General features: G+C 62.7%; 47 protein-coding genes, 1 other RNA gene and 2 pseudogenes (2 of these 50 cut by a window edge). 26 read left to right on the top strand and 24 right to left on the bottom strand.

The features are described 5' to 3' along the window. The 4 genes from I9018_RS09550 to I9018_RS09565 form a co-directional block, all read left to right on the top strand. Positions 1 to 45, top strand: partial view of a CrfX protein gene (locus tag I9018_RS09550; RefSeq protein ID WP_068577275.1) — the final stretch only. Its footprint begins 201 nt before the window's first position; 45 of the gene's 246 nt are visible here — the last part of the coding sequence; the start codon falls outside the window, past its left edge; it ends in the stop codon at positions 43 to 45. Between the two features lie 2 nt (positions 46 to 47). Further along, the gene (locus tag I9018_RS09555) at positions 48 to 872 is read left to right on the top strand and encodes a mechanosensitive ion channel domain-containing protein (RefSeq protein WP_068577274.1); all 825 of its coding nucleotides are present in this window, start codon (positions 48 to 50) and stop codon (positions 870 to 872) included. Positions 873 to 959: 87 nt separating this feature from the next. After that, entirely contained in the window at positions 960 to 1550 is a 591-nt protein-coding gene (gene sigX / locus I9018_RS09560; RefSeq protein WP_068577272.1) for an RNA polymerase sigma factor SigX, read from the top strand. Between the two features lie 107 nt (positions 1551 to 1657). Further along, positions 1658 to 2635: an OmpA family protein gene (locus I9018_RS09565; protein WP_068577270.1), complete on the top strand. Its 978-nt coding sequence runs from the start codon at positions 1658 to 1660 to the stop codon at positions 2633 to 2635. 71 nt (positions 2636 to 2706) lie between these two features. On the opposite strand, the pseudogene I9018_RS09570 reads toward I9018_RS09565, so the two are convergent. After that, positions 2707 to 3075: pseudogene (locus tag I9018_RS09570) on the bottom strand (SAM-dependent methyltransferase); the annotation flags it as partial. A gap of 115 nt (positions 3076 to 3190) precedes the next feature. After that, positions 3191 to 3921: pseudogene (locus I9018_RS09575) on the bottom strand (CmpA/NrtA family ABC transporter substrate-binding protein); the annotation flags it as partial. 227 nt (positions 3922 to 4148) lie between these two features. Here I9018_RS09575 and I9018_RS09580 point away from each other — a divergent pair. Further along, positions 4149 to 5168, top strand: coding sequence for a quinone-dependent dihydroorotate dehydrogenase (locus I9018_RS09580; protein WP_068577253.1), 1020 nt, complete (start codon positions 4149 to 4151; stop codon positions 5166 to 5168). A gap of 135 nt (positions 5169 to 5303) precedes the next feature. On the opposite strand, the gene I9018_RS09585 is transcribed toward I9018_RS09580, so the two are convergent. Then, a complete protein-coding gene (locus tag I9018_RS09585) occupies positions 5304 to 5519 on the bottom strand; it encodes a ribosome modulation factor (protein WP_016965693.1) in 216 nt (71 codons plus the stop codon). Between the two features lie 543 nt (positions 5520 to 6062). Between I9018_RS09585 and rlmKL the strand changes: the two genes are divergently transcribed. Next, the gene (rlmKL, locus tag I9018_RS09590; RefSeq protein WP_068577251.1) at positions 6063 to 8321 is read left to right on the top strand and encodes a bifunctional 23S rRNA (guanine(2069)-N(7))-methyltransferase RlmK/23S rRNA (guanine(2445)-N(2))-methyltransferase RlmL; all 2259 of its coding nucleotides are present in this window, start codon (positions 6063 to 6065) and stop codon (positions 8319 to 8321) included. 136 nt (positions 8322 to 8457) lie between these two features. After that, complete coding sequence (locus tag I9018_RS09595; RefSeq protein WP_241109281.1) at positions 8458 to 10857, top strand: diguanylate cyclase; 2400 nt, start codon at positions 8458 to 8460, stop codon at positions 10855 to 10857. A 42-nt stretch (positions 10858 to 10899) separates the two neighbouring features. Here I9018_RS09595 and dacB read toward each other — a convergent pair whose 3' ends face one another. Further along, positions 10900 to 12360, bottom strand: coding sequence for a D-alanyl-D-alanine carboxypeptidase/D-alanyl-D-alanine-endopeptidase (dacB, locus tag I9018_RS09600; protein ID WP_068577247.1), 1461 nt, complete (start codon positions 12358 to 12360; stop codon positions 10900 to 10902). 234 nt (positions 12361 to 12594) lie between these two features. On the opposite strand from dacB, the gene I9018_RS09605 reads away from it, so the two are divergent. Continuing rightward, positions 12595 to 12939, top strand: a complete 345-nt coding sequence (locus I9018_RS09605; protein WP_022643287.1) for a YggL family protein — start codon at positions 12595 to 12597, stop codon at positions 12937 to 12939. A gap of 148 nt (positions 12940 to 13087) precedes the next feature. Here I9018_RS09605 and I9018_RS09610 read toward each other — a convergent pair whose 3' ends face one another. Then, positions 13088 to 14278, bottom strand: a complete 1191-nt coding sequence (locus I9018_RS09610) for a benzoate/H(+) symporter BenE family transporter (protein ID WP_241109282.1) — start codon at positions 14276 to 14278, stop codon at positions 13088 to 13090. Between the two features lie 306 nt (positions 14279 to 14584). Here I9018_RS09610 and I9018_RS09615 point away from each other — a divergent pair, with 306 nt between their 5' ends. From I9018_RS09615 to I9018_RS09625, 3 genes are all read left to right on the top strand, one after another. Continuing rightward, positions 14585 to 15349 carry a GntR family transcriptional regulator gene (locus tag I9018_RS09615; protein ID WP_241109283.1) on the top strand — a complete coding sequence of 255 codons (765 nt, stop codon included), beginning with the start codon at positions 14585 to 14587 and terminating at the stop codon, positions 15347 to 15349. Positions 15350 to 15545: 196 nt separating this feature from the next. Beyond that, the gene (locus I9018_RS09620; protein ID WP_241109284.1) at positions 15546 to 16520 is read left to right on the top strand and encodes a LysR substrate-binding domain-containing protein; all 975 of its coding nucleotides are present in this window, start codon (positions 15546 to 15548) and stop codon (positions 16518 to 16520) included. Positions 16521 to 16782: 262 nt separating this feature from the next. Next, positions 16783 to 17616, top strand: coding sequence for a nucleoside-binding protein (locus I9018_RS09625; protein WP_241109285.1), 834 nt, complete (start codon positions 16783 to 16785; stop codon positions 17614 to 17616). Positions 17617 to 17684: 68 nt separating this feature from the next. Here the strand turns inward: I9018_RS09625 and I9018_RS09630 are convergent, their stop codons facing one another. From I9018_RS09630 to xdhA, 5 genes are all read right to left on the bottom strand, one after another. After that, on the bottom strand, positions 17685 to 18152 hold the full coding sequence (locus I9018_RS09630) for an SMI1/KNR4 family protein (RefSeq protein WP_068577239.1): 468 nt from the start codon (positions 18150 to 18152) through the stop codon (positions 17685 to 17687). Positions 18153 to 18381: 229 nt separating this feature from the next. After that, a complete protein-coding gene (guaD, locus tag I9018_RS09635) occupies positions 18382 to 19686 on the bottom strand; it encodes a guanine deaminase (protein WP_241109286.1) in 1305 nt (434 codons plus the stop codon). Positions 19687 to 19711: 25 nt separating this feature from the next. After that, positions 19712 to 20554 (bottom strand): xanthine dehydrogenase accessory protein XdhC, encoded by an 843-nt coding sequence (xdhC, locus tag I9018_RS09640; RefSeq protein WP_241109287.1) that lies wholly within the window; start codon positions 20552 to 20554, stop codon positions 19712 to 19714. Positions 20555 to 20651: 97 nt separating this feature from the next. Continuing rightward, complete coding sequence (xdhB, locus tag I9018_RS09645) at positions 20652 to 23051, bottom strand: xanthine dehydrogenase molybdopterin binding subunit (protein ID WP_241109288.1); 2400 nt, start codon at positions 23049 to 23051, stop codon at positions 20652 to 20654. Continuing rightward, positions 23044 to 24498, bottom strand: a complete 1455-nt coding sequence (gene xdhA, locus I9018_RS09650) for a xanthine dehydrogenase small subunit (protein ID WP_241109289.1) — start codon at positions 24496 to 24498, stop codon at positions 23044 to 23046. The genes xdhB and xdhA overlap by 8 nt, the downstream gene beginning before the upstream one ends. Before the next feature lie 301 nt (positions 24499 to 24799). Between xdhA and I9018_RS09655 the strand changes: the two genes are divergently transcribed. From I9018_RS09655 to I9018_RS09680, 6 genes are all read left to right on the top strand, one after another. After that, entirely contained in the window at positions 24800 to 25459 is a 660-nt protein-coding gene (locus I9018_RS09655; protein WP_068577232.1) for a GntR family transcriptional regulator, read from the top strand. Between the two features lie 2 nt (positions 25460 to 25461). After that, complete coding sequence (gene smc / locus I9018_RS09660) at positions 25462 to 28950, top strand: chromosome segregation protein SMC (RefSeq protein WP_241109290.1); 3489 nt, start codon at positions 25462 to 25464, stop codon at positions 28948 to 28950. Positions 28951 to 29194: 244 nt separating this feature from the next. Further along, positions 29195 to 30049, top strand: a complete 855-nt coding sequence (gene zipA / locus I9018_RS09665) for a cell division protein ZipA (RefSeq protein ID WP_068577227.1) — start codon at positions 29195 to 29197, stop codon at positions 30047 to 30049. A 123-nt stretch (positions 30050 to 30172) separates the two neighbouring features. After that, a complete protein-coding gene (ligA, locus tag I9018_RS09670) occupies positions 30173 to 32545 on the top strand; it encodes an NAD-dependent DNA ligase LigA (RefSeq protein ID WP_241109291.1) in 2373 nt (790 codons plus the stop codon). A gap of 194 nt (positions 32546 to 32739) precedes the next feature. Continuing rightward, positions 32740 to 32836: signal recognition particle sRNA small type (gene ffs / locus I9018_RS09675), an RNA gene on the top strand. Positions 32837 to 33023: 187 nt separating this feature from the next. Further along, positions 33024 to 33527 (top strand): GrpB family protein, encoded by a 504-nt coding sequence (locus tag I9018_RS09680; RefSeq protein WP_241109292.1) that lies wholly within the window; start codon positions 33024 to 33026, stop codon positions 33525 to 33527. Between the two features lie 15 nt (positions 33528 to 33542). On the opposite strand, the gene I9018_RS09685 is transcribed toward I9018_RS09680, so the two are convergent. Continuing rightward, complete coding sequence (locus I9018_RS09685; protein ID WP_241109293.1) at positions 33543 to 34409, bottom strand: LysR substrate-binding domain-containing protein; 867 nt, start codon at positions 34407 to 34409, stop codon at positions 33543 to 33545. A gap of 100 nt (positions 34410 to 34509) precedes the next feature. On the opposite strand from I9018_RS09685, the gene I9018_RS09690 reads away from it, so the two are divergent. After that, positions 34510 to 35427, top strand: coding sequence for a DMT family transporter (locus I9018_RS09690; RefSeq protein ID WP_068577220.1), 918 nt, complete (start codon positions 34510 to 34512; stop codon positions 35425 to 35427). A 21-nt stretch (positions 35428 to 35448) separates the two neighbouring features. Here I9018_RS09690 and I9018_RS09695 read toward each other — a convergent pair whose 3' ends face one another. The 3 genes from I9018_RS09695 to I9018_RS09705 form a co-directional block, all read right to left on the bottom strand. Next, positions 35449 to 36342, bottom strand: a complete 894-nt coding sequence (locus tag I9018_RS09695) for a DUF2167 domain-containing protein (RefSeq protein ID WP_241109294.1) — start codon at positions 36340 to 36342, stop codon at positions 35449 to 35451. A 148-nt stretch (positions 36343 to 36490) separates the two neighbouring features. Then, positions 36491 to 36862: a VOC family protein gene (locus tag I9018_RS09700; protein WP_068577216.1), complete on the bottom strand. Its 372-nt coding sequence runs from the start codon at positions 36860 to 36862 to the stop codon at positions 36491 to 36493. A gap of 143 nt (positions 36863 to 37005) precedes the next feature. Continuing rightward, positions 37006 to 37320 carry a helix-turn-helix transcriptional regulator gene (locus I9018_RS09705; protein WP_011060220.1) on the bottom strand — a complete coding sequence of 105 codons (315 nt, stop codon included), beginning with the start codon at positions 37318 to 37320 and terminating at the stop codon, positions 37006 to 37008. Positions 37321 to 37764: 444 nt separating this feature from the next. Between I9018_RS09705 and I9018_RS09710 the strand changes: the two genes are divergently transcribed. Then, entirely contained in the window at positions 37765 to 39330 is a 1566-nt protein-coding gene (locus tag I9018_RS09710) for a PAS domain-containing methyl-accepting chemotaxis protein (RefSeq protein ID WP_124346246.1), read from the top strand. A gap of 18 nt (positions 39331 to 39348) precedes the next feature. After that, positions 39349 to 41088: an EAL domain-containing protein gene (locus I9018_RS09715; RefSeq protein ID WP_068577212.1), complete on the top strand. Its 1740-nt coding sequence runs from the start codon at positions 39349 to 39351 to the stop codon at positions 41086 to 41088. Here I9018_RS09715 and I9018_RS09720 read toward each other — a convergent pair. Continuing rightward, the gene (locus tag I9018_RS09720; protein ID WP_241109295.1) at positions 41040 to 41810 is read right to left on the bottom strand and encodes a transporter substrate-binding domain-containing protein; all 771 of its coding nucleotides are present in this window, start codon (positions 41808 to 41810) and stop codon (positions 41040 to 41042) included. The genes I9018_RS09715 and I9018_RS09720 overlap by 49 nt on opposite strands. Positions 41811 to 41948: 138 nt before the next feature. Between I9018_RS09720 and dnaX the strand changes: the two genes are divergently transcribed. From dnaX to I9018_RS09745, 5 genes are all read left to right on the top strand, one after another. Next, positions 41949 to 44033 (top strand): DNA polymerase III subunit gamma/tau, encoded by a 2085-nt coding sequence (gene dnaX, locus I9018_RS09725; protein ID WP_241109296.1) that lies wholly within the window; start codon positions 41949 to 41951, stop codon positions 44031 to 44033. 70 nt (positions 44034 to 44103) lie between these two features. Continuing rightward, complete coding sequence (locus I9018_RS09730; RefSeq protein WP_031321305.1) at positions 44104 to 44442, top strand: YbaB/EbfC family nucleoid-associated protein; 339 nt, start codon at positions 44104 to 44106, stop codon at positions 44440 to 44442. 198 nt (positions 44443 to 44640) lie between these two features. Next, positions 44641 to 45684 (top strand): NADP-dependent oxidoreductase, encoded by a 1044-nt coding sequence (locus tag I9018_RS09735; protein ID WP_124346248.1) that lies wholly within the window; start codon positions 44641 to 44643, stop codon positions 45682 to 45684. 57 nt (positions 45685 to 45741) lie between these two features. Further along, positions 45742 to 46344, top strand: coding sequence for a recombination mediator RecR (gene recR / locus I9018_RS09740; RefSeq protein ID WP_068577202.1), 603 nt, complete (start codon positions 45742 to 45744; stop codon positions 46342 to 46344). Between the two features lie 102 nt (positions 46345 to 46446). After that, a complete protein-coding gene (locus I9018_RS09745) occupies positions 46447 to 47595 on the top strand; it encodes an acyl-CoA dehydrogenase family protein (RefSeq protein ID WP_241109297.1) in 1149 nt (382 codons plus the stop codon). 129 nt (positions 47596 to 47724) lie between these two features. Here I9018_RS09745 and I9018_RS09750 read toward each other — a convergent pair whose 3' ends face one another. Next, positions 47725 to 48273 carry an adenine phosphoribosyltransferase gene (locus I9018_RS09750; protein WP_022643316.1) on the bottom strand — a complete coding sequence of 183 codons (549 nt, stop codon included), beginning with the start codon at positions 48271 to 48273 and terminating at the stop codon, positions 47725 to 47727. A gap of 82 nt (positions 48274 to 48355) precedes the next feature. Continuing rightward, positions 48356 to 49090 (bottom strand): fumarate/nitrate reduction transcriptional regulator Fnr, encoded by a 735-nt coding sequence (gene fnr / locus I9018_RS09755; RefSeq protein WP_022643317.1) that lies wholly within the window; start codon positions 49088 to 49090, stop codon positions 48356 to 48358. 153 nt (positions 49091 to 49243) lie between these two features. Here fnr and I9018_RS09760 point away from each other — a divergent pair, with 153 nt between their 5' ends. Further along, the gene (locus tag I9018_RS09760) at positions 49244 to 49723 is read left to right on the top strand and encodes a hypothetical protein (RefSeq protein WP_241109298.1); all 480 of its coding nucleotides are present in this window, start codon (positions 49244 to 49246) and stop codon (positions 49721 to 49723) included. Here the strand turns inward: I9018_RS09760 and hemN are convergent. The 7 genes from hemN to ccoP all read right to left on the bottom strand — a co-directional run. Further along, on the bottom strand, positions 49720 to 51102 hold the full coding sequence (gene hemN / locus I9018_RS09765) for an oxygen-independent coproporphyrinogen III oxidase (protein ID WP_241109299.1): 1383 nt from the start codon (positions 51100 to 51102) through the stop codon (positions 49720 to 49722). The genes I9018_RS09760 and hemN overlap by 4 nt on opposite strands. Positions 51103 to 51220: 118 nt before the next feature. Further along, positions 51221 to 51904 (bottom strand): sulfite exporter TauE/SafE family protein, encoded by a 684-nt coding sequence (locus I9018_RS09770; RefSeq protein WP_241109300.1) that lies wholly within the window; start codon positions 51902 to 51904, stop codon positions 51221 to 51223. After that, positions 51897 to 52127, bottom strand: a complete 231-nt coding sequence (gene ccoS / locus I9018_RS09775; RefSeq protein ID WP_068588092.1) for a cbb3-type cytochrome oxidase assembly protein CcoS — start codon at positions 52125 to 52127, stop codon at positions 51897 to 51899. Before ccoS ends, I9018_RS09770 begins: the two co-directional genes overlap by 8 nt. Positions 52128 to 52148: 21 nt before the next feature. Continuing rightward, positions 52149 to 54599 carry a heavy metal translocating P-type ATPase gene (locus I9018_RS09780; RefSeq protein WP_241109301.1) on the bottom strand — a complete coding sequence of 817 codons (2451 nt, stop codon included), beginning with the start codon at positions 54597 to 54599 and terminating at the stop codon, positions 52149 to 52151. 98 nt (positions 54600 to 54697) lie between these two features. Beyond that, on the bottom strand, positions 54698 to 55234 hold the full coding sequence (locus tag I9018_RS09785; RefSeq protein WP_068588105.1) for a FixH family protein: 537 nt from the start codon (positions 55232 to 55234) through the stop codon (positions 54698 to 54700). An 11-nt stretch (positions 55235 to 55245) separates the two neighbouring features. Beyond that, complete coding sequence (gene ccoG, locus I9018_RS09790) at positions 55246 to 56661, bottom strand: cytochrome c oxidase accessory protein CcoG (RefSeq protein ID WP_241109302.1); 1416 nt, start codon at positions 56659 to 56661, stop codon at positions 55246 to 55248. A gap of 355 nt (positions 56662 to 57016) precedes the next feature. Next, positions 57017 to 57529 carry the 3' portion of a cytochrome-c oxidase, cbb3-type subunit III gene (gene ccoP, locus I9018_RS09795; protein ID WP_068588102.1) on the bottom strand. Its footprint extends 465 nt past the window's final position, so only the last 513 of its 978 coding nucleotides appear in the window; its start codon lies beyond the right edge, outside the window; the stop codon is at positions 57017 to 57019.

Raw genomic sequence — 57529 nt, forward strand, 5'->3', positions numbered from 1 at the left:
TCCCGTCTTAAACCTACTGCTCGCACTGCTGATAAGGCTGATTGAATATGGAACTTGATCTCTGGACGCAGAGCCTCGTCACAGCGATGACCGCCTTGTGGACCAAGGTGGCGAACTTCATTCCGAACCTGTTCGGTGCGTTGGTAGTGTTGTTGCTGGGTTTCGTGGTGGCCAAGCTGCTCGATACCCTGTTGTCCAAATTGCTGGCCAAGCTGGGCCTGGATCGCTTGATGGGCGGTACCGGCTTGACCAAGTTGCTGTCTCGCGCGGGCCTGCAAGTACCTATTTCGACCCTGATCGGCAAGATCGTCTATTGGTTCGTCTTGCTGATTTTTCTGGTTTCTGCTGCTGAATCCCTTGGCCTTGAGCGAGTTTCGGCTACGCTCGACATGCTTGCGTTGTATTTGCCAAAGGTTTTCGGTGCTGCGCTGGTGCTGTTGGTGGGAGTCTTGTTGGCGCAGTTGGCCAACGGGCTGGTGCGCGGAGCGGCTGAAGGCGTGGGTTTGGAGTACGCCGCTGGCGTGGGGCGGATCGCTCAGGGGCTGGTGATCATCATCAGTATTTCCGTGGCGATCAGCCAGCTGGAGGTCAAGACAGACCTGCTCAACCACGTGATCGTGATCGTTTTGATTACCGTTGGTCTGGCCGTTGCGCTGGCGATGGGGTTGGGAAGTCGGGAAATTGCAGGACAGATTCTTGCGGGAATCTATGTGCGTGAGTTGTACCAGGTTGGGCAACAAGTGCGAGTTGGAGAGGTCGAAGGGCAGATCGAAGAGATTGGCACGGTGAAAACTACATTGCTGACCGAGGAGGGTGAGCTAGTCTCTCTCTCCAATCGGATCCTGCTGGAGCAGCATGTAAGTAGCCGCTAACCCGGCACCCTGCTAATGTATGCCGCCGCAAAAATGCCCATCACCGGGCTGTGGCGGACATTGACCTGACTGTCGGCACGACTCGTTTTGAATAAAACCCAACCGCTATCCACGCGCTATGACCCCCGTGAGCTCTCTGATGAGGAGTTGGTTGCGCGTTCACATACGGAGCTGTTCCACGTAACACGCGCCTATGAAGAGTTGATGCGACGCTATCAGCGAACCCTATTTAATGTTTGTGCGCGTTATCTGGGGAACGATCGGGACGCAGATGATGTCTGTCAGGAAGTGATGTTGAAGGTGCTGTATGGCCTTAAGAACTTTGAGGGTAAATCGAAGTTCAAAACGTGGCTGTACAGCATCACGTATAACGAGTGCATCACGCAGTATCGCAAGGAGCGGCGCAAGCGTCGGTTGATGGACGCTTTAAGTCTTGACCCCCTCGAGGAGGCCTCTGAAGAGAAGGCCCCGAAACCTGAGGAAAAGGGCGGGCTTGACCGCTGGTTGGTGCATGTGAATCCGATTGATCGGGAAATTCTGGTGCTACGTTTTGTCGCAGAGCTGGAATTTCAGGAGATCGCGGACATCATGCACATGGGGTTGAGTGCTACAAAAATGCGTTACAAACGTGCTCTTGATAAATTGCGTGAGAAATTTGCAGGCATTGCTGAAACTTAGTTCGGCGCAAATATCTCTTACGTCTAGGTGAGTTCTGATAGACTTACCGCCGAGTTGTCCCCCGGTATGTGGGACTGCTTTACAATCACCAGATGGGGATTTAACGGATGAAACTGAAAAACACCTTGGGCATTGCCATTGGTTCTATTGTTGCCGTGACTTCGTTCGGCGTTCTGGCGCAAGGCCAAGGCGCGGTCGAAGGTGAACTCTTCTACCAGAAGAAGTACAACGACAGCGTCAAGCACGTCGAAGATGGTTACAACCCAGGCGCATCGATCGGTTACTTTCTGACCGACGACCTGTCGTTGAACCTGACCTACGACAAGACTAACCACACCCGTTCCAACGACGGCACTGGTAAGCAAAAAATCGAAGGCGACAACTTCGGCCTGAACGCTCAGTACCACTTTGGTACTGTGGGTGACGCTCTGCGTCCATACGTTTCCGGCGGTGTTGCTCACAAGAGCATGACCAACGTGATCGCCGACGGTCACAGCGGCCGCGACAAGTCGACCTTCCTGACCGCAGGTGCTGGCGTTAAGTACTACTTCACCGACAACCTGTTCGCCCGTGCTGGCGTTGAAGCTGACTACAAGCTGGATAACGGCAAGTGGGACTACGCTCCGACCATCGGCCTGGGTGTGAACTTCGGCGGTAGCGGTGGCAAGGTTGCTCCAGCTCCAGTAGCTCCGGCTCCTGCTCCAGAACCAGCTCCAGAAGCTCCGGTTGCTGAAGTTGTTCGTGTTGAGCTGGACGTGAAGTTCGACTTCGACAAGTCTGTTGTTAAGCCTAACAGCTACGCTGACATCAAGAACCTCGCTGACTTCATGAAGCAGTACCCACAAACCACCACCGTTGTTGAAGGTCACACTGACTCCGTCGGTCCTGACGCTTACAACCAGAAACTGTCCGAGCGTCGTGCAAACGCCGTTAAGCAAGTTCTGGTTAACCAGTACGGCGTTGGCGCTAACCGCGTTCAATCCGTTGGTTACGGTGAGTCCCGCCCAGTTGCCGACAACGCAACTGAAGCTGGCCGCGCTGTAAACCGTCGCGTAGAAGCCTCGGTAGAAGCTCAAGCTAAGTAATTAGCCCTGTAGCTTGGAAAAACCCGGCCTAGGCCGGGTTTTTCTTTGCCTGGATTTTTTACCCCAGGGGTTCAGGCCTGGAGCAGGCAGGCGGCGCTGGCGCCAGCAGTTGCCGCTACTGCGCCGATTACCAGGATCGCCGGGCTCTTGAGCCTGAATTGCAGGGCATCCTGTTGCATGTTCCCCAGTACGCTGCGGCATTCCCGCTGCTCCGGCAACGAGGCATTCTCGATCATCGCCACCGGTGTCCGGTCCGGCATGCCAGCGGCGCGCAACTGTTCGCCGATCTCTGTCAGTTTCGCCACTCCCATATAGATCACCAGGGTCGTTCCGCCCTGGGCCGGTGCCTGCCAGTCCAACGGACTTTCGTCTTGGGTATGGGAGGTGAGTAGCGTTACGCCTCGCAAGGTCAGGGAGATATCGCAGTGGGTGGCACCGGCCTAGACCGGCATGCACGGCTCGATAGCCAACGTTCTTGCAAGTTGCAAAAGGTGCGGTCAGCGAGCTAGCCCAGGCCACAGGCTTGGGTGGTGTGTTCAGGGATCGGCTCCCGCTCAGGGCATGGGAGGCCTGCCAGCGATTGCCGGGGCCATCGGCATAGTCGCTCAGTAGCCGCGGCTCGATGCAGGCCAGCGAGGTATCGAGGTAGTCGCTGGCACTGAGCAGGCGCGCGGTGCTGCGACGGTTCTCCTGGCTTTGCTCGATGAAGCGGCTGGCCTCCAGAACGGCCATCACCAGGGCCCGGGCCGTGCTGGGGTGCTGCTCGACAAAGGCTCGGGTGCAGCCCAGGGCCTTCTACGGGTGATCAGGCCAGATGCCCTGGCTGGCGAGACAGTAATACAACCACAGGGCGTGGGTGCCTGGGCGAAGGTCAGGCGCGCCCGGCTTTGGTGCACATGCTGCTCCAGCGCCTCAGGGCTGGTCACCTTGAGCGCTTGCAGGTTCCGGGACAGGTTGATGCTCTGGCCGTTGTGATTCAGGCCCATGAGCACTGCCATGTCGCAAGGGCCGGTGCCGCCTATACCCAGGTGCACTGAATAGATCAGTCCGTACAGGCTGTGGGCGGCGTCCAGTTCGCCGCTGACCAGTTTGTCCCGCAGGCCGGCCCAGGAGCCCTGGCGCTTGAGGTTCAGGGTCAGGCCGTAGGGCTGGGCGACGCCCTGGGTGGCGGCAACCACCAGCGAGGCGCAGTCGGTCAGGGGCATGAAGCCCAGGTCCAGCTCGGGCTTTTCCGGGGCATCGCTGCCGTTGACCCAGGCCAATGGCGAGTGTGGGCGTTCGATCATGGGGGCACCCTGTGTGAAAAGCCTCTTGGCCATTCGCCCGGACGGGGTGGGAGAGGGCGCTGGCACTGTCCTTGGGCCCGGGCAAGCGTTGCCCCGGGTGGGTTGGAGCAAGAGAGCGCAAGGCATATGCCATCGACAGGCGGATTTGCGTTGGTGCCTCGCGTGCAAGCCCCGGGCGCGGCTATAATCGGCGACCTATTTCGCCGCCAACCGAGTTCATTCCGCCCATGTATACCCTGGCCCGCCAGCTGCTGTTCAAACTCTCCCCGGAAACCTCCCACGATCTGTCCCTGGACCTGATCGGCGCTGGCGGGCGTTTGGGCCTCAACGGCCTATTGTGCAAGGCCCCGGCGCAGTTGCCGGTCAAGGTCATGGGGTTGGAGTTCGCCAATCCCGTGGGGCTGGCGGCCGGCCTGGACAAGAATGGCGCGGCCATCGACGGTTTCTCCCAATTGGGCTTCGGCTTCGTCGAGATCGGCACGGTCACGCCCCGTCCACAGCCCGGCAATCCGAAGCCACGGATCTTCCGCCTGCCCGAGGCGCAAGCCATCATCAACCGCATGGGGTTCAACAACCTCGGGGTGGACAATCTGCTGGCGCGGGTGGCGGCCGCCAAGTACAAGGGCGTGCTGGGCATCAACATCGGCAAGAACTTCGACACCCCGGTCGAGCGGGCGGTGGACGACTACCTGATCTGCCTGGACAAGGTCTATGCCCATGCCAGCTACGTCACCGTCAACGTCAGTTCGCCCAATACCCCTGGCCTGCGCAGCCTGCAGTTCGGTGAGTCGCTCAAGCAACTGCTGGCAGCCCTGAGCCGTCGCCAGCAGGAGCTGGCGGCAATCCATGGCAAGCGCGTGCCGTTGGCGATCAAGATCGCCCCGGACATGAGCGACGAAGAAACCGTGGAAGTGGCCCGGGCCCTGCTGGAGACGGGCATGGACGCAGTGATCGCCACCAACACCACCCTGGGGCGCGAAGGGGTCGAGGGCCTGGAACATGGCGCCGAAACCGGCGGCTTGTCCGGTGCGCCAGTGCGGGAGAAGAGCACCCATACCGTCAAGGTCCTGGCTGCGGAGCTCGCCGGTCGCCTGCCGATCATTGCCGTGGGCGGTATTACCGAAGGCAAGCACGCCGCGGAGAAGATCGCCGCAGGGGCAAGCCTTGTGCAGTTGTACTCGGGCTTCATCTACAAGGGCCCGGCGCTGATCCGCGAGTCGGTGGATGCCATTGCGGCCATGGGCTGAGGGTTGTTGCGGGTGAGGCGGCAATAAAAAGGGCTCCTCGAAGGAGCCCCTGGGCCGAAGCCCGCCGCCCGGATGGGGCGTGCGTGGTTAAATCGTTGTGCATTCAAGTTTTTCAGGTGTCGGAATGTGCCCTGATCAGCCGACAGCGCGAAGTTCGTTGAGTCTGTGTATACCCGCAGTGCCTGTCATACCGTCCCAGTTGTCGCCGCGTCCTTCTCGCCAGCCATTGATCCAGGCTTGGCGTACCGACGGTAGAGTAAATGGGCAAAGCTCACGGGACTTGCCATTAACGCCATACTGATATCCGCGTAAAAACGCTCTTTCCAACGGATCACGCTTTAGTCTTCTCATAGGGTGTTTCCCTCACTTGTTGACTGTATATGTCCCGTCGACCTTCATAGAGGTCGGGCAGATCGGTTCTGCCGTTGGTGCTCGCTGCCGGCGTCACGAGCCTTGATGTTGACGCCGTTGCGGCGCCAACCTGTGTTGAGTTCTAACCAATAGGTCACAGCAAGTGAATGATCGTTTTGTCATAAGGACGTAACGATAATGCTGTCCAGGCCATAAGCCTGGACGGTTTTTGTATTGTGTTTGTCAAGCAAAGCCCGCTGTGGCTAGCCTCGGACTAGATGATGAGGTTAATGCTTTAGTAAGAATGTCGGACGGTTGCACTCAACTACTATTCGACGAAGGGTAGACTTATGTCATTTTATTGCCCTGACTTTTTATCTGCCCCGGCCTCTAAGTTTTTTGTCCTGCAAAAAATCATGCCAGCCGGGGTGGGGCGGCACAGTCTCGTGCCATGCGAGCGCTCTTGAAGAAAAGCGCTTGATTAAAAACCGAGCGGGCGATGCGTTGTCCGTTCACTTATTTGCCTAAGGCCCTGGTATTTCCATGTCGGATCGTTACGAACTCTTCCTCACCTGTCCCAAAGGCCTTGAAGGCCTGCTGATCGAGGAAGCCACCGGGCTTGGCCTTGAACAAGCGCGCGAACACACCTCCGCCGTGCGCGGCATGGGCGACATGGAGACAGCTTATCGCCTGTGCTTGTGGTCGCGCCTGGCCAACCGGGTCTTGCTGGTCCTCAAGCGCTTCCCGATGAAAAACGCCGATGACCTCTACCAGGGCGTGCTGGATGTCGACTGGCAGGACCACATGCTGGCCGACGGTACCCTTGCCGTGGAGTTCAGCGGCCACGGCTCGGGTATCGACAACACCCATTTCGGCGCCCTGAAGGTCAAGGACGCCATCGTCGACAAATTGCGCACGCCCACCGGTGAGCGTCCTTCGGTGGATAAGCTCAATCCGGACTTGCGTATCCACCTGCGCCTGGATCGTGGCGAAGCCATTCTCTCCCTGGACCTGTCCGGCCACAGCCTGCACCAGCGTGGCTACCGCCTGCAGCAAGGCGCCGCACCGCTCAAGGAAAACCTGGCCGCCGCGATCCTGATCCGTTCCGGTTGGCCGCGCATTGCCGCCGAGGGCGGGGCCCTGGCCGACCCGATGTGTGGCGTCGGTACCTTCCTGGTGGAGGCCGCGATGATCGCCGCCGACATCGCTCCCAACCTCAAGCGCGAGCAATGGGGATTCAGCGCCTGGCAGGGGCATGTGCCCGCGCTGTGGCGCAAGCTGCATGACGAAGCCCTGGCCCGGGCACAGGCCGGACTGTCACGGCCGCCGCTGTGGATCCGTGGCTATGAGGCCGACCCACGCCTGATCCAGCCGGGCCGCAACAACGTCGAGCGTGCCGGCCTGAGCGACTGGATCAAGATCTACCAGGGCGAAGTGGCGACTTTCGAGCCGCGTCCGGACCAGAACCAGAAAGGCCTGGTGATCTGCAACCCCCCCTATGGCGAGCGCCTGGGTGACGAGGCCAGCCTGTTGTACCTCTACCAGAACCTGGGCGAGCGCCTGCGCCAGGCTTGCCTGAACTGGGAGGCCGCGGTGTTCACCGGCGCCCCGGACCTGGGCAAGCGCATGGGCATCCGCAGCCACAAGCAGTACTCGTTCTGGAACGGCGCCTTGCCTTGCAAGCTGTTGCTGATCAAGGTGCTGCCCGACCAGTTCGTCACGGGCGAGCGTCGCAGCCCCGAGCAGCGCCAGTTGGAGCGCGAACAGGCCCAGGCCGTGGCGGATGAGCCGCCAGTGCGCCAGTACAACAAGAACGGCAACCCGATCAAACCGGCTCCGGCTCCGGTAGTCGAGCAGGCCCGCCTGAGCGAAGGCGGGCAGATGTTCGCCAACCGCCTGCAGAAGAACCTCAAGCAGTTGGGCAAGTGGGCCAAGCGTGAGGGTATCGAATGCTATCGGGTCTACGACGCCGACATGCCCGAGTATTCCCTGGCCATCGACCTGTATCAGGACTGGGTGCACGTGCAGGAGTACGCCGCGCCCAAGTCGGTGGACCCGGAGAAGGCCCAGGCTCGCCTGTTCGATGCCCTGGCAGCGATTCCCCAGGCACTCAACGTCGACAAGAGCCGGGTGCTGATCAAGCGCCGCGAGCGCCAGAGCGGCACTCGCCAGTACGAGCGCCAGGGTGCCCAGGGGCAGTTCACCGAGGTCCGCGAAGGCGGGGTCAAGCTGCTGGTGAACCTTACCGACTACCTGGATACCGGGCTGTTCCTCGACCACCGGCCGATGCGCATGCGCATCCAGAAGGAGGCGGCCGGCAAGCGCTTCCTCAACCTGTTCTGCTACACCGCCACGGCCAGTGTGCACGCCGCCAAGGGCGGAGCGCGCAGCACCACCAGCGTCGACTTGTCGAAAACCTACCTGGACTGGGCGCGGCGCAACCTGTCGCTCAATGGTTTTTCCGACAAGAACCGCCTGGAGCAGGGCGATGTGATGGCCTGGCTGGACACCTGCCGCGATGAGTTCGACCTGATCTTCATCGACCCGCCGACCTTCTCCAACTCCAAGCGCATGGAAGGGGTGTTCGACGTACAGCGCGACCAGGTGCAGTTGCTCGACTTGGCCATGGCTCGCCTGGCACCTGGCGGCGTGCTGTATTTTTCCAACAACTTCCGCAAGTTCCAGCTGGATGAAAACCTGGCTGCGCGCTACCAGGTGGAGGAGATCACGGCGAGCACCATCGACCCGGATTTTGCCCGTAACGGCAAGATCCACCGTGCCTGGAAGATCACCACTCGCTGATGACAGGATAAGTCCCCCAGGGCCTGAATTTTCAGGCCTTGGAGTGGCTTGATACTGGTCAAATTAATGGCTAATGGCTATAACTCACAACACGTTCGAATGACACCCAAACTCGCTGGCGTGATGAGTTCTACTTATGCCGTTGCATGTGGTACGCCCGAAAATCCTGGGTTTCATCAGTGAAGAAGTATCCGCCTGGCTGGTGGCCCTTTTGGTGCTGCTGGCCGGTTGCATCCTGACCGGGCTGCTGGCCTGGTCCACCTACAACCTGAACAAGCAACAGCTGCGCCAGCGCTTCCAGTTGCTGGCCAGCGAGCGCTATAGCCGTATCGAAGAACGCTTTCAGGACCAGGAGCAGCGCCTGGACGGTTTGCGGCGGTTCTTCGTCAATTCCGATCAGGTCACGCGCCAGGATTTCGATGGTTACGCCAAGCCACTGTTGCGTCGTACCCAGGCCTACGCCTGGGCGCCGCTGGTCAGTCGGGCCCAGCGCCCGGCGTTCGAGCAGGCGGTACGGGAGCAGGGCGTGGCGGGGTTCAGCATTCTGCAATTGAATGCTGCCGGCGAGATGGAACCCGCTGGCGACCAGGATGACTATGCACCGGTGCTCTACAGCCAGACCCAGAGTCCAATGGGCTCGCCGCTGGGCTACGACCTGCTGGCCCAGCCCCTGCGTCGGGCGACGCTGGAGCGTGCGCGGGAACGGGACGGCATGGCCGTCTCGCCGCCGGTGCACCTGGTGGCGGTCGATCCGGCCTATGCCAGGGGCGTGGTGCTGGCAGCGCCAGTCAGGCGCGCGGCGAACAATGCAGGCACGCTGTCGCGCCCCGATGGTTTTGTGCTGGCGGTGATCAGCCTGCGGCAACTGGTGGCCGACGGCCTGCCGGTGCCGGCCAGTGACAACCTCTCGGTGCGTATCCTCGACCTGTCCATCGAGGGCCGGCACGAGGTGCTCTATGAATCGAATAACCCGCCGATCGACAGCTACCTGACCGCTAGCCGGCTGCTGCGCCTGGCCGACCGTGACTACCAGGTGGATATCCGTCCCGGCGCGGCGTTCCTGCATGCCAATCATTTTTCCCTGGGCAGCCTGGTGATTCTAGGTGGCCTGCTCAGCGTGCTGCTCAGCGCCTTGCTCTATGTGCTGGTGAGCCAGCGGCAACGGGCCCTGACCCTGGTCGAACAGCGCACGGCACAACTGCGCAGCCGCGAGCAGGAGTTGCGCGGCACCCATAGCCAGCTGCGCAGCGTGCTCAATGCCGCCACCCAAGTGGCGATCATCGCGACCGACCTGCGTGGAGTGATCACCACGTTCAACGCGGGCGCCGAGCACATGCTCGGCTACAGCAGCGCCGAAGTAGTGGGCCACCTGACCCTGGAAAGCCTGCACCTGCCCCAGGAGCTGGAGAGCTGGGCGCAAAGCCTGAGCCAGCGCTATGGCAAGCCCATCCCGGTGTCCCAGGCGATGCTGGTGGAGGAAGGCATGATGGCCGGGCACGAGGCCAGGGAGTGGACCCTGGTCCGCCGCGATGGCAGTCACTTGTCGGTGAACATGCTGGCCACCCCGGTGCTCGATGATCAGGGGTTGTGGATCGGCCACCTGGCGATTTGCATCGATATCACCGAGCGCAAGCGCGTGCACGAGGCCCTGGCGGCCCGGGATCGCCTGCTCAAGAGACTCAGCGCCCATGTTCCTGGCGGGATCTACCAGTTCAAGATGGACGCCGATGGGCACACCAGCTTCACCTACGCCAGCGACGGTATCCGCGAGATCTACGAGATCGATCCACAACAACTGCAGGAGGATGCGGCGTTGGTGTTCGAACGTATTCATCCGGAGGACGTGGAGCGAATCACGCAGTCGACCCTGATCTCGGCGCAGAACCTGAGCCCTTGGCGCGAGGAGTACCGGGTCTGCCTGCCGGAGCGTGGCCTGCGCTGGATGCGCGGCGCGGCGAGCCCGGAGAGCTTGCCAGGTGGCGGCGTGCTATGGCACGGCTACATCTCGGATATCTCCGATCTCAAGCGGGTCGAGGAAGAGTTGCGGGCGCTGTCGGTCACCGACTCCCTGACCGGTATTTACAACCGGCGGTATTTCCAGGAGCAGTTGCAGCACGAGATGCAGCGGCTGGAGCGCAGCGGCGGCGAGATGGCGGTGATCATGCTGGATATCGATCACTTCAAGCGCATCAACGACCAGTATGGCCATGCCGTGGGCGACCAGGTGCTGCGCAGTGTCTGCGAGCGCATCGGCCGGCGCCTGCGACGCACGGATGTGTTCTGCCGCCTTGGCGGCGAGGAGTTCATGCTCCTGTGCCCGGACACCAGTGGCCGCCAGGCACTGGTCCTGGCCGAGGAGCTGTGGCAGGGGCTGAGGGGCTTGCCGATCGATCCGGTAGGGACGGTCACAGCCAGTTTCGGCATTGCCAGCTGGCATGAAGGCGAGGGGGCGGATGGTTTGCTGCTGCGGGCCGACTCCGGCGTCTATGCCGCCAAGCAGGCTGGGCGCGACCGGGTCCAGCCAGAACTGCCTTGAACCGCGACGACGGCGCGCCTGGAGCCGCCGTCGACAGCGGGATTACAGCGCCGAGGCGCTGGCGGCCAGCTTGGGCTGGCGGTACAGGTCCAGCAGGACCTGGTCCAGCACCGAGGAGGCGCCGAACGGTTGTGGGTCGTTGAGGATCGCCACCACCGCCCAGGTGTTGCCATTGTCGTCGCGGCTGTAGCCGGCGATGGCGCGGACGGTGTTCAGGGTGCCGGTCTTGATATGGGCTTCACCGGACATCGCCGTGCGCTTGAGGCGCTTGCGCATGGTGCCGTCCATGCCGGCGATCGGCATCGAGCTGATGAACTCGGCGGCGTAGGGGCTTTTCCAGGCCGCTTGCAGCAGGCCGGCCATCTCCCGGGCACTGACTCGTTCGGCGCGGGACAGGCCTGAGCCGTTCTCCATCACCAGGTGCGGCGAGGTAATGCCTTTCTTGGCCAGCCATTGGCGGATAACCCGCTGTGCGGCCTTGGCATCGTCGCCATCGGCTTCGTTGCGGTACTTGGCACCCAGGCTCAGGAACAATTGCTGGGCCATGGTGTTGTTGCTGTATTTGTTGATGTCGCGGATGACTTCCGCCAGGTCCGGGGAGAATGCCCGGGCCAGGACCTTGGCGTCCTTGGGCACCACGGCCAGGCGATCCTGGCCCTGGATGCTGCCGCCCAGTTCGCTCCAGATCGCCCGTACCGCACCGGCGGTGTAGGTGGCATGGTCCAGCAGCGACAGGTAGGTCTGCGAACTGCAGCCGTCGCCCAGTTGGCCGCCGACCGTGACGATCACACTGCCGTCGGCCTGGGTCACCGGGTTGTAGCGCACGTCTCCCGTGCATTGCTTGCCGCCCAGGGCCTTGACCTGGTTGTCGATGCGGATCTTGGCGATTGGCGGCTCCACCGATACCAATACCCGCCCGGAATCGTTGCGGGCGACAAAGCGCAGGGCCTTGAGGTTGACCATCAGCGAGTCGGGCTTGACCAGGAACGGTTTGTTCTCGTCGTTGCCATCGTCATTGAATTCCGGCAACTGCGGTTGTACGAAATAGTTGCGGTCCAGCACCAGGTCGCCCGTGACTTGTTGCACGCCGTTGGCGCGCAGGTCGCGCATCAGCAACCAGAGCTTCTCCATGTTCAGCTTGGGGTCGCCGCCGCCCTTGAGGTACAGGTTGCCATTGAGGATGCCGCCACTGAGGGTGCCGTCGGTATAGAACTCGGTTTTCCACTGGTGGGTCGGGCCGAGCATTTCCAGGGCAGCGTAGGTGGTCACCAGCTTCATGGTGGAGGCCGGGTTGACCGAGACATCGGCGTTGAAGATGGTCGGGGTGCCTGGGCCGTTCAGGGGCAGCATCACCAGGGACAAGGCATTGTCCGGGAGCTTGGCGGCCTTGAGGGCTTGTTGCACCTTCGGGGTCAGGGTGGTGTTGACGGGGGCGGCGTAGGCCTGGAACGCCAGAGGGAGGAGGGCACTGGCCAGCAGTAGTGGGCGCAACGATTTGATCATGGGAAATGGAACCCTGCAGTCGAGGGGAGAAAAGGCGAGGGGTGTAGACAAAAATCCCTCAGTGGTCATGAAAGAGTCGGCATTATGCCCCAAGGTGTAGCGGCTTGTGCCGTACCTCGGCCTGACAGGAGGGGATTTTTTTTACCAATGGCCGACCGGCGTTCCCATAGAGTCAGGCAATCGCCCGGCTAAGCTGGTAAAGTGCCGCCCGTTATTACTTATGAGGATTGTTCCATGGCCACTAACCGTTCCCGCCGCCTGCGCAAAAAACTCTGCGTAGATGAGTTCCAGGAGTTGGGTTTTGAGCTGAACCTGGATTTCAAAGAAGATCTGTCCGATGAAGCCATCGACGCTTTCCTCGACGCATTTCTCAAAGAGGCGATGGAAGCCAACGGCCTGGGTTATGTCGGCGGCGACGACTTCGGCCTGGTTTGCCTGAGCAAGCGTGGTTCGGTCAGCGAAGAGCAGCGTGCCACCGTAGAGGCCTGGCTCAAGGCTCGCACCGAGCTGACCAACGTTGAAGTCAGCCCGCTGCTGGACGTCTGGTACCCGGACAACGCGATCAACCCGACCGCGTGATGTCATGCATGGGCGGCCCGTCCGGGCCGTCCATGCGTTGTTGCCCCAGGGCAACCTGTCGATTTTCCCTAATGCTTGCCGTTTCTGCCTCGGGCCAGTCCCGGGCCTTGTCGTGGGCGCCTTTTGCCCGGCAGGCCGGGCACCGGCTTCACGCATTGCGCCAGTTCAGGATTATCAGGGTCAGGACGCCGGCAACGATGCCCCAGAATGCCGAGCCCACGGAGAACAGGGTCAAGCCCGATGCCGTGACCATGAAGGTGATCAGCGCCGCTTCACGCTCCTTGCTCTGGCTCATGGCGATGCTCAGGCCATTGATGATGGAGCCGAACAGCGCCAGGGCGGCGATCGACAGCACCAGCTCCTTGGGCAAGGCCGCGAACAAGGCGGCCAGGGTCGCGCCGAAGATCCCCGCGATGCCATAGAAGATCCCGCACCAGACCGCTGCGGTGTAGCGCTTGCCATGGTCTTCATGGGCATGGGGGCCGGTGCAGATCGCTGCGCTGATCGCTGCCAGGTTGATGCCATGGGAACCGAAGGGGGCCAGCAGCAACGAGGCCAGGCCGGTGGCGGTGATCAGTGGCGAGGCCGGTACGTTGTAGCCGTCGGCGCGCAGCACGGCGACGCCAGGCATGTTCTGCGAGGTCATGGCGACCACGAACAGCGGGATACCGATACTGATGGTGGCGGCGAGGGAGAAGTGCGGCGTGGTCCAGACCGGGGTGGCCACTTCCAGCTGGAAATGACTGAAGTCCAGCAGCCCCATCAAGCCGGAGAGGGCGGTACCGATCAACAGCGCTGCCAGCACCGCATAGCGCGGCGACAGGCGCTTGACCATCAGGTAAGTGAAGAACATGCCCAGCACCAGGCCCGTGCGATGTTGGGCGGCGACGAAGATCTCGCTGCCGATCTTGAACAGGATTCCCGCCAACAGGGCGGCTGCGAGGGAAGCCGGGATCTTTTTCACCAGGCGCTCGAAGCTGCCGGTGAGCCCGCAAATGGTGACCAGCACCGCACAGGTGATATAGGCGCCGATGGCTTCGCCGTAGGTCACGCCACCCAGGCTGGTGATCAGCAGTGCGGCGCCGGGAGTCGACCAGGCGATGGTGATGGGGGTGCGATAGCGCAGGGACAGGCCGATGCTGCACACCGCCATGCCGATGGACAGGGCCCAGATCCACGAGGAAATCTGGCCGCTGCTCAGGCCAGCGGCCTGGCCGGCCTGGAACATCAGGACCAGGGAGCTGGTGTAGCCGGTCATCATGGCGATGAAGCCTGCCACGATGGCAGAAGGCGAAGTGTCGGCCAGGGGGCGCAATTGCGCGGGAGTGGCATCGGGCATTGCTGCTGTTTCCTTGTTCTTGAAAGACGCAACGGACGGTTGTGGCCTGTTGATCCACGCCTGGGCGTGCAATGGGCAGGTACTGAGGTCCGGGGGGCAAGCCTAAACTCAAAAGTGGCGGGGCATTGCCATACAGCCGCGGCTGCAAACAGCCGTACAGTCGTGGCAGGCGAAAACAGTCGCTACTAATGATCCTCAAGGGTTGTGTACAATGTGCGCTTGTTTTAACGCGATACTTGCCAGCGACCCACCGTGGCGTATTAAAGTCACGCTGACATCGCCGCAGTCCTCCCGACCCGAGTGCCCATGAACGAACAGTTGCAACCCCTGAAGAAACAACCGCGAGCAGGCAAGGCCGGTCGCAGCGGTACCCAGGACGATATCGTCTACGCGCACATCTTCGAGGCCATCCTCGAGCAGCGCCTGGCGCCCGGCACCAAGTTGAGCGAAGAGGCGTTGGGGGAGATCTTCGGAGTCAGCCGTACCATCATCCGTCGCGCCTTGTCGCGCCTGGCCCATGAAGGCGTGGTGCTGCTGCGTCCCAACCGTGGGGCGGTAGTGGCCAGCCCGAGCGTCGAGGAAGCGCGCCAGGTGTTCCTCGCCCGGCGCCTGGTGGAGCGGGCCATCACCGAGTTGGCCGTGCAGCACGCCACCACCGAGCAGTTGCTGGAGTTGCGGCAGATGGTCAACGAGGAGCGCGACAGCTTTTCCCGTGGCGATCGCGGTGCCGGCATCCGCCTTTCCGGCGAGTTCCACCTGAAGCTGGCGGAGGCGGCGAAAAATGCCCCGCTGATCAGCTTCCAACGCAGCCTGGTGTCCCAGACTTCGCTGATCATCGCCCAGTATGAAAGCGGCAACCGCTCCCATTGCTCCTACGACGAGCACACCCAGCTGATCGATGCCATCGAGGCCCGGGATGCCGAGTTGGCGGTGAACCTGATGATGCATCACATGGATCACATCGACAGCAAGCTCAATCTCGACGAGGAAAGTGCCTCGGACGACTTGCACGCGGTGTTTTCGCACCTGCTGCAAACCAAGAAGCCAGCTCGCTCCAGCGCCAAGCTGTAACGCTCTTGCCCTGTTAAGAATCCCCCGCTCCATGGCTCATGGGGCGGGGGATTTTCGTTTGGCGAAGATGAAGAGTCGCTGGCGATAGATTGTTTTAATTTATTAGGTTAATTGTATACAGTTTCTGCCTTGAGGCCTGCGGCCGGCATTTTGCCGACCCGAGGTCGCCTTTCGTCCCGCGCAAGGAGTCCAGGGCATGAGCGGCAGAGCGCTGCGTATTCATTCTTCCGCGATCCATTATTTCGACATGGTGCGTCGCTGCCACTCGATCCGCGAGGCGGCCCGGCGCTTGAATGTCGCGTCTTCGGCCGTGAATCGGCAGATCCTCAAGATCGAGGACGAGATCGGTGCATCGCTGTTCGAGCGCTTGCCCGGTGGCTTGCGCTTGACCCTGGCCGGGGAAGTCTTCAGTCGCCATGTCAGCCTTGTGCTGCAAGACCTGGAGCGAGTGCGGCTGGAGTTCGATGCCTTGCGCGGCCTGAAGAGTGGGCATGTGGAGATCGCCACGGTGGAGGGGGCTACGGTCGAGTTGTTGCCCGCGGTGCTCAGGCGCATGCGTAGCCTGCATCCTCAGGTGACGATCGGTGTCACCGTGCAGGGCTCACAGGCGATCCCCCTGGCGCTGATCAATAACCGCGCCGACCTGGGCCTGGCGTTCGCCTTGCCCAGGGCGCCGGAGATTCGTCAACTGAGCGTCGGTCACTTTCGCCTGGGGGCGCTGGTCAGTCCCGAGCATCCCCTGGCCGACCGCGGCAGCGTGAATTTCGCCACTTGCGCCGAGCACGGCCTGATCCTGGCCAAGAGCCAGCTCTCGATCCATCACTTGCTGGCGCCCTTGCACAAAGGCCTGGGACTGTTGGACAAGCCGCCATTGCAAAGCAATTCCCTGGAGCTGGCCCGACAGATGGCCCGGCACGGCATGGGCGTGGCTTTCCAGACCCGAATCGGGGTCGACGCGGACCTGGCCAAGGGGGAGTTGCTGCACATCCCCTTGAGCGACCAGGGCGGCATCTACAGTGACCTGGGGCTTTATGCCCGCAGCGGTCGCGAGTTGCCTGGCGCGGTGGAGGTCCTGGCTCATTTGCTCGATGAAGAGATCGGTGCGCGCCAGCGCGCCGAGCGCACTTGCCGCCAGCCGGTGCTCAATGTCGATCAGCTAAGGAAGTTGTAGGAGCGAGGCGTACCCGCGATGGGCTTCAGAGCGCTGCGTTTACCCAGTCAATACGCGCCACCGTTGACGACCCTTGCGAGCAAGCTTCGCGCCTATAGGGGATCGCCTCGCTTCACTGACCGGCATTAGCCCGGTGCTGCCGTTTTGGCAGCACGCCGGGCGATATTCTGTGCTTTGGCTCCTGCGGCGCTTGTGCCGATACTGCGCCGGTCGGCAGCCAGCGAAGCTGTCATGAGCCACACCGCCACAGGACATAATAAAAATGAAAAAGGCACTACAAGGCGCGACCCTGCTGATGACCTTGGTCGGAGCGGGGCAAGCGACCGCCCTGGAATGGATGAGCAATAGCGTGGGCTTTCGCTATGGCAAGGAATTCACCAATCCCAACAACCCGCACTACATCAGCAAGCGCATCTACAGCTTCACCCACGCCAGCGGCTACCAGTACGGCAGCAACTACCTGCACCTGGACGTGCTGCTCTCCGACAACGACGACCCGCGCAAGGGCACCCACAAGGGCAGCAGCGAAGTGTATGGCGTCTATCGTCACCAGCTCTTCGCCTCACGGGTGCTGGATACGCCCCTGGGCACAGGCCTGGTCAAGGACTACGCCCTGACCCTGGGTTTCGACGCCAGCCGCAACAACAACTTGGGGTCGGCGAAGAAACGCGCCCTGGTGTTCGGCCCGACCCTGAAGTTCAACACCGTCGGTGTGTTCGACCTGAGCCTGCTGTACTACAAGGAAAACAACCATTCGGGCATCCCGGGGGCCAAGGACCCGGACCATACCTTCGACGATACCTACCTGCTCAACCTGGCCTGGATGCGGCCATTCGAGGTGGGCAGCCATGGGGCCAAGTTCCAGGGCTTCGTCAACTACATCGGGGAGAAGGGCCATGACTACAACGACCGTGACACGGCTCCGGAAACCCTGATGCGCACCTCGTTGATGTTCGCCGTGCTGCCGGGCAAGAACGTCAAGCCCAACCTCTACCTCGGGGTTGGCTACGAGTACTGGCACAACAAGTTCGGCGTGGATGGCGGCCGTGGCACTCGCACTTCGGCACCGACCCTGAACCTGGAAGTGACCTTCTAGCTGGAGCGGTGGCCCCTGGAGTCAAAGCCCCCGGGCTCGCTCAACACCGCTGATCACTGGCCGGTGCTTTACTCGTCCTCTTCCGGATCGGGCTTGAGGCCGGCCAGCAACGCCTCGAAGCTGGGGGCGAGAATCTCCGGCTCGCTACCGTCGTCGTGTCGCCACAGGCGCACCTCGGGGCCCAGGCTCGGGTCGATGATGAGTTGGTCGCCGCTGCCGTCCCCGGCGATGGCGATCACCTTCCTGCCCAGTTCCTCGCAAGGCCACTCGGAGGCCACGGCGATGCTGTAGCTGTCGTCCGGATCGTTTTCCAGGGCCAGGTAGTGGAAGGCCTCGATGGCGAAGGCGGCCTCGTCGTTCTCGAAGAAGTTCAGCGTGGGCGCGCCGCCATTGACCGTGCGCAGGAACTGCAGGTAGTCCGCGGGCAGGGTGACGCCCTGCCTGGCCTGGAATTCGGCGATCTCGTCCAGGCTCGGGATGGGCCGTTCGATGACGCAGTTCTGGTAGTAGATGCCGAGTTCGGCTAGCTCTCTCATGTGTTTTCTTCCGGTTCGGGGGCGGCCTGCGGCGATGCCCCTTGTTGCTCCATGGGGCCCGGGACAGAGCAGCAGGGCCCGGGCGACGGGGCAGATGATACGCAGTGCGGGCCCATCCGCGTGAGCGCTTTGCCGATGGTCGGCGCGAGCGTGCGCAGCAGGTTGCGACACCCTGAAAAATCCCCCGGTCGAGCGGCGTCGAGCGGGGGATGCTTGGCGTTGGGGGCGATCAGCGCTGGTGCACTTGCTGGCCGGCGGCGTAGGTCTGCAGCACGGTGCGGTCGTCGCCCAGGGTCATCAGCACGAACAAGGTCTCGGCGATGCTCTTGGCCTGTTGCAGGCGGTACTCCAGCAGTGGCGTGGCCTTGTAGTCCAGCACCAGGAAGTCGGCGTCGGTGCCGGGGTGCAGGGTGCCGATTCGTTCTTCCAGGCGCAGGGCCCGGGCGCCGCCGAGGGTGGCCAGGTACAGGGATTTGAACGGACTCAGGCGCGCGCCCTGCAACTGCATGACCTTGTAGGCCTCATTGAGGGTGTTGAGCAGCGAGAAGCTGGTGCCGGCGCCGATATCGGTGCCCAGGCCGACATTGAGCTTGTGCTTCTCGGCCATCGGCAGGTTGAACAGGCCGCTGCCGAGGAAGAAGTTCGAGGTCGGGCAGAAGGCCACCGCCGAGCCGGTCTGCGCCAGGCGCGCGCACTCGTCGTCGCACAGGTGCACGCCATGGGCGAACACCGAGCGTTCGCCCAGCAACTGGTAGTGGTCGTAGACGTCCAGGTAGCCCTTGCGCTCGGGGAACAGCTCCTTGACCCATTCGATCTCCTGCAGGTTCTCGCTGATGTGGGTCTGCAGGTAGAGATCGGGATATTCCTTGAGCAACTGGCCAGCCAGGGTCAGCTGCTGCGGGGTGCTGGTGGGGGCGAAACGCGGGGTCACTGCGTAGTGCAGGCGGCCCTTGCCATGCCAGCGCTCGATCAACGCCTTGCTGTCCTGGTAGCCGGACTCGGCGGTGTCGACCAGGTAGTCCGGGGCGTTGCGGTCCATCATCACCTTGCCGGCGATCATCCGCAGGTCGAGCTTCTGCGCGGCGCTGAAAAAGGCGTCCACCGACTGCGGGTGCACGCTGCCGAACACCAGGGCGGTGGTGGTGCCGTTGCGCAGCAGTTCCTTGATGAACACCTCGGCCACTTCGTCGGCGTGGGCCCGGTCGGCGAACTGGCTTTCGCAGGGGAAGGTGTAGGTATTGAGCCAGTCCAGCAGTTGCTCGCCGTAGGCACCGACCATGCCGGTCTGCGGCAGGTGGATATGGGTGTCGATGAAACCCGGGGTGATCAGCGCGTCCGGGTAATGGTTCACCGGTACCTCGGCGGACAGGCTCGCGAGCAGTTCGCTGGCATGGCCGAGGGCGCTGATCCGGCCGTTCTCCACCACCAGCAGGCCGTCCTCGAAGTACTCGTAGGAGGCTTCGATTCCGACCTCCGCCGGGTCGGCGATGCTGTGCAGGATGGCGGCACGGTAGGCTTTGCGAGTCTGGGACATGGTCATTCTCAAGTGTGTGGCTGTTTCAGTTCGAGGCCTGGCTGCGGCGCGAGGCCGGCAGCAGCTGGGCAATGGGTTCGGCGGTGACGCTGGGCTGGCCGAAATGGGCGTTGTAGGTGGCGATGATTTCACCGGCGATGGAGATGGCGATTTCCACGGGCAGCTTGCCCTTGACCTCGCCCAGCCCCATGGGGCAACGCATGCGTTGCACGGTAGCAGCGTCGAAGCCGCGATCGCGCAGGCGATGTTCGAACTTCACCCGCTTGGTCCTGGAGCCGATCAGGCCGAAATAGGTGAAATCGTTGCGCTTGAGCAGGGCGGCGGTCAACTCCAGGTCCAGCTGGTGATTATGGGTCATGACGATGCAATAGCTGCCTGGGGGCAGGTCGTCGATCTCGTCCACCGGTTCCTCGCTGACGATCTTGCGTACCCCCTGGGGAATCTGTTCGGGAAATTCCTGCTCCCGCGAGTCGATCCAGCGTACCCGGCAGGGCAGCGCGGCGAGCAAGGGTACCAGGGCGCGGCCGACATGGCCGGCACCGAATACGGCAATTTGCGCCTGCACCTGGCCCATGGGCTCGAACAGCAGCACCGTGGCCCCACCGCAGCACTGGCCGAGGCTGGCGCCGAGGCTGAAGCGCTCCAAATGCGTGCCCTGCTGGCCGCTGGCGAGCATCTGCCGGGCGATCTGCATGGCTTTGTATTCCAGGTGGCCGCCGCCGATGGTGTCGAAGGCCCGGCTGGCGCTGACCACCATCTTCGAACCGGCGTTGCGCGGGGTCGAGCCCAGCTCTTCGATGATGGTCACCAGCACGCAGGGTTCACCCTGGTTCTGCAGGTCGGCGAGGGCGCTGATCCAGTTGTACATGTTCACCTCTACATCGCTGTTGTCTGTTCCGGCCTCATCGCGGGCAGCCTGGTTCCTACGGTAGGAGCCAGGCTGCCCGCGACAGGCGCACCTGGGGCTAGAGCGGAGCCAGTTCGGATTCGCTCTCTACGGCCTTCGCCACCTGCAGCTGGCGCATCTGTTCACAACCCCAGAGCACCCGCTCCGGGGTCGCCGGGGCGTCGATCCGTGGCTGGTGCCGGTAGTCGCCGAGGCTGGCCACCGCATCCTTGATGGCGCACCAGGCGGCGATGCCGAGCATGAACGGCGGCTCACCCACTGCCTTGGAGTGGAACACCGTGTCTTCCGGGTTCTTGCGGTTTTCCACCAGCTTGACCCGCAGGTCCGCCGGCATGTCGGCCACTGCCGGGATCTTGTAGCTGGCCGGGCCGTTGGTCATCAGCTTGCCCTTGGCGTTCCATACCAACTCCTCGGTGGTCAGCCAGCCCATGCCCTGGATGAAGCCGCCTTCCACCTGGCCGATGTCGATGGCCGGGTTCAGCGAGGCGCCGACGTCATGCAGGATATCGGTGCGCAGCATCTTGTATTCGCCGGTCAGGGTATCGACGAGCACCTCGGCGCAGGCCGCGCCGAAGGCGAAGTAGTAGAACGGCCGGCCACGGGCCTGGGCGCGGTCGTAGTAGATCTTCGGCGTCTTGTAGAAGCCGGTGCTGGACAGCGACACCTGGGCGAAATACGCCTGCTGGATCAGTTCCTCGAAGGTCAGGATCAGCTCGCGAACCCGCACGTGGCCGTTGTGGAACTCCACATCTTCCTCGCTGACCTGGTACTTGCGCGCGGCGAACTCCACCAGCCGGTCCTTGATGGTCTGCGCCGCGTTCTGCGCCGCCTTGCCGTTGAGGTCGGCGCCGCTGGAGGCCGCGGTCGGCGAGGTGTTGGGCACCTTGTCGGTATTGGTGGCGGTGATCTGTACCCGGCCGATATCGACCTGGAACACCTCGGCCACCACCTGGGCCACCTTGGTGTTCAGGCCCTGGCCCATCTCGGTGCCGCCATGGTTGAGGTGGATGCTGCCGTCGGTGTAGACGTGGACCAGCGCGCCGGCCTGGTTGAGGAAGCTGGCGGTGAAGGAGATGCCGAACTTCACCGGGGTCAGAGCCAGGCCTTTCTTCAGCACCGGGCTGTTGGCGTTGTACAGACGGATGGCTTCGCGGCGCTCGGCATACTGGCTGCTGGCTTCCAGTTCGGCGGTCATTTCCTCGAGCATGTTGTGCTCGACGGTCTGGTAGTAATGGGTGACGTTGCGCTCGGTCTTGCCGTAGTAGTTGGCCTTGCGCACGGCCAGCGGGTCCAGGTGCAGGTGCCGGGCGATGGCATCCATGACTTCCTCGATGGCGACCATGCCCTGGGGGCCGCCGAAACCGCGATAGGCGGTGTTGGAGGCCGTGTTGGTCTTGCAGCGGTGGCCGTTGACCGTGGCGTCGCCCAGGTAGTACGAGTTGTCGGCGTGGAACATCGCCCGGTCGACGATGGAGGCCGACAGGTCCGGCGAGCAGCCGCAGTTGCCCGCCAGCTCCAGCTGGATGCCGTGCAGCCGGCCGCTATCGTCGAAGCCCACGTCGTATTCGATGTAGAAGGGGTGGCGCTTGCCGGTCGTCAGCATGTCCTCGACCCGGGGCAGGCGCATCTTGGTCGGCTGGCCGGTGAGGCGCGCGATCACCGCGCACAGGCAGGCAGGGCTGGCAGCCTGGGTTTCCTTGCCGCCGAAGCCGCCACCCATGCGGCGCATGTCCACCACGATCTTGTTCATCGAGACATCCAGCACCTCGGCCACCAGCTTCTGCACTTCAGTGGGGTTCTGGGTCGAGCAGTAGACGATCATGCCGCCGTCCTCGGTGGGCATCACCGAGGAGATCTGGGTCTCCAGGTAGAAGTGTTCCTGGCCGCCGATGTGCAGGGTGCCCTGGATGCGGTGCCTGGCGCTGGCCAGGGCGCTGGCCGAGTCGCCGCGCTGGTGGGTGTGGCTGTCGAGCACGAAGTGGCGCTTGCGCAGGGCCTCGACCACGTCCAGCACCGGCTCCAGGTCTTCGTACTCGATGATCGCCGCCATGGCGGCCTGGCGTGCGGTATCCAGGTCTCCGGCGGCCACCGCCAGCACCGGCTGGCCGACGTATTGCACGGTATCGATGGCCAGCAACGGGTCGCCGGGCAACAGCGGGCCAATGTCCTTGAGGCCGGGAATGTCCTCGTGGGTGATGACGATGCGTACCCCTTCGAAGGCATGGCAGGGCGCGGTATCGATGCTGATGATCCGGGCGTGGGCGCGGTCCGAGAGCCGGGCATAGACGTGCAGCTGGTTGGGGAATTCCAGGCGGTCGTCGATGTACACCGCTTCGCCGGAGACGTGTTTTTCGGCGCTGTCGTGCCTGACGCTGCGACCGACGCCGGTGGTCAGGTCCTGGCGAAACAGGGCCGTGAGTTCGTCCTGGGTCTTTTCGACCTTGTGCTGGTTAGACATGAGCGGTCACCCGGGTCTCGATGTGCGGTGTGTGCAGTTCGATGAAGTACTTGCGCAGCAGGTTCTGCGCGCTCAGCAGGCGGTATTCCTTGCTCGCGCGAAAATCCGAGAGCGGCGTGAAGTCCTGGGCCAGGGCCGCGCAAGCCTGCTCGATGCTCGCCTGGGTCCAGTTGGCGCCGGTCAGGACCGCCTCGCAGTGCCTGGCACGCTTGGGAGTGGCGGCCATGCCGCCGAAGGCGATGCGCGCTTCCTTGATCACGCCGTCGACTATCCGCAGGTTGAAGGCTGCACAGACCGCGGAGATATCGTCGTCCAGGCGCTTGGACACCTTGTAGGCGCGGAACTGGCGCTCGGCGCTGGCGCGGGGCACGATGATCTTCTCGATGAACTCGCTGTCCTGGCGGGCGGTGACCCGGTAGTCCATGAAGTAATCCTCCAGGGCCAGGGTCCGGCGCACCTGGCCCTTGCACAGCACGATCTGTGCGCCCAGGGCGATCAGCAGCGGCGGCGAGTCGCCAATGGGCGAGGCGTTGCCGATATTGCCGCCCAGGGTGCCCTGGTTGCGGATCTGCAGCGAGGCGAAGCGTTGCAGCAGTTCGCCGAAGTCCGGGTACTCACCGCGCAGGGCGTCGTAGCAATCGGTGAGGGGAGTGGCCGCACCGATTTCCAGGCGGTCGTCGAAGTACTCGATACGCTTGAGCTCGGCGATATTGCCGACGTAGATCATCACGGGCAGGGTGCGGTGGAACTGCGTCACCTCCAGTGCCAGGTCGGTGCCGCCGGCCAGCAGGCGGGCCTGGGGATAGGCGTCGTAGAGGTCGGCCAGGTCGGCGACGGTCAGGGGCACCAGGCAGCGCTTGTCGCCGCTGTTGAGCTCGCCGGTGTCCTTGGGGGCAATGGCCTTGAGGCGGGCGATGGTCTCGGCCTGGCGCGTGTCGAACTGATCGCACTGACCGCTGCTGCACGCCTGCTGCGCCGCCGCGAGGATGGGGCGGTAGCCGGTGCAGCGGCAGAGGTTGCCGGCCAGGGCTTCGTGGGCCTTGTGGCTGTCGGGCTGGCTGCTGTTCTTCTGCAGGGCGAACAACGACATGACGAAACCCGGGGTGCAGAAGCCGCACTGCGAGCCGTGGCAGTCGACCATGGCCTGCTGCACGCTGTGCAGGCGGCCCTGATGCTTGAGGCCTTCGATGCTGATCAACTGCTTGCCGTGCAGGGACGAGACGAAGGTCAGGCACGAGTTGAGGCTGCGATAACGAATGGATTCACCGCCCTGGGCGTCCACCTGCAACTCGCCGACCACTACGGTACAGGCGCCGCAGTCACCGCTGGCACAGCCTTCCTTGGTGCCGGGCTTGCCCAGGTGTTCGCGCAGGTAATTGAGCACGGTCAGGTTCGGGTCCAGGGCATGCTCGCTACGGAGCTCCTGGTTGAGGAGAAACTGGATCACGGAAGGCCTCGCAGACTCATTATTGTTGTTAAGCGACGTGAGCCGAATTTAGTCATGTCTGACTTTTCGGTCAATTATTTTCTGACTTAAAGGTCAGGAAATTTCATCGCCCAACAATTCAAGTATGACCAAGATCCCGGGGCGCGCCGGTGCGGGGTTGGAGGCTGGGTGTCCGTGGCCGACCAATAGCCGCTTATCTGCCGGTTTCATGGCAAATTCCGCTGCCGTGGCACTCCGCGCCGGGGTATCAATTGCGCTACACTTCGCCGCTTGTGCCGATTAAAGATTTTGAAGGAAAACCATGACGTTCAAGGCGCCGGACAGCCTCGCCGAGCAAATTGCTCACCACCTCGCCGAACGTATCATTCGCGGGGATCTCAAGCCTGGTGAGCGCATTCAGGAACAGAAGGTCACCTTGGCCCTCAATGTCAGTCGCGGCTCGGTCCGCGAGGCCTTGCTGATCCTGGAGCGCCGCCATTTGATCGCCATCCTGCCGCGCCGTGGCGCCCACGTGACCGAGCTCACCGAGCACAAGGTCCGTAGCCTCTGCACCCTGATGGGCGAGATGTACATCCTGCTGGGCAACTCGGTGGCCACTGGGTGGCAGCAGCAGAGCGAAATGGCGCCTTTCCTGCAGATCCAGCAACGCCTGGAGAGCGCCTACCAGGGCCAGGATATCCGTGCATTCGTCGAAGACAGCTTCAACGTGATGCGTGCGGCCTATCCCTTCGCCAACAATCCGTACCTGCAGGAGACCGTCGAGAACCTGCAGCCGGCCATGAGTCGCGCCTATTACCTGGCGCTGGACCAGCGCAAGGCGTCCATGAGCGAGTACCTGGCACTGTTCGAGCAATTGCTGGCTGCGGTACTGGCCCGTGACCTGGCGCAGATCCGCCGGGTGCTGACGGCCTACGGCCAGCGCAGCAGCGACCTGGTGGTGTCTGCCCTGGCGGATGCGTAAACGTGCGACTCAAGTGCATCAAGCTGGCGGGGTTCAAGTCCTTCGTCGATCCGACCACGGTCAACTTCCCCAGTAACATGGCGGCGGTGGTCGGGCCCAATGGCTGCGGCAAGTCGAACATCATCGACGCCGTGCGCTGGGTCATGGGCGAAAGCTCTGCCAAGAACCTGCGTGGCGAGTCGATGACCGACGTCATCTTCAATGGCTCCACCAGCCGCAAGCCGGTGAGCCAGGCGAGCATCGAGCTGGTATTCGACAATTCCGATGGCACCCTGGTGGGTGAGTACGCGGCCTATGCGGAGATCTCCATTCGACGCAAGGTGACCCGCGACAGCCAGAACAGCTACTACCTGAACGGCGCCAAGTGCCGTCGCCGCGACATCACCGACATCTTCCTCGGCACCGGCCTCGGGCCACGCAGCTACTCGATCATCGAGCAGGGCATGATCTCCAAGTTGATCGAAGCCAAGCCCGAGGACCTGCGCAACTTCATCGAGGAAGCCGCCGGCATCTCCAAATACAAGGAGCGTCGGCGCGAGACGGAAAACCGTATTCGCCGCACCCATGAGAACCTGGCCCGCCTGACCGACCTGCGCGAGGAGCTGGAGCGCCAGCTCGAGCGCTTGCACCGCCAGGCCCAGGCTGCCGAGAAGTACCAGGAATACAAGGCCGAGGAGCGCCAGCTCAAGGCGCAGCTGTCGGCCCTGCGCTGGCAGGCGCTGAACGAGCAGGTGGGGCAGCGCGAGTCGGTGATCGGCAGCCAGGAGATCAGCTTCGAGGCACTGGTGGCCGAACAGCGCAATGCCGATGCCGCCATCGAGCGCCTGCGTGATGGTCACCACGAGCTGTCCGAGCGTTTCAACCAGGTGCAGGGGCGCTTCTATTCGGTTGGAGGCGATATCGCCCGGGTCGAGCAGAGCATCCAGCACGGCCAGCAGCGCCTGCGCCAGTTGCAGGACGATCTGAAAGAAGCCGAGCGCGCGCGCCTGGAGACCGAGTCGCACCTGGGGCATGACCGCACCTTGCTGGCGACCCTGGGCGAAGAGCTGGCGATGCTCGAGCCCGAGCAGGAGGTCAGCAGTGCGGCTGCCGAGGAAGCCGCGGCGACCCTGGAAGAGTCCGAGACCACCATGCATGGCTGGCAGGAGCAGTGGGATGCCTTCAACCTCAGCTCCGCCGAGCCAAGGCGCCAGGCGGAAGTACAGCAGTCGCGCATCCAGCAACTGGAAGCCAGCCTGGAGCGCCTGGCCGAACGCCAGCGGCGCCTGGGCGAAGAGCGCGAGCAACTGACCGCCGATCCCGAAGATGCGGCGATGCTCGAACTCAACGAACAACTGGCCGCCAGTGAGGCGACCCTGGAGGATTTGCAGGCTAGCGAAGAGTCCCAGGTCGAACGCCTGGAGCAACTGCGCCAGCAACTGCAGCAGGCCAGTCAGGCCCAGCAGCAGGCCCAGGGTGAATTGCAACGACTCAACGGGCGCTTGGCCTCATTAGAGGCCTTGCAGCAGGCCGCGTTGGACCCAGGCACCGGCACCGCCCAATGGCTGCGTGAGCAGCAACTGGCCGAGCAGCCACGCCTGGCCGATGGCATGCAGGTGGAGGCGGGCTGGGAACTGGCGGTGGAAACCGTACTGGGCGCCGATCTGCACGCGGTGTTGGTCGAGGATTTCTCCGCTATCGACCTGGCGGGTTTCGAGCAGGGCGATCTGCGTCTGTTGAGCCTGCCAGGCGAGCTTTCATCCATGCCAGGCAGCTTGTTGGACAAGGTGCAGTCCCAGGTCGACCTGGCGCCCTGGCTGGGCCAGGTCAAGCCGGTGGACAGCCTGGAGCAGGCCCTGGCCCTGCGTGGCCAGCTGGCTGCGGGGCAGAGCCTGATCAGTCGCGATGGTTACTGGGTCGGCCGGCATTTTCTGCGGGTGCGTCGGGCCAGCGAGGCGGAAAGTGGCGTGTTGGCCCGAGGCCAGGAGATCCAGCAACTGCTTCTTGAGCGCGATGAGCGCGAAGCCAGTGTCGAGGACCTGGAAAGCCAACTGCTTAACCTGCGGGCCCAGCAGCGCCAGCAGGAAAACGGTCGTGAGCACCTGCGGCGCCTGTTACAGGACGAAGCTCGCCAGCAAGGTGAGTTGAAGGCTTTGCTCTCGGCTGGTAAGGCCAAGGCCGAGCAGTTGAACCTGCGCCGCAGTCGCCTCGATGAAGAACTGCTGGAGCTGGGTGAGCAGCGCGAGCTGGAGCACGAACAGATTGGCGAGGCGCGCCTGCAGTTGCAAGAGGCCCTGGACAGCATGGCGCTGGACACCGAGCAGCGCGAACTGCTGCTGGCCCAGCGCGACAGCCTGCGTGAACGCCTTGACCGGATACGCCAGGAGGCTCGCCAGCACAAGGACCATGCCCATCAGTTGGCCGTGCGCATGGGTTCGCTCAAGGCCCAGCACGACTCTACCCGCCAGGCGCTGGAGCGCCTGGAGATGCAGTCGGAGCGCCTGACCGAGAAGCGTGAGCAGTTGAGCCTCAACCTGGAGGAGGGGGAGGCCCCGCTGGAAGAATTGCGCCTCAAGCTCGAGGAGTTGCTGGAAAAACGCATGAGCGTGGATGTCGAGCTCAAGAGCGCGCAGATCGCCATGGAGGATGCCGATCGAGAGTTGCGCGATGCCGAGAAGCGCCGTAACCAGGCCGAGCAGCAATCGCAATTGATCCGTGGGCAGCTGGAGCAGCAGCGGATGGAGTGGCAGGCCCTGAGCGTGCGGCGCAAGACCTTGCAGGAGCAATTGCTGGCCGACGGCTATGATCTGGAGGGCGTGCTGGCCACGCTCACGGGAGAGGCCAGTGAACAGGCCGCCGAGGAAGAGCTGGAGCGGATCGCTGCGCGAATCCAGCGGCTGGGCGCCATCAACCTGGCGGCCATTGACGAGTACCAGCAGCAGTCCGAGCGCAAGCGCTACCTGGATGCCCAGGATGCCGACCTGGTGCAGGCTCTGGAGACCCTGGAAAACGTCATCCGCAAGATCGACAAGGAAACCCGCAATCGTTTCAAGGACACCTTCGACCAGATCAATGGTGGTTTGCAGGCATTGTTTCCAAAAGTTTTCGGTGGCGGCAGCGCTTATTTGGAACTGACTGGCGAAGATCTACTCGATACAGGGGTGACAATCATGGCGCGTCCTCCTGGCAAGAAGAACAGCACCATTCATTTGCTCTCCGGTGGTGAAAAGGCTTTGACCGCACTGGCCCTGGTATTCGCTATCTTCAAGTTGAACCCGGCGCCTTTCTGCATGCTCGACGAAGTTGACGCTCCGCTGGATGACGCTAACGTTGGACGCTATGCAAAGCTGGTCAAAGAGATGTCGCAGACAGTGCAGTTCATCTATATCACCCACAATAAGATCGCCATGGAAATGGCTGACCAGTTGATGGGGGTGACGATGCACGAACCGGGATGTTCGCGTCTGGTGGCCGTGGATGTCGAGGAGGCGATGGCGATGGTGGACGCCTGAGTCCGCAGGTTTGAGGTGGCTGTCGGGGGCAAGTTGGGGATTTTCCCTTATTGCGCAAGATATTGGCCCTGAGCATTGCGACAGACGGTGTAAAGTTGTCTTTGGTCGTGCTAGTTTAATGTCAATTTTTCCTATGCGTGGGCAAAACGCCATTCAGAACATAGAGTTGGCGCCACGTTTTAAAGCGGTTTGCAGATTGTAAACCTCTTATTTTTCAGCATTTTTTATAGAGGCACGGGATTACATGGAAATCGGTCTGCGCGAGTGGCTGATCGTCATCGGCGTTATTGTTATCGCCGGTATTCTTTTTGATGGCTGGCGGCGCATGCGCGGCGGCAAGGGCAAATTGAAGTTCCGCCTTGATCGCAATCTTTCCAATTTGCCGGATGACGATGGCAATGCCGAATTGTTGGGGCCATCCCGCGTGCTGGATACCCATAAGGAACCGCAGCTGGATGAGCATGATCTGCCTTCGGTGAGCATGCCGGCGCGCGAACCGCGCGAGAGCGCCTCGCCCAAGCGTGGCAAGCGTGCCAGCGAGCCGCAGCAGGGCGACCTGAACCTGGATCTGGATCTGGACAACGGCCCGAGCTTCAGCAGCCGTGACGACGATTTCCCGGCCGATGAAGGCAAGGCGTCCAGCCATGGCGACAAGGACCAGCCACAGGCCGAGGAAGTGCTGGTAATCAGCGTGATCTGCCGCGATGCCGCGGGCTTCAAGGGCCCCGCGCTGCTGCAGAACATTCTCGAAAGTGGCCTGCGTTTTGGCGAGATGGATATCTTCCACCGCCACGAAAGCATGGCCGGCAATGGCGAGGTGCTGTTCTCCATGGCCAACGCGGTCAAGCCCGGGATTTTCGATCTGGATGATATCGATCACTTCAGCACCCCGGCTGTGAGCTTCTTCCTCGGCTTGCCAGGTCCGCGTCATCCAAAGCAGGCGTTCGATGTCATGGTGGCCGCCGCGCGCAAACTGTCCCAGGAGCTCAATGGCGAGCTCAAGGACGATCAGCGCAGCGTCCTGACTGCCCAGACCATCGAGCACTACCGCCAGCGCATCGTCGAGTTCGAGCGCCGCGCCTTGACCCAGAAACGTTGAATCTCTGGGCGCTGGCCAGTCACTGCGGATCTATCCTGTAGGCGCTGGCTGGCCAGCGCAGCTGCAACCCCAATCTTCAGATCGAGCAGCCTAGGCTGCTCTTTTGCTTTATGAGAGAACTCCATGACCGCCGCCGAAACCCGCATTCTTGAATTGCGTGCCGAGCTGGACCTGCACAACTACCGCTATCACGTGCTCGACGAGCCGAGCATCCCGGATGCGGAATACGACCGCCTGTTTCGTGAGCTCAAGGCCCTGGAGGCCGAGCATCCGGAGCTGGTGACCAGTGATTCGCCGACCCAGCGCGTCGGCAGCGCAGCGCTCTCGGCCTTCACCCAGGTTCGCCATGAGATCCCCATGCTCAGCCTGGGCAACGCCTTCGAAGAAGTCGACATGCGTGAGTTCGATCGCCGGGTCAATGAAGGCCTGGACCTGCCGGCGGGCGACCTGTTCGGTGGTGGCGCGGCGGTGGAGTACAGCTGTGAGCCCAAGCTCGACGGCCTGGCGGTCAGCCTCTTGTATCAGGACGGCGTGCTGGTGCGTGGCGCCACCCGAGGCGACGGCACGACCGGTGAAGACATCAGCGTCAACGTGCGTACCGTGCGCAACATTCCGCTGAAGCTGCAGGGCAGTGGTTGGCCGGCGACCCTGGAGGTGCGCGGTGAAGTGTTCATGTCCAAGGCTGGTTTCGAACGCTTGAACGCAACGCAACTGGAGGTGGGTGGCAAGACCTTCGCCAACCCGCGCAATGCCGCGGCAGGTAGCCTGCGCCAGCTGGATTCGAAGATCACCGCTAGCCGGCCCCTGGAGTTCTGCTGCTACGGGTTGGGCCAGGTCACGGCGGACATCGCCGACACCCATATCGGCAACCTCGAGCAGCTCAAGCAATGGGGCATGCCCATTAGCCGCGAGTTGCGCCTGGCCAAGGGGATCGACGAGTGCCTGGAGTACTACCGCGAGATTGGTGAGCGGCGCAATGCGCTGGCTTATGAAATCGATGGCGTGGTGTTCAAGGTCAACAGCATTGCCTCCCAGCGCGAACTGGGCTTTCGGGCCCGGGAGCCGCGCTGGGCCATTGCCCACAAGTTCCCGGCCATGGAGGAGCTCACCGAACTGCTGGATGTAGAGTTCCAGGTCGGTCGCACTGGCGCGGTGACGCCGGTGGCACGCTTGAAGCCGGTCAAGGTCGCCGGGGTGACTGTTTCCAACGCGACGTTGCACAACATGGACGAAGTGGCGCGCCTGGGCCTGATGATCGGCGACACGGTAATCATCCGGCGTGCCGGCGACGTGATCCCGCAGGTGGTGCAAGTGGTCACCGAGCGTCGTCCGGAGCATGCCCGTCCGGTGCAGATTCCCGAGAGCTGTCCGGTCTGCGGTTCCCATGTCGAGCGCACGCAGTTGGTCAAGCGCAGCAAGGGGCGTGAAACCCTCAGCGAGGGCGCGGTTTACCGTTGTGTCGGGCGGTTGGCCTGTGGCGCCCAGCTCAAGCAGGCGATCATCCACTTCGTGTCTCGGCGGGCCATGGATATCGAGGGCCTGGGGGACAAGACCATCGAGCAATTGGTGGACGAGAAGCTCATTGCCTCGCCGGCCGACCTGTACAAGCTCAAGTACGAGCAGATCATCGACCTGGAAGGTTTCGCCGAGGTTTCCAGCAACAAACTGCTCAAGGCTATCGAAGACAGCAAGCGCCCGGCACTGGCGCGCTTCGTCTACGCCCTGGGTATTCCCGATGTCGGCGAAGAGACCGCCAAGGTCCTGGCTCGCTCCCTGGGTACCCTGGAGCGGGTTCGCCAGGCCTTGCCCCAGGTGCTGACCTACCTGCCGGACATCGGCTTGGAGGTGGCCCATGAAATTCACAGTTTCTTCGAAGACAGCCACAACCAGGAAGTGATCGGCGCCTTGCTGGCCGAGGATCAGTGCGCGCTGGCGCTGCAGGACCAGGGTGAACTGGCGGCCGAGTTCGCCGCCAGTACGACCCTGGGTGGCATGCTCGGCAAGCTCGATATCCCTTCGGTGGGCCCAGGCGCTGCGCAGAAGCTGGCGGACAAGTTCGGCTCCTTGCAGGGGGTGATTGGCGCCGACTGGCTGGACATGCGCCAGGCCTTGCCGGAGAAACAGGCCAAATCGGTGCGCGAGTTCTTCGACAGTCCCGGTAATGCCCAGTTGGCCCAGGCCATCGAGCAGCAGCTGCGTGATTTCGGCATGCATTGGCAGAGCGAGAAGAAGGTGGTCGAAGGGCTGCCGCTGGCTGGCCAGACCTGGGTGCTGACCGGCTCCCTGGAGTTGATGAGTCGTGACGTGGCCAAGGACAAGCTGGAGAGCCTGGGGGCCAAGGTCGCAGGTTCCGTTTCGGCGAAGACCCACTGCGTGGTGGCCGGTCCCGGCGCCGGTTCCAAGCTGGCCAAGGCCAATGAGCTGGGCCTGAAGGTGCTGGACGAGGAAGCGTTCGTCGCCTTCCTCGGCGAGCACGGTATTTCTGCCTCCGCCTGAAGGGCAGGGTTGGCTGGCGAGAGCTTTCGCCAGTCAGCCCCGCCACTCGGCGAGGTGAGCCGGGTTCTTCTCTGTTGCTCGCCAAGTGCTTGAAGCTCTTCGAGTTTTTAATTCTGCAATGAGCGGTTGTATCTTCAACTCAGATAGGTACAATGGCGCGGCTCGCCGTCAGGTGAGCGTCGTTATGGTGACCCCATCGGTCCCCCCGCAACGATTACCCGTTAACCTGGTCAGGCCCGGAAGGGAGCAGCCACAGCGGGAACATTGTGTGCCGGGGTGTGGCTGGTGGGGTTGCCTCCATAACGCCCTCGTCGTTCCTCGATGAGTTGTACCCAACACCCCAATTCTTGAATCTTGTGCAGTGCAAGCTGTGCAGGTTTTGTCGTGCCTGTAGATTTTTACCTGGCCTGGCGGCTTCCAGGCAGGGTCCCAGCCGAGCCCGGTGCAGGGTGTTGCAACCCCTACACAAGGAGTGACCATGGCGTTGACCAGCAAGATATCCCTCTACAATCCGCAATGGCCCCTGGCGTTCGCCGCCGAGCGCGAGCGTATTGCGCCGGGTTTTGTCGATGATCTGCTGGCCATTCACCATGTGGGCAGTACTGCTGTCCCGGGACTTGCAGCCAAGCCGGAAATCGATGTGCTGCTGGTGGTCGCGCGGCATCGGGACGAGGTGCTGCGCGAGGCTTTCATGGCGACTCTGGGCTATGTCCGGGGCAGTGACCTGTCTGTCGGGCATCAGTTCTATCGGCGGGATGTGCAAGGCGTGCGGACCCACAAGGTACACGTGTGCCTGGTGGGGCATGGGCAGATCCAGCGGATGCTGGGCTTTCGCGACCTGTTGCGTACCGATGTGGAGCTACGCCAGCGGTATCAGGAGCTGAAGCTGCAGCTGGAGGCCAGTAATCGCGACGGCATCGGTGAGTACCTTGCCCGCAAGGCGCCCTTCATCGATGGGGTGATGGAAAACCAGCAAGCATGACGGGGCCGGGTGCGTTCATGCGCCGAGTGTCTCGCGCAGCAACTGCGCGAAGGCGTCCCGGGCGCGGTGCTGCTGCACGTCCTGATGCCAGACGAACCGGTTATCCACTGGGGCCAGGTCGTTGAAGCGTTGCGCGCGCAGGGTCGAGGATTGTGCGTAGCGCTCCAGTACGCCCTCGGGGATCAGCGATACCCCGGCGCCGGCGCTGACGCAGCCGATGATGGTGCCCCAGCTGGCATAACCGGTGATTGGCAGGTCCAGGCCGTGCTTGCCGAGCCAGTTCTCCAGGGCGCGGCGATACGGGCAACCGGCCGGCCACATGAACAGGTGCTGGCCTTGCAGGTCGCTGGCGTTGTGGATCGGTGCGCTGCCGGCACTGGAAATCACTACCAGGGGTTCGTGGTAGAGCACGGTTTGTTGCAGTTTCGCCGGCAGGGTATCGATGGCCACCAGGGCACCGTCGATGCGCTGGTGGCGCAGTTCTTCGAAGAGCTGCGACCAGGTGCCGGTGATCAGCTCCACGCTGACTTGCGGGTAGCGCCGGTGGTACTCGGCCAGCAGCGGTGGCAGGCGACCGCCGGCGCAGGACTCGATCGAGCCCAGGCGCAGCAGGCCGCTGGGTTCGGCCTGGCTATCCACCGCGCGCCGGGCTTCATCCACCAGGGCGAGGATGCGCTCGCTGTAGCCGAGGAAGATTTCCCCGGCCGGGCTGATCTTCAAGCCGCGTCCGACGCGGGTGAATAGGGGAGTGCCCAGTTCGCTTTCCAATTGCTTGAGGCGGTTGGTGATATTGGACGGCACGCAGTGCAACTGCTCGGCTGCGCGAGCGATGCTGCCGAAGCGGGCCACGGCTTGCACCATCTTCAGTTGAGTCAGTTCCATCGTTCATTTCCAGTGAATGATGGGCTTAGTATTGATCAATTGTGGTGAGCTTTCGAGGGCGCGACACTGCAGTTCCCTACCTTGCCTGGAAGTTTGTCTCGTGAAGATCTCGCCCTCGCTCAAGTTGGTGCTGGCCACCGCCGTGGTGATCCTGTGCTGGGCCTATTCGCCGGTGGGCATCCATATCGGCCTTGAGGGCTACAGTCCCGGGCACCTGGCGCTGCTGCGCTTTCTTATCGCTTCGGTATTCATGGTCGGCATTGCGCTGGTGGCGGGAATTTCCCTGCCGCGCTGGCGCGACATGCCCTGGTTGCTGGTGCTGGGGTTCTTCGCCATCGCCCTGCATCACGTCAGTCTCAACTACGGGCAGCAGGGCTTGAGTGCCGGGGCGTCTAGCGTACTGGCGCAATCGGCGCCGATCTTCAGCACCCTGATTGCGTTTTTCTGGCTCAAGGAGCCGGTCAGCGCCTGGCGCTGGAGCTGTGTGGTGCTGGGCCTGGTGGGCGCCTTGCTGGTGGTGGTGGGTGATCGCGGCCTGGGATCGATCCAGCCGCAGGGCTTGCTGGTGCTGCTGGCGGCTTTTTCCTGGGGGCTGTATTTCGTGCTGCAGCGGCGTTTTTCCGGGCGCCACGGGCTCTTGACCACCACGTGCTACATGGTCTGGGGCGGAACCTTGCTGTTGATGGTGTACACCCCTGGCCTGGCCCAGGCCGCTGTCCAGGCATCCTGGCGGGTGAACCTGGCCGTGCTGTTGCTCGGGCTGTTTCCCAGCGCGCTGGCCTACTTGGCTTGGGCTTATGTATTGGCGCGGGTCGAGGTTAGCCGGGCGTCGATCGCCATGTACCTGATTCCACCGGTGGCGATGTTGCTGGCCGCGATCGTCTTGGGCGAGACGCTGCGCTCCGGGGTGGTGCTGGGGGCGGCTGTGGTGCTGGGCAGTGTGATGGCAATGCAGTTGGAGGGGCGCTTTGGCAAGAACGCCAGTGCGCGCGTCATGAACGACGAGGCCCCGGTTTGACGGGGCCTCGTTGCGGGTGGATCAGCTTTTCTTCTTGAACAGCCGACCGATGAAGGCAGCGATGGCGAGCACGCCGATGACGATGAACTTCTTGCCGGCCAGCAACAGGACCCCGAGCTTGGCGAACAAGCCGGCCTTACTGGCGATGCCACCGGCTACCAGGGCTGCCAGGCCATAGGTAGCCAGCTTGTCGGTGCTCGGGTTGTAGTCGGCGTAGCGGTTACCGTCGGTGAAGTTGGTGAAGGCCAGGACCTTGGGGATCTCGCGCTTGATGGTGGGCAGGTCTTGCATGGAGGCGACCGCATTGAGCTCCAGCACGCCCTCACGACCCAGCACGCGAATGCTGTAGTTCAGGGTGTTGTTCTCGGCGCCTTCGGCCTTGAGCTCGCGGGCCCAGTACATTTTGTGCGATTGCGCGTCATAGCTTGGCTGCTCGGCCCAGCCCAGCAGATGGATGGCGCCGTAGCCTTGCTCCTTGCGCTCTTTGTTGTCTTCCTCGTCCGCGGCCTGCATTTCTTTGAGCAGGTCTTGGTAGTCGATCTTCGCTGCGTCTTCGTCGGAGATGTGTCCGTCGTTCTTGTAGCTGATGATCACGCCCCAGCCTTCGGCGGACAGCGGGCTGACGTCACTGGGGACGATCATGCCCAGGGTGGTGAAGCCAGGCGGGTTGCCCCAGCCTTCGGTGAGCAGCTTCTCGGTGTCCTTGGGGGTGAGGTAGTAGAACTCTTTGCTCAGGTCGAGGCTGGCGATGTCGCCAGGCAGCGGGACCTTGCCGTGGCGCGGGGAGAGGGAGGCGAGAAACTGTTCGGCGGTCTGGGTTTCAGCGTCCTTGGTGTCGGGCGTGTCGGCAGCGCTGGTCAACAGTGGGGTGGTGCAGAGCACGAGCATGGCCATGAGGTGGCGCAGGTACTTCATCGTATTCCCTTACATTTTGTGACAAGTAGTAGGCGCGCAAGGATAACGATGAGGAGCGCGTGGCTCAATCCAATGTTTCCATTTATTTCCGACGAGCGGAGATGGCCGTCCAGGGGCGCATGGCCTCGCCCCTGGAGAAGCAAGCTGCTCAGCCTACTGTCAGGTACAGCACTCGCAGGCGGTGTCCGTCGGGGTCAAGGGCGAGCAAGGTGTAGCCGAACCCCATGGCGGTCGGGGGCTGGACGATGGTGATACCCAGTGCCCGCCAGTGCTGGTGCAGTTCATCCACCGCTTCGCGGCTGTCCACGGCCCAGCCCAGCTCCCCGCCGCCCACGCTTGCCTGGGCTTCGGGCTTGACGACCTGGCGGGACCAGAGCCCGAGTTTGATTCCCGAATCGAGAATGAACAGGGTGAAGTCCGCAGAGGCCTGTACGGGTTGCTTGTCCAGCAGGCGGCTGTAGAAGTCCGCGCTGGCCATGGGGTTCTCCACGTAGAGCAGGAAATAGGTGTTGGTGATCATCATGACTCCTAGGGTCGGGGCTGGTTGGAGCGGCAGCTTATGCGCCGGGTCCGTCAGTTCCTGTCAGGAGTCGTGAAGTGAAAAAAAGACCCGCTTGTCGGGGGGTGACAAACGGGTCTTTCTTGGTTGATTGACTGCGGGGCTCAAGGCTTGGACAAGGCCTGGTCTACCGCTGCTATCAGCTTTCCCAGATCCTTCGGGGTGGCTTTGTGAATGACACCGAACAAATAAGCCCGCTGTTCCTCTTCATCACCCAGATCGGCGAAGAAGGCTTTCAGCTTCACTCCCAGTACTTCGGCCAACAGAAATAGAGCTTCAACGCTGGGGGTGTAGGTGCCGGTTTCGAAGCGGCTGATGGTTTTTGGGTCAAAACCGGTTTTTTCACCTAGTTCAGCCTGAGTAAGCCCCGCTACCTTTCGATAGCGCTTGATGGCTGCACCCAAACTTGAAATTTGCATCGCTCAATTCCCATTTAGAATCAAGAACTTAACGATAAATCTTGGCATTAGACAACACCATGTTCCATCACCTTGATTTGCAAAATGTGATGTATTTCGTAGAATCGGCGCTTCGGACAGGTATTTGGTGATCTAGTTTCAGAAGGCAGGTTTATGAAACAAGAAATCATTGCATTTCCCTTGTTCACCTAAACCCAGGACTTGGCAGAGGCTCGAACGTCTCGTTAATCCCGCCAACGCTCCGTCCGCCGCCCCCATCTGACGCCTTATCTGATCCTAGTTGATCTTCGTCGAACAGACGGTCAACTGCGGCGCAAACCCGCTGTACGGCTGCAATCCGGGCGAATCATCCGATTGAGTCGTACCGCCAGGAAGGTAATCGCCAATCGGTCTATCGCCGGTTCCTGGCAACTATTGATTGCAGGCTGTCTATGGAGTTCTAACGTGCGTCTCAATTTGCCGGTCAGCTCTATTGAGCAGACCTTCCCCGACCAGCAGCGGCTCATATCCGCCACCGATATCAATAGTCATATCACGTACTGCAATGCCGAATTCGCCGCCATGAGTGGCTTCAGCCAAGCCGAGTTGATTGGCAGTACTCACAACCTGGTGCGCCATCCGGATATGCCGGCCGCGGTCTTCGAGTCGATGTGGCGCTATCTCAAGGCCGGCCAGAGCTGGATGGGTGTGGTGAAGAATCGTTGCAAGAACGGCAACTTCTACTGGGTCAGCGCTTATGTTACGCCGATCCTGGAAGGTGGGCGGCTGGTGGGCTATGAGTCGGTCCGGGTCAAGCCGACCCGGGAACAGGTCAGCCGTGCCGAGACCCTGTATGCACGACTGCGGGCCGATAAAGCCCCGGTCTCGGCATGGCGGCGCCTGGAGGTCGGGGCGCGTCCGCTGCTGTTGCCGATGGCCGTGGCCGCAGGTTGCCTGGCCGCTTTCAACTGGTTGCCCAGTTTGGTGGCCCAGGGGCTGACGCTGTCGGGCTTCCTCGGCGTTGGGCTGTTGGCCCAGCGTCGCCTGGGATTGCAGCTCAAGGACATCGTCAGTAGCACGCCCAATACCTTTGCCGATCCGATCTGCGCCCTGGCGTACAGCGAGTCCTTGGGGGCCGCAGCGCAATTGCAGATGATCCTGGTCAGTGAGGAGGCTCGGTTGAAGACCGCCTTGACCCGTCTCAGCGACCTGGCCCGGCAAATGGCCGAGGCCGCGGCCGACTCCAGCCACTTGTCCAGTCGCACCGAGTCGGCCCTGCTGGAACAGCGCGCGGAAACCGACATGACCGCCGCGGCGATGACCCAGATGGCAGCCTCCATCACCGAGGTCGCCGAGCATGTGCAGCACACGGCCAGCGAAGCTCGCACCGCGAACCTGCTGGCCCAGCAGGGCAGCCAGGTGGCGGGGACTTCGCGCGATGCCATTCAACTGCTGGCCCGCACGGTCACCCAGATCAACCAGGCGGTGGGCGACCTGGCCGGGCAGACCCAGGACATCATGGTGGCGGCCAGCATGATCCAGTCGATCGCCGACCAGACCAACCTGCTGGCCCTGAATGCTGCCATCGAGGCGGCACGGGCTGGCGAACAGGGGCGCGGCTTTGCCGTGGTGGCCGATGAGGTGCGGGCCCTGGCCGGCAAGACCCGTGAGTCCACCCAGCAGATCCAGGGCATCATCCAGAACCTGCGGGCCGGTGCCGACGAGGCGGTGCAGATCGCCAGCCTTGGCATAGAGGAGGCCGAGCAGGGCGTGCAACAGGTCCTGCAGGCCCAGCAGGCGTTGCAGGGCATCGGCGCGGCGGTCGAGCGCATCACCGATATGAGCCAGCAGATGGCGGCCGCGTCCCAGGAGCAATCCCATGTAGCCGAATCGGTTTCGGAACAGATCAACAGTGTCGCTGCCACGGTGCAGCGCACTGCCGAGAACGCCCGCGTCGGCGTTTCTCGTGGTGCTGAGTTGGAAAACATCTCTTCCGGGCTGCATGCCCTGGTCGAGCGGTTCAACCGCTAGCGACAGTGAGTTCGACTCATGGATGAGAAATACCGCAGGGCCGTCGATGCCGCCGCCATTTTTTCCGAGACTGATCTTGGTGGGCGCATCACCTATGTCAACGATCTGTTTTGCCAGGTCTCGGGTTATAGCCGTGAGGAGCTGATCGGTGCGGACCATCGCATGCTCAGCTCAGGGCTGCACCCGCCCGAGTTTTTCGCCGGCTTGTGGCAGGCCATTACGGCAGGGCAGGTGTGGAAGGGTGAGATTTGCAATCGCACCAAGAACGGCAGCTTGTATTGGGTCGACAGCACCATGGTGCCGCTGGTGGACCAGCGTACCGGACGGGTGGTGCGCTATGTGTCGATTCGTTTCGATGTCAGTGAAAAGCGCCAGCTGCTGCACTCCCTGCAGTGGCGGGTCGGGCATGACGTACTCACCGGGTTGCCCAATCGCGCTTTTCTCTCCGACCGGTTGCACCAGGCCCTGGAGTTCTCCCGCCAGCAAGACATTCCCCTGGCCGTCTGCATGCTCGATCTGGATGGCTTCAAGGCTGTCAACGACGGCTACGGGCATGCCTGTGGCGATCTGTTGCTCGTGGAGGTGGCCGCGCGCTTGCGTTCGATCATCCGTGGCGAGGACGTGGTGGCTCGCCTGGGCGGCGATGAGTTCGTGCTGATCCTGCGCTATGTGCGCGACATGCTGGAACTGCGTTCTGCGTTGCGGCGAGTGCTGGCCACCATTTCCGAGCCGTATTCGATCCAGGGCAAGGACATCAACGTCTTTGCCAGCATCGGCGTTACCTTGTTCCCTACGGACAATCATGACGCCGATACCTTGCTGCGCCATGCCGACCAGGCCATGTACGTGGCCAAGCAAAGTGGCCGCAATCGCTTCCATCTGTTCGATGTGTTGCGCGACCGCGAGGTGATGGTCACCTACCAGACTGTCGAGCAGGTACGCCTGGCCCTGGATGCCGGCCAGCTGCATTTGTATTTCCAGCCCAAAGTGAACATGCGCAGCGGTGCGGTGGTGGGGTTCGAGGCCATATTGCGCTGGCAGCACTCGCAGCGCGGGATGCTGGGGGCCCATGAGTTCTTGCCGCAGGTGGAGGAGACCGACCTGATCGTCGACATCGGCGAGTGGGTCATGGACCGGGTGATGCTCCAGTTGCAGAGCTGGCAGGCCGCCGGACATGACTGGCCGGTTAGCCTGAATGTCGCGGCCCGGCATTTCCAGCGCAGTGACTTCGTCGAGCGGCTCAAGGGCATGCTCGACCGTTACCCGGATGTTTCGCCCGCTTTGCTGGATCTTGAAATCGTCGAGTCGGTGGCCATCGACAATATCCGCAAGGTCAGCGATTGCCTGGATGCCTGCCAGGGGTTCGGCGTGCAATTCTCCCTCGGAGACTTCGGTACCGGGCACTCGTCCCTCAGTTACCTCAAGCACCTGCGCACCCAGACCATCAAGATCGACCGGGTGTTTGTCCGTGACATGCTCCACGACCAGGACGACCAGGCCCTGGTCCAGGCGATGGTGGGGCTGGCCCGGGCATTCGGGCGCCAGGTGGTGGCCGAGGGGCTGGAGAGCCTGGCGCACGGGGAGCGGCTGATGGCCTTGGGGTGTGAAGTGGCACTGGGCGACTTCATCGCCGCGCCGATGCCCGCCGCTGCCGTGCTGGAATGGGTGCGCGGCTATTGCCCGCCTCGGTCCTGGCGGCGCGAGGGACCTCAGGGGGAAATCGTCGAGGCCTGTTCTCGGGAGGGCGGGGCGACGTAGCGTTCGACAATGCTGTCGATTTCGCCGGATAACTTCATGTGCTGCAACGTATGCAGGATTTTCCGGGCGGGTACGCTTGGATCGCTGCGTATGTGGCAGCCCACCGCTTGATCCTGGACCACCGCCACGCTGTACAGAGGGTTGCCATCTGCCTGGGTCCTGTTGAACCACTCCAGGGTCCACTGGCTGGCGATGGCGTAGCGATAGCGGCCAACCACCAGTTTTTGCAGCACTTGTTCTTCGTTGCGAGCATCGTCGCGAATCAGCAGATTGGCGTCGAACAGCGGTTGTAGCGGTGTGTAGGTATAGCTCAGGACCGTGCCGATGCGTTGGCGGGAAAGCTCCTCGAGCCTGACGGCCGCTGGAATCGCGCTGGCGCTGACCAGTACGTTGCGTTGCTGGAACAGCGGCACGCTCCACAGGTCGTCCGTCGACGGGGTCGGTAGCCAGGCCTGGGCGACATAGCAGCGGACGTCGACTTCGCCCTGGACCATGGCTTTTTGCATCCGCGCCCTGGCCAGGACGTGGAACTCGGCCTGCGCGCCCAGATGCTGGGCCAGGCGGCCCATGGTGTCGTAGAGGATGCCTGTACTGGGCTGGCCGCCATCGATGGCGACGGCCGGCATCGTCCAGCTGTCGGCAATGGCGAAGCGCAGGGTCGGCGCGGCGGCTTGCAGGTTGCTACTGAGGAGTAGAAGCAGGGCGCCCCAGGTCAAACGCATACGGTCTCCAGGGTAACGGCTGTCGAGCAATCCTTGGCAAAATGCAGCTTAGACAGATTAGGCGAGCGCGCCGGATGCAATTTCGCCCTTGCTCCGCTAGCATTACCGGCTTCCGCTTTCCAGTTGCGACGGTTTTCGATGAGTTATCAGGTTCTTGCACGTAAATGGCGTCCGCGCTCGTTCCGCGAAATGGTCGGCCAGACCCATGTGCTCAAGGCTCTGATCAATGCCTTGGACAGCCAGCGGCTGCACCACGCCTATCTGTTTACCGGCACCCGCGGGGTGGGCAAGACCACCATCGCGCGGATCATTGCCAAATGCCTGAATTGTGAAACAGGCATCACTTCCACCCCGTGCGGCACCTGTTCGGTGTGCACCGAGATCGACGAAGGCCGTTTCGTCGACCTGATCGAGATCGACGCCGCGAGCCGGACCAAGGTCGAGGACACTCGCGAACTGCTGGACAACGTGCAATATGCCCCGAGTCGTGGACGCTTCAAGGTCTACCTGATCGACGAAGTGCACATGCTTTCCAGCCATTCGTTCAACGCCTTGCTCAAGACCCTCGAAGAGCCGCCGCCCTACGTCAAGTTCATCCTGGCGACCACCGACCCACAGAAGCTGCCGGCGACCATCCTGTCCCGCTGCCTGCAGTTCTCCTTGAAGAACATGACCCCGGAGCGGGTGGTCGAGCACTTGAGCCATGTCCTGGGCGTGGAGAACGTGCCGTTCGAGGACGACGCCCTGTGGCTGCTGGGCCGTGCTGCCGACGGTTCGATGCGCGACGCCATGAGCCTCACCGACCAGGCCATCGCCTTTGGCGAGGGCAAGGTCATGGCGGCGGATGTGCGCGCCATGTTGGGTACCCTCGATCATGGCCAGGTCTATGATGTGCTCCACGCACTGATCGAGGGCGATGCCAAGGCTCTCTTGGAGGCGGTGCGCCACCTCGCGGAGCAGGGGCCGGACTGGAACGGCGTGCTCTCGGAGATCCTCAATGTGCTGCACCGGGTGGCCATCGCCCAGGCGCTGCCCGATGGCGTCGACAACGGCCACGGCGATCGCGAGCGAGTGCTGGCGCTGGCCCAGGCCCTGCCGGCCGAAGACGTACAGTTCTATTACCAGATGGGCCTGATCGGCCGCCGCGACCTGCCCCTGGCGCCGGACCCGCGTGGCGGTTTCGAAATGGTCCTGTTGCGGATGCTGGCCTTCCGGCCAGCGGACAGCGCGGATGCACCGAGACAGCCGCTAAAGCCGGTGGGGATCAGCCAGGCCACAGTTGATTCCGCCCAAGCCGTGGCGGCGCCAGCAGCGGTTGTGCCTGCTGCCGCGCCTGTGGCCAGTGCCCCGGTCGCTCCCGCTCCCGCTCCCGCTGCGGAGCCGGTAGCCGAGCCGGCCGCTGCGCCAACACCAATACCCGCGCCAGCACCCGAGCCGGTCCCGGCCTTGATCGAAGCCGAGCCAGAGCCCGAACCGGCACAGGCCGAAGAAGTGGTCGACTTGCCGTGGAACGACCCGGTGGAGCCGATGCTGGATGTCATCGCCGAACCACCCGCGTTGCCAGCGGTCCTGACTCCGGTGCCGGACAGCGTGGTGCCAGACATCCCGGAATGGGCCAGTGCGCCGATGCCCGAGCCGAGCGTGGCCGAGGTGGATGCCGCGACCCCGGGGAGCGACCTGGACGACGAGCCGCCGCTGGACGAGGACTACATCGAGCCGGACATGGACTCGGCCTACAGTTACCTCGATGAGCTGGCCAGTGAACACATCGCCGAGCCGGCCCCGGAACCCGAGCCGGAGCCCGCCGCCATGCCGGCCACCGGCCTGGCCCTGGAGTGGCTGGAACTGTTTCCGAAGCTGCCTATTTCCGGCATGACTGGCAGTATTGCTGCCAACTGCACCTTGATCGCCGTGGATGGCGACCAGTGGCTGTTGCACCTGGACCCGGCCCATAGCGCGCTGTTCAACGCTACCCAGCAGCGCCGTCTCAACGATGCCTTGAACCAGTACCACGGGCGTACGCTGAGCCTGAACATCGAGCTGATCAAGCCCGAGCAGGAAACCCCGGCCCAGGCCGCATCCCGGCGTCGCGCCGACCGTCAGCGCGAGGCGGAGGAGTCGATCCATGGCGATCCGTTCATCCAGCGGATGGTCCAGGAGTTCGGCGCAGTGGTGCGCCACGATACCATTGAACCTGTCGAGGCCCCGGCCGCGCAGGGTTGAGCATTTAACTTAAAGGGCGCCGGCCAAGGGCCGGGCGCCGTTTCCATCACCATACTTTGAGGTAATTCCCATGATGAAAGGTGGCATGGCCGGCCTGATGAAGCAGGCGCAGCAGATGCAGGAAAAGATGGCCAAGATGCAGGAAGAACTGGCCAACGCCGAAGTCACCGGCAAGGCCGGTGGCGACATGGTCAGCGTAGTCATGACCGGCCGTCATGACATCAAGCGCGTGAGCATCGACCCGAGCCTGCTGGAAGGCGTCAGCGACGACGATCGCGAAGTGCTGGAAGACCTGTTCGCCGCCGCGGTGAACGACGCCGTGCGCAAGATCGAAGCCAACAGCCAGGAAAAGATGTCCGGCATGACCGCTGGCATGCAGCTGCCTCCGGGCATGAAGCTGCCTTTCTGATTCGCTGCGGCGTATCGGATTGCAACGAGCAATGCCAGGCCTGGAGCCTGGCATTTTTTTGCCCGTCGATTGGCCCGGCAGGGGTTGAAACGGCCACTGCGCAGCTGCGGCCAGCGGCACAAACATCGAACACTGGTGCCTGGCCACGGTCTGCACCCTATACAGTCTTGTCCATTCATCGATAACGGAGTGTCTGTGATGCCGCAAACAATGACCCTCAATCAGCGTGTGGTACTGGTGTCGCGCCCCCAGGGCGCGCCGGTTCCGGAGAACTTTCGCCTGGAGCGGGTGGCGCTGCCGGAGCTGGCGGACGGCCAGGTGCTGCTCAAGACCCTGTACCTGTCCCTGGACCCTTATATGCGCGGACGCATGAGCGATGCGCCATCCTACGCGGCGCCGGTGGAGATCGACGAAGTCATGACCGGTGGTGCCGTGAGCCGGGTCGAGCGTTCGCTGAATCCCAAGTTCCAGGAAGGTGACCTGGTGGTGGGCGCCACCGGTTGGCAGAGCCACTGCATCAGCGATGGGCGCAACCTGGTGCCAGTGCCGGCGGGCTTGCCCAGCCCGTCCATGGCCTTGGGGGTGCTGGGCATGCCCGGCATGACCGCCTACATGGGGCTGATGGACATCGGCCAGCCCAAGGCTGGGGAGACCCTGGTGGTGGCCGCGGCATCCGGGGCGGTGGGTTCGGTGGTGGGGCAGGTGGCCAAGCTCAAGGGGTTGCGGGTGGTGGGAGTCGCCGGTGGGGCCGACAAATGCCGCTACGTGGTGGAGGAGCTGGGCTTCGACGCCTGTATCGATCATAAGAGCCCGGAGTTCGCCGACGAGCTGGCCCAGGCCTGCTTCAAGGGCGTGGATATCTATTTCGAGAACGTCGGCGGCAAGGTGTTCGATGCGGTACTGCCGTTGCTCAATGCCAAGGCACGCATTCCCTTGTGTGGCCTGATTGCCCAGTACAACGCCCAGCAATTGCCGGCGGGGCCGGATCGCCTGCCGTTGTTGCAGCGCAGCCTGCTGACCAAGCGGGTGCGGATCCAGGGGTTCATCGTGTTCGACGACTACGGTGATCGCCAGCCGGAATTCATCAAGGCCATGGCGCCCTGGGTGCGCGAGGGCAAGGTCAAGTTCAAGGAGGATGTGGTCGAAGGCCTGGAGCAGGCGCCACAGGCCCTCATCGGACTGCTGGAGGGGCGCAACTTCGGCAAGCTGGTGGTCAAGGTCGCCACGGACGGGAGCATTTGACGCTACCCCGAGGCGCGGGTATAAACCGCGTCTCGTCGTTTTGTCGGACCCTTGCCCATGAGCTTCAGCCCCCTGATTCGCCAACTGATCGATGCCCTGCGCACCTTGCCCGGGGTGGGGCAGAAAACCGCCCAGCGCATGGCCCTGCAACTGCTCGAGCGTGATCGCAGCGGCGGCCTGCGCCTGGCCCAGGCCCTGAGCCAGGCCATGGAGGGCGTGGGGCATTGCCGCCAGTGCCGGACCCTGACCGAAGACGAGCTCTGCCCGCAGTGTGCTGACCCACGCCGCGACGACAGCCTGCTGTGCGTGGTCGAGGGGCCGATGGACGTCTACGCGGTGGAGCAGACCGGCTATCGCGGTCGCTATTTCGTGCTCAAGGGGCACCTGTCGCCCCTGGACGGTTTGGGGCCGGAAGCTATCGGCATCCCTCAGTTGTTGGCGCGAATCGAAGAGCAGGGCACCTTTAGCGAAGTGATCCTGGCGACCAACCCCACGGTGGAAGGCGAAGCCACCGCCCACTACATCGCCCAGCTGTTGATCGATAAAGGCCTGATCACCTCGCGTATCGCCCACGGCGTGCCCCTGGGGGGCGAGCTGGAGCTGGTGGACGGCGGCACCCTGGCCCATTCCTTCGCCGGGCGCAAACCCATCACCCTGTAACCCGATCCGTCTGCCGGCTCGCCGGCGGGCGGTTGCTTGCGCTCTCTTGAAAACCAAGCAAGCGCTTGGTAAGTTCCTCCGACCCTTCAGAGGAGCTTGCCGATGTCTGCCTGCCAGGAATACTTCGATCCCAGCCACCAACTGATCCGCGACAGCGTACGACGTTTCGTCGAGCGCGAGATCCTCCCCGAGATCGAGCAATGGGAGGAAGCCGAGAGCTTTCCCCGTGAGCTGTATCTCAAGGCCGGCGCGGCCGGCATCCTTGGCATCGGCTACCCGGAAGCCCTGGGAGGCAGCCACGAAGGCGACTTGTTCGCCAAGGTCGCTGCCAGCGAGGAGTTGATGCGTAGCGGCTCCGGAGGCCTGGTGGCGGGCCTGGGGTCACTGGATATCGGCTTGCCGCCCATCGTCAAGTGGGCGCGTCCCCAGGTCCGCGAGCGGGTCGCGCCCCTGGTGCTGTCCGGAGAGAAGATTTGCGCCCTGGCGGTGACCGAGCCCGGCGGCGGTTCCGACGTGGCCAACCTGCAGACCCGCGCAGTGCGCGATGGTGATTACTATCGGGTCAGCGGCAGCAAGACGTTCATTACCAGTGGCGTGCGCGCCGACTTCTACACCGTGGCTGTGCGTACCGGCGAGCCGGGCTATGGCGGCATCAGCCTGTTGCTGATCGAGAAGGGCACGCCCGGTTTCACCGTAGGCCGGCAGTTGAAGAAAATGGGTTGGTGGGCGTCTGATACCGCCGAGCTGTTCTTCGAGGACTGCCGGGTGCCGGTGGGTAACCTGATCGGTGTGGAGAACATGGGGTTCGCCTGCATCATGGGCAACTTCCAGAGCGAACGCCTGGCCCTGGCGCTGATGGCCAACATGACCGCACAACTGGCCCTGGAGGAAAGCCTGAAATGGGCACGCGAACGCGAGGCGTTCGGCAAGCCGGTGGCCAAGTTCCAGGTGATCAAGCATCGGCTGGCGGAAATGGCCACGGCCGTGGAGGTGTCCCGGGAGTTCACTTATCGCCAGGCGGCCAAGATGGCTGCCGGCAACAGCGTGATCAAGGAAATCTCCATGGCCAAGAACCTGGCGACCGATACCGCCGATCGCATCACCTATGACGCGGTGCAGATCCTCGGAGGCATGGGCTACATGCGTGAGAGCCTGGTTGAGCGCCTCTATCGCGACAATCGCATCCTGTCCATCGGCGGCGGCACCCGCGAGGTGATGAACGAGATCATCAGCAAGCAGATGGGGCTCTAGCCGGGTTTGGGAATCACCAGCGGGCCTGTCGTGGGCTCTACCAATGTGTCGGATTGCACCATGGCCAGCCAAGGGGCGGCGCGGCTGATGAGCTGAGGCGCCGTCCCGGGGAGGGGACGGCAGGCCGAATCAGCGCTCGGTCAGGGAAAACTGGGTCAGGCAGAAGGTCGGGATGCCCATGTCTTGCAGTTTCTGCGATCCCCCCAGTTCCGGCAGATCGATGATGGCTGCAGCTTCATGGATCTTCGCACCCATGCGCCGTACCAGGTTGGCGGCGGCGATCAGGGTGCCACCGGTGGCGATCAGGTCATCGAACATCAGTACCGAGTCGCCTTCGCACAGGCTGTCGGCATGGACCTCGAGGAACGCTTCGCCGTATTCGGTCTGGTAGCCCTCGGCTAATACATCCGCTGGCAGCTTGCCCTGCTTGCGAAACAGGATCAGCGGCTTGTTCAGCTGGTAGGCGATGATCGAACCGATCAGGAACCCTCGGGCGTCCATGGCGCCGATATGGCTGAAGTCTTCCTCGACATAACGCTGGGCGAAACTGTCGGCCACCAGGCGCAGGGCCCGTGGAGACTGGAACAGGGGGGTGATGTCGCGGAATATCACGCCCGGCTTCGGGAAGTCGATGACGGGGCGGATCAGGGATTTGATGTCGAAGGAGTCGAAGGCCATCTGCAGGTGTCCTGGCGGGCGAAATAAGCCGCGCCAGTATACCCGCGACCGAGCCGCTTGGCTCAGTCGCTGCGCGCGTGGATCAGGCGTCCACCGAGCCGCCGGCCAGGGCACAGAGCTGGATTGGGTCGAGGATGTGTACTTCCTTGCCCTCGGCCGCAATCAACTCGTTCTGCTGGAAGCGGGTGAATACCCGGGACACGGTTTCCACCGCCAGGCCCAGGTAGTTGCCAATCTCGTTGCGCGACATGCTCAGGCGGAACTGGTTGGCGGAAAAGCCCCTGGCACGGAAACGGGCCGACAGGTTCACCAGGAAGGTGGCGATACGCTCGTCGGCGGTCTTCTTCGACAGCAGCAGCATCATCTGTTGATCGTCACGGATTTCGCGGCTCATGACCCGCATCAACTGGCGACGCAGCTGGGGCAACTGCAATGCCAGCTCATCCAGGCGCTCGAAGGGGATTTCGCAGACCGAGGTAGTTTCCAGGGCCTGTGCCGAAACCGGATGGCTCTCGGTGTCCATGCCGGACAACCCCACCAGTTCGCTGGGGAGGTGGAAGCCGGTGATCTGCTCTTCGCCGCTGTCACTGAGGCTGAAGGTCTTCAGGGCGCCCGAGCGGACGGCATAGACCGAGTCGAAGCCATCACCCTGACGGAACAGGAATTCGCCTTTTTTCAATGGGCGGCCACGTTTGACGATTTCGTCCAGCGCGTCCATGTCTTCCAAATTCAGGGAAAGTGGCAGGCAGAGAGGGGCCAGGCTGCAATCCTTGCAATGGGCCTGGTTATGAGCGCGCAGTTTAACTGGCTCGGACATTCTAGAATCCTTGTGGGAAAGCACACATAAGCCGTAAGGGTAACTCACGGGGGGATGTTCCGGCCAGTCCGTGCCGTGTTCACGATCAGTCGTAAAGCAATCCTTTAATAGGTCGATAGCCTGTTAACAAAAGCAACTTGGAGATTTGGGGTTATGTCGTCCGTTGGCGGTATTACTAATGGCAACAATAACTTGCAGCTTTTTTCAGAGTCCTCGAAAACCAATGATGGCGATGAACTAAGCGATTCTCCGTTAGTTGTCGGGCCTGCAAGCAGGGAGGGCGTCAAAGTGTCGCTGTCTGGTGCGGGACTGAAGAAATCCTCCAGTGTTGCTGGGCGCGACAGCGATATCGATGAAAGTGGCCTGCCGCAAAGTGTTAAACAGATCCTCAAGATGATCAGGAAATTGCAACAACAAATTTCAGAGAAGCTTGCCGAGCTTCAGGCGGTCATGGCCGACAAGCGCCTGAGCCCCGAGGAGGCCAAGGTCCGGATCGGCAGCCTGCAATCGGACCTGGCGATGCTCAACGGCGGCCTGCTGAGCGCCAACGCTTCCCTGGTCAAGGCCATGAGGCAGGAGGGCCTGACTCCCGAGCAGGTGATGAAGGCGTCCGCGCTGCTCATGAAGTCCTAGATCACCCGGGAAAAACGCTGGCGATTCTGCTGGCCGAGGTAGGCATCGAAAACCATGCATACGGAACGCACCAGCAAGCGTCCTGCTGGCAGAACCTTGATCGCTTCAGCATCGAGTTCGATCAGGCCGTCGTCGGCCATTCCCTGAAGTTCTGGCCAAAGTTCATGGAAGTAACCACGAAAGTCGATATTGAAAGCCTGTTCGATATCTTCGAACTTAAGACTAAAGTTGCATATCAGTTGTTGAATAATTTCACGGCGCAGACGATCGTCGGCATTACAGACCAAGCCGCGACTAGTGGCTAGTTGGGCGCCTGCCAAAGCGTTTTGATAGTGCGTCAGGTCACTGCTGTTCTGGCAGTACAGATCGCCGATCTGGCTGATGGCCGATACGCCAAGTCCAATCAAGTCGCAATGGCCGTGAGTGGTGTAGCCCTGGAAGTTGCGTTGCAGGGTCGACTCTTCCTGGGCAATCGCCAGCTCGTCATCGGGCAAGGCGAAATGATCCATGCCGATGTAGCGATAACCGGCAGCGGTCAGCTGCTCGATACTGCGTTGCAGCATCTGCAATTTCTCCGCGGGTGCCGGCAGTTCGGTGCTGCTGATCCGGCGTTGCGGCATGAAGCGCTCCGGCAGATGGGCATAGTTGAACACCGAGAGCCGATCGGGTTGCAGGCTGATCACTTCATCCACGGTGCGGGCGAAGTTTTCCGGGGTCTGCTTGGGCAAGCCATAGATCAGGTCGATGTTGATGGAGCGGAACTGCAGGGTCCGAGCCGCCTCGATCACTGCCCGGGTTTCCTCCAGGCTCTGCAGGCGGTTGACCGCTCGCTGCACGGCCGGATCCAGGTCTTGCAGGCCGACGCTGACTCGGTTGAAGCCCAACTCGCGCAGCAGGCCCATGGTCGACCAATCGGCCTCACGGGGGTCGATCTCGATGCCGTAGTCGCCGGAGTCGTCATCAAGCAGGTTGAAGTGCTTGCGCAGCAAGGCCATCAGCTGGCGCAGTTCATCATGATTGAGAAAGGTCGGGGTGCCGCCGCCGAAGTGCAGTTGCTCGACCCGCTGGTTGGGGGCCAGGTGGCAAGCGATCAACTGCATCTCCTGTTCCAGCCGTTGAAGGTAGGGCAGGGCACGGCTGCGGTCCTTGGTGATGACCTTGTTGCAGGCGCAGTAGTAGCAGATGTTGGCGCAGAACGGGATGTGCACGTACAGCGACAGCGGGCGCTGGGCCTTGCGGCTGTCGCGCAGGGCGTGCAGCAGGTCGAAGGCGCCGACCTGGCTGTTGAATTGCACAGCGGTCGGGTACGAGGTGTAGCGTGGGCCCGCCAGGTCGTAGCGGCGGATCAGATCTGTGTCCCAACGAATGGCGTCGAGCATGCGGGAATTCCCCCGGATAGGCTGGCAATGCTCGCGAGTCTAGGGGGTAGGGGCTGAAGCCATCTTGATTTGTATCAAGGGTGTTCCCAGGCGGCTGGGGTAGCGCTTCGCGAAGGTTTCAGTGGCCCATCAACCAGTGCTGGTGTGGACCTGGCAGGGTCCAGATACCAAAGAGGATGACCAGCAGGCCGCCGGCCAGGCGCACGCTACGGCGGCGCAACAGGGCCGTGACCCGCTCCGCCGCCAAGCCGGTAGCCAGCAGGACCGGCCAGGTGCCCAGGCCGAAGGCCAGCATCAGCAGGGCGCTGTCCAGGGCATTGCCCTGGCTCGCCGACCATAGCAAGGTGCTGTACACCAGGCCGCAGGGTAGCCAACCCCAGAGTGCGCCCAACAGCAGGGCACGGGGCAGGCTGGAGACCGGTAGCAGGCGGTTGGCCACTGGTTGTATGTGTCGCCATAGCCCCTTGCCCAGGCCCTCGATGCGGGTCAGGCCGCTCCACCAGCCAGCCAGGTACAGGCCCATGGCGATCAGCAGCAGCCCGGCGAGTGTGCGCATGAACAGTGCCAGCGGGCCATTGGCTACCGCCCAGCCTGCCAGCCCCAGCAGCAGGCCGGCCAGGGCATAGCTGCCAATGCGTCCCAGGTTGTAGGCCAGCAGCAGGCGAAAGCGGCGGCTGCGTTGCTCCTTGGGAATGGCCAGGGTCAGGGCGCCCATCAGGCCGCCGCACATGCCCAGGCAGTGCCCTGCGCCCAGGAGCCCAAGAATCAGCGCCGAGACCAGGAGTGGAGCCAGTTCAAGCATGAGGTGGCTCCGGCTTCTTGAGGCTGTCGGCGTCTTGCGCGACCTGGTTCTTGGCCTGGTCGACCGCGGCGGTATGGCTGGGGTCCTGGTCATCGAACAGGATGCTGTGGGCTGGACCGTCCAGATCATCGTACTGACCGCTATCGACGGCCCAGAAGAAGATGTAGATGGCGATGGCCACGATCAGCAGGGCGGCCGGGATCATCACGTAAAGAGCTGGCATCTGGACTCCAGGCCCGGCGGCTCAGGCCGGCAGCGGGCGGGTTGTTGGGGCGTCGGCGCTGTCGGCCAGCCGCGGCATACGGGTCAGGCGCAGGGCGTTGAGCACCACGGTCAGGGAACTGATGGACATGCCGACCGCGGCCCAGACCGGAGTGATCCAGCCAAGGGCGGCGAATGGCAGCATCAGGCCATTGTACAGCCCGGCCCACAGCAGGTTCTCGATGATTACCCGGCGCGTCCGGCGTGCCAGGCTGAAGGCTTGCACCAGGGCGTCGAGGCGGTTGGACAGCAGTACCGCGTCGGCGCTGGTCTTGGCCAGGTCGGTGGCCGAACCCATGGCCACGCTGATATCGGCGGCGGCCAGTACCGGCACGTCGTTGACCCCGTCGCCGAGCATCAGCACCTTGCGTCCCTGCTGGTGCAACTGTTGCAGCACCTGCAGTTTGTCGTCCGGGCGCAGGCCGCCACGGGCCTCGTCGATCTGCAGTTGGGCGGCAACGCTGGCGACCATCGGCGAGCTGTCTCCGGATAGCAGCAGGGTGTGCCAGCCGCGAGCCTTGCAGGCCGCTACCAGGGCTGGTGCGTCGCTACGCAGCCGGTCATCGAGCACCAGCCAGGCCAGGGCGCCCTGTTCGTTACCCAGTAGTAGCCATTGACCGGCCTCGTCAGGCATCGACGGAACCGGGCAGCCGCTGAGCTCACAGACGAATGCCGGTTGGCCGATGCGCAGGCGCTGGTTTTCCACCAGACCCTCCAGGCCCAGGCCTGGGCTGCTGGTGACTTCTTCGGCGGCCACTGGTGCGCGGCCGAAAGCCCGGGCAATAGGGTGCTCCGAACGATTCTCCAGGGCCGCGGCCAGGCTCAGGCATGCGTCGCTGGACAGCTCTCCCAGCGGGCGGATGGTGCGTAAGGCCAGGCGTCCCTCGGTCAAGGTGCCGGTCTTGTCGAAAATCACTGTATCGATCTGGTTCAAGCCTTCGAGCACATGGCCTCGGGTCAATAGCAGGCCAAGCTTGTGCAGGGTGCCGGTGGCGGCGGTGAGAGCGGTCGGGGTCGCCAGGGAGAGTGCGCAGGGGCAAGTCGCCACCAGCATCGCCAGGACGACCCAGAATGCCCTTGGGGCATCCAGTTGCCACCACAGCAGGCCAATGGCGGCGGCTGCGATCAAGGACAGCAGGAGAAACCACTGTGCCGCGCGATCGGCGATTTCCGCCAGGCGCGGCTTCTCGGCCTGGGCCCGGTCCAGCAAGCGCACGATGGCGGACAAGCGGGTGTCCTGGCCCAGCGCCTGGACTTCGACGGTCAACGCGCCTTCGACATTCAGGGTGCCGGCGGTGACGGTATCGCCCTGGCTGCGTGGTTGTGGCAGGTACTCGCCAGTGAGCAGCGACTCGTCGACGCTCGACTGGCCGTCGAGGATCTTGCCGTCTGCCGGCAGGACCGCACCGGGATGCACCAGCACCCGATCGCCCAGGCGCAATTCGCTGAGCAGGATGCGTTCGCTCTGGCCGTTCGTGTCCAGGCGCAAGCAGGAGGCCGGTAGCAGATTGACCAGTTGCGCGGTGGCCGCTGCGGTTCGTTCCCGGGCCCGGCGTTCCAGGTAGCGGCCAGCGAGGAGGAACAGGGCGAACATGCCCACCGCGTCGAAGTACAGCTCGCCCACTCCGCTGATGGAAGTCCAGATGCCCGCCAGGTAGGCGCCGCCGATGGCCAGGGAGACCGAGACGTCCATGGTCAGGTGGCGAGTGCGCAGGTCACGCATCGCACCCTTGAAGAACGGCGCGCAGCTGTAGAAGACGATGGGCGTGGTGAGGAACAGCGCGACCCAGCGCAGGATGGTGTGCAGCTCCGGGCTCAGGTCGATGTTGAATTCCGGCCAGGTGGCCATGGTTGCCATCATTGCCTGGAACCAGAGCAGGCCCGCTACTCCCAGTTGGCGCAGGGCCAGGCGATTTTCCCCGGCCAATTGCTCAGAGGCCTTGTCCGGTTGATAGGGGTGGGCGGCGTAGCCGATATGCCGCAGTTGGGCGAGCAGTTGGCTCAGTGGCAGCTCGCTGTCGGCCCAGCTCACATGCAGGCGGTGATTGGACAGGTTCAGGCGGGCCTCGGCCACCGCTGGCAGGCTGCGCAGGTGCTTCTCGATCAACCAGCCACAGGCGGCGCAACTGATGCCTTCCATGAGCAGGGTGGTCTGCGCCAGTTCGCCCTCATGGCGGACGAAGGGTTGTTGCACGTCGGCGCGATCGTACAGCGCCAGTTCGTCCACCAGTTGTACCGGCAAGGCCTCGGGGTTGGCCGAGGCTTCGCTGCGATGGCTGTAGTAATGCTCCAGGCCGCCGGCGACTATCGCCTCCGCGACCGCCTGGCAACCCGGGCAGCAGAACTCCCTGGATTCGCCGAGCACGACGGCGGTGAACCGGCTGCCGGGAGGAACCGGCAGGGCGCAGTGGTAGCAAGGCAGTGGCGTGGTCATCGGCAGTCTTTTGGCTCTGGGAAAAACTCATCGCCGGCCAGTCGACTCCTGCCCGGGGGCAGGGAGGCGTCAGGCCGGCGATGTATGGCGGGTGTCGATCAGTTCAGGTCTTCAGCACCTTGCAGGGGCTCGTCGCCCAGCAGCAGGTCCTTGTCATGGCTGACCTGTTCTTCTTCGAACATGCGCCAGGTCTTGTCGCCTTCGACGCCCAGCAACTCGACGAAGCGCCGACCTTCGACCTGGTCGTTGACCTGCCCGATGTAGCGGCCATGCTCGGTCTCGCTACGGGTCAGGACGATCTTGCGGTCTTTTTCCGGCTGGGTCGGGGAGATCAGGTTCAGCTCGAGAGTCTTGGGCTGGCTGTTGCCGCTCAGGCGCAGCTCGACTTCGCCGGTCAGTTCGTCAAGGTGCACGCTGGCGCGCATCTTCAGGGTCTGGGCCAGCAGTTCGCGATCCAGGGAGCGGTTGATGCCTTTGCCGGCCTCGTAGTAGTTGTCGTTGACCAGGTTGTCCGGGTTGTTCACGGCAATGGTCACCATGGACAAGGTCAGGGTGACCGAGCAGGCGAGGATGCCGATGATGATCCAGGGCCAGAGGTGCTTGTACCAGGGGTTTGTGGCAACGGCTGTAGGCATGGTCATTTCTCTTAACGAATTTGTGGGCCGATGAATCGGCTCTTGGCTTCGATCTGGACGCTGTCATCGTCGATGTCCTTGAGGATGAATTTCACCTCGTTGGTGGTCGATGGCAGTTGGTCCGGAGCGATCGACAGCTCCGCTGGCATGCTGACGATGTCGCCAGCCACCACGTGGATTTCGCGCTTGCTCTGCAGCTTCAGGTCCGGCAGGCCGGTGGCGTCCAGTACATAGGTATGGTCGCGCTGGTCCTTGTTCATGATCTTCAGGCTGTAGACGTTCTCGATCCGGCCTTCGGCGTTCTCGCGGTAAAGGACTCGGTCCTTGCTGACGTCGAAGCCCACCAGGGAGCGCATGAAGAACGCGGTGACCAGCAGGCTGATCATGGCCAGCAGCACCAGGGCGTAGCCGATCAGGCGCGGACGCAGTTTATGGGTTTTCTGCCCCGAAAGGTTGTGTTCGGTGGTGTAGCTGATGAGCCCGCGAGGGTAGTCCATCTTGTCCATGATGCTGTCGCAGGCGTCGATGCAGGCCGCGCAGCCGATGCACTCGATCTGCAGGCCGTCGCGGATATCGATACCGGTCGGGCAGACCTGGACGCACATGGTGCAGTCGATGCAGTCGCCCAGACCCTGGGCCTTGTAGTCGGCGCCTTTCTTGCGTGGGCCGCGGCCTTCGCCACGGCGTGGGTCGTAGGACACGATCAGGGTGTCCTTGTCGAACATCACGCTCTGGAAGCGGGCGTAGGGGCACATGTAGATGCACACCTGCTCACGCAGCCAGCCGGCGTTGCCGTAGGTGGCCAGGGTGAAGAAGCCGACCCAGAAATATGACCAGCCATCGGCCTGGCCGGTGAAGAAGTCGATGACCAGTTCGCGGATCGGCGAGAAGTAGCCGACGAAGGTCATGCCGGTGACGAAGCCGATCAGCAACCAGAGGCTGTGCTTGCTGAACTTGCGCAGGAACTTGTTGGCGCTCATCGGCGCCTTGTCCAGCTTGATGCGCTGGTTGCGGTCACCTTCGGTGACCTTTTCGCACCACATGAAGATCCAGGTCCAGACGCTCTGCGGACAGGTGTAGCCGCACCAGACACGCCCGGCGTAGACGGTGATGAAGAACAGGCCGAAGGCCGCGATGATCAGCATGCCCGATAGCAGGATGAAATCCTGGGGCCAGAAGGTGGCGCCGAAGATGAAGAACTTGCGTTCTGGCAGGTTCCACCAGACGGCCTGGTGGCCTCCCCAGTTGAGCCAGACGGTGCCGAAATACAGCAGGAACAGGCCGGCTCCGCCCACCATCCGCAAGTTGCGGAACAGGCCGGTGAAGGCGCGGGTGTAGATTTTTTCCCTGGAGGCGTAGAGGTCGACGCTTTTGCTGGCGTTTTTGGCAGGAGGGGTTACATCGTGTACAGGAATCTGATTGCTCATCATTGCATCCCACGGCAGTGGAAAAACGCCTCGGTCAGTACGTGCCGACCGGGGTCAGAAGGGTGTTGCAGTGGCGCAATGATACGCCTCTAGCTCCGTTGCAATGGTGCGACCTTTGGTCGCGTTGGGGGAAATCAATCGATGGTGTAGTGACCTGAATCAATTGACTTGTGGAGTATGGACTGTTTTGTTCCCGGTGCCTTTCGAATCTTGCACGGAGCAGCCAATGGCGCGGGGCAATTGTTGGTTCGGACGATTGTCCAGGTCGATGTCGGATAAGGGCAGCGCTTGAATAAAAACGGCCCCGCCAATGTGCATTGGCGGGGCCGTCGGGTGTTGCCTTCAAGCTTGGCGCTTATTCGGCGTCAGCTTGCTTGGCACCGTGGGACAGGCTGTAGACATAAGCGGCCAGCAGGTGAACCTTGTCATTGCCTTGCAGTTGTTCCTGGGCAGGCATCACGCCCTGGCGACCGTGGCGAATGGTCTGCTGCAGCTGCGCAAAGCTCGAGCCGTAGATGAACGCTGCGGGGTGAGTCAGGTTAGGCGCGCCCATGGCTGGGGTGCCCTTGCCTTCCGGACCGTGGCAGACCGCGCAGTTGGCGGCGAACAGCTTCTGGCCATTGGCCGGGTCGGCCTTGATGCCTTCCGGCAGCTTGCGACCATCGAGGTTGGTCAGGACATAGGCGGCAACGTCGCTGACGCCTTGTTCCTTGATCACATCCACCCAGGCCGGCATCACGGCGTGACGACCGCCCATGATGGTGGCCTTGATGGTTTCCGGCTCGCCGCCCCAGCGCCAGTCGGCGTCGGTCAGGTTAGGGAAGCCATAGGCGCCCTTGGCGTCGGAGCCGTGGCAGACCGAGCAGTT

The sequence above is a fragment of the Pseudomonas sp. MPFS genome, assembly GCF_022537035.1.
GTDB lineage: Bacteria > Pseudomonadota > Gammaproteobacteria > Pseudomonadales > Pseudomonadaceae > Aquipseudomonas > Aquipseudomonas sessilinigenes.

Coding starts and splice junctions, on each gene's coding strand:
- guaD (WP_241109286.1), bottom strand. CDS start 19,686: ATGTCCCAGACTCGCAAAGCCTACCGTGCCGCCATCCTGCACAGCATC.
- I9018_RS09605 (WP_022643287.1), top strand. CDS start 12,595: ATGGCCACTAACCGTTCCCGCCGCCTGCGCAAAAAACTCTGCGTAGAT.
- I9018_RS09685 (WP_241109293.1), bottom strand. CDS start 34,409: ATGGAACTGACTCAACTGAAGATGGTGCAAGCCGTGGCCCGCTTCGGC.
- I9018_RS09730 (WP_031321305.1), top strand. CDS start 44,104: ATGATGAAAGGTGGCATGGCCGGCCTGATGAAGCAGGCGCAGCAGATG.
- I9018_RS09580 (WP_068577253.1), top strand. CDS start 4,149: ATGTATACCCTGGCCCGCCAGCTGCTGTTCAAACTCTCCCCGGAAACC.
- I9018_RS09705 (WP_011060220.1), bottom strand. CDS start 37,320: ATGCAAATTTCAAGTTTGGGTGCAGCCATCAAGCGCTATCGAAAGGTA.
- xdhC (WP_241109287.1), bottom strand. CDS start 20,554: ATGTACAACTGGATCAGCGCCCTCGCCGACCTGCAGAACCAGGGTGAA.
- I9018_RS09750 (WP_022643316.1), bottom strand. CDS start 48,273: ATGGCCTTCGACTCCTTCGACATCAAATCCCTGATCCGCCCCGTCATC.
- dnaX (WP_241109296.1), top strand. CDS start 41,949: ATGAGTTATCAGGTTCTTGCACGTAAATGGCGTCCGCGCTCGTTCCGC.
- I9018_RS09655 (WP_068577232.1), top strand. CDS start 24,800: ATGACGTTCAAGGCGCCGGACAGCCTCGCCGAGCAAATTGCTCACCAC.
- I9018_RS09720 (WP_241109295.1), bottom strand. CDS start 41,810: ATGCGTTTGACCTGGGGCGCCCTGCTTCTACTCCTCAGTAGCAACCTG.
- I9018_RS09760 (WP_241109298.1), top strand. CDS start 49,244: ATGTCGTCCGTTGGCGGTATTACTAATGGCAACAATAACTTGCAGCTT.
- rlmKL (WP_068577251.1), top strand. CDS start 6,063: ATGTCGGATCGTTACGAACTCTTCCTCACCTGTCCCAAAGGCCTTGAA.
- I9018_RS09735 (WP_124346248.1), top strand. CDS start 44,641: ATGCCGCAAACAATGACCCTCAATCAGCGTGTGGTACTGGTGTCGCGC.
- I9018_RS09680 (WP_241109292.1), top strand. CDS start 33,024: ATGGCGTTGACCAGCAAGATATCCCTCTACAATCCGCAATGGCCCCTG.
- recR (WP_068577202.1), top strand. CDS start 45,742: ATGAGCTTCAGCCCCCTGATTCGCCAACTGATCGATGCCCTGCGCACC.
- I9018_RS09585 (WP_016965693.1), bottom strand. CDS start 5,519: ATGAGAAGACTAAAGCGTGATCCGTTGGAAAGAGCGTTTTTACGCGGA.
- I9018_RS09715 (WP_068577212.1), top strand. CDS start 39,349: ATGGATGAGAAATACCGCAGGGCCGTCGATGCCGCCGCCATTTTTTCC.
- ligA (WP_241109291.1), top strand. CDS start 30,173: ATGACCGCCGCCGAAACCCGCATTCTTGAATTGCGTGCCGAGCTGGAC.
- I9018_RS09770 (WP_241109300.1), bottom strand. CDS start 51,904: ATGCTTGAACTGGCTCCACTCCTGGTCTCGGCGCTGATTCTTGGGCTC.
- I9018_RS09565 (WP_068577270.1), top strand. CDS start 1,658: ATGAAACTGAAAAACACCTTGGGCATTGCCATTGGTTCTATTGTTGCC.
- ccoG (WP_241109302.1), bottom strand. CDS start 56,661: ATGAGCAATCAGATTCCTGTACACGATGTAACCCCTCCTGCCAAAAAC.
- I9018_RS09630 (WP_068577239.1), bottom strand. CDS start 18,152: ATGAGAGAGCTAGCCGAACTCGGCATCTACTACCAGAACTGCGTCATC.
- xdhB (WP_241109288.1), bottom strand. CDS start 23,051: ATGTCTAACCAGCACAAGGTCGAAAAGACCCAGGACGAACTCACGGCC.
- I9018_RS09610 (WP_241109282.1), bottom strand. CDS start 14,278: ATGCCCGATGCCACTCCCGCGCAATTGCGCCCCCTGGCCGACACTTCG.
- I9018_RS09745 (WP_241109297.1), top strand. CDS start 46,447: ATGTCTGCCTGCCAGGAATACTTCGATCCCAGCCACCAACTGATCCGC.
- I9018_RS09695 (WP_241109294.1), bottom strand. CDS start 36,342: ATGAAGTACCTGCGCCACCTCATGGCCATGCTCGTGCTCTGCACCACC.
- zipA (WP_068577227.1), top strand. CDS start 29,195: ATGGAAATCGGTCTGCGCGAGTGGCTGATCGTCATCGGCGTTATTGTT.
- I9018_RS09555 (WP_068577274.1), top strand. CDS start 48: ATGGAACTTGATCTCTGGACGCAGAGCCTCGTCACAGCGATGACCGCC.
- I9018_RS09700 (WP_068577216.1), bottom strand. CDS start 36,862: ATGATCACCAACACCTATTTCCTGCTCTACGTGGAGAACCCCATGGCC.
- dacB (WP_068577247.1), bottom strand. CDS start 12,360: ATGATCAAATCGTTGCGCCCACTACTGCTGGCCAGTGCCCTCCTCCCT.
- I9018_RS09595 (WP_241109281.1), top strand. CDS start 8,458: ATGCCGTTGCATGTGGTACGCCCGAAAATCCTGGGTTTCATCAGTGAA.
- I9018_RS09785 (WP_068588105.1), bottom strand. CDS start 55,234: ATGCCTACAGCCGTTGCCACAAACCCCTGGTACAAGCACCTCTGGCCC.
- I9018_RS09620 (WP_241109284.1), top strand. CDS start 15,546: ATGAGCGGCAGAGCGCTGCGTATTCATTCTTCCGCGATCCATTATTTC.
- I9018_RS09615 (WP_241109283.1), top strand. CDS start 14,585: ATGAACGAACAGTTGCAACCCCTGAAGAAACAACCGCGAGCAGGCAAG.
- fnr (WP_022643317.1), bottom strand. CDS start 49,090: ATGTCCGAGCCAGTTAAACTGCGCGCTCATAACCAGGCCCATTGCAAG.
- I9018_RS09780 (WP_241109301.1), bottom strand. CDS start 54,599: ATGACCACGCCACTGCCTTGCTACCACTGCGCCCTGCCGGTTCCTCCC.
- ccoS (WP_068588092.1), bottom strand. CDS start 52,127: ATGCCAGCTCTTTACGTGATGATCCCGGCCGCCCTGCTGATCGTGGCC.
- I9018_RS09625 (WP_241109285.1), top strand. CDS start 16,783: ATGAAAAAGGCACTACAAGGCGCGACCCTGCTGATGACCTTGGTCGGA.
- hemN (WP_241109299.1), bottom strand. CDS start 51,102: ATGCTCGACGCCATTCGTTGGGACACAGATCTGATCCGCCGCTACGAC.